We start from the raw sequence: 57,193 nt of genomic DNA, 5'->3' as shown, positions 1-57,193 counted from the left end.
TACGCCATCGGCGCTTTATCACCCGCCCGGTACCCACATTTCATGATGCGCAGGTAACCTCCGGGACGACCTTCGTAACGAGGACCAAGCTCATTAAACAACTTACCTACGGCCTTCTTGCTACCAAGGCGACTGAACGCCAAACGACGATTCGCAACGCTGTCTGCCTTACCAAGTGTAATGAGTGGCTCAGCAACCATACGCAGCTCTTTAGCTTTAGCTAAAGTAGTTTTGATTAACTCGTGCTCTACAAGAGAGACAGTCATATTCTTAAACATCGCATTCCGATGCGAACTATTCCGGTTGAGTTGCCGGCCACTATGGCGATGACGCATAACAAAAATCCCAATAAATTCTAATCTACATTAGGCCCCGATTAACAAATTGGCTTTACGCCAACTTGTCATCATTCGCCAGGCTGGCTGGAGGCCAATTCTCAAGACGCATTCCCAAAGACAAACCTCTTGATGCGAGTATGTCTTTAATCTCAGTAAGCGACTTTTTACCCAGGTTCGGGGTTTTTAACAGCTCTACTTCTGTGCGCTGAATCAGATCCCCAATGTAGTAAATATTCTCTGCTTTCAAGCAGTTCGCCGACCGAACGGTGAGTTCAAGATCATCCACAGGCCGCAACAGCACTGGATCAATCTCTTCCTCTTTTTCTTCAGGCTCGCTTTCCTTCTCACCTTCCAAATCAACAAATACCGCCAGCTGCTGCTGTAAAATCGTTGCAGCTCTGCGAATAGCCTCTTCAGGCTCGATGGTACCGTTGGTTTCCAGATCCAAAATCAGCTTGTCAAGGTCGGTGCGCTGTTCAACACGAGCGCTTTCCACCTGATACGCCAAACTGCGAACTGGGCTGAAAGATGCATCCAGATGAAGCTTACCAATCGCACGGGTCTCTTCATCATCACTCTGACGAGCGTCGGCAGGCTGATAGCCACGGCCACGTGCAACCGTTAACTTCATCTTCATCTCGACATCGCCGGTGACGTTAGCGATAACATGCTCAGGGTTTTTGATCTCGATATCGTGATCAACCTTGATATCACCCGCAGTAACAACGCCAGGACCATGGAAGTTCAAAGACAATGTAGCCTTGTCCTTACCGTGCATAACAACCGCAACGCCCTTGAGATTCAACATAATCTCAATAACGTCTTCTTGAACACCTTCAATTGCACTGTATTCATGCAACACACCATCGATCTCAGCCTCAACCACGGCACAGCCGGGCATTGAGGACAGAAGAATCCGACGCAACGCGTTACCAAGAGTATGCCCAAAGCCCCTTTCCAGCGGCTCTAAAACGACTTTTGCTCGGGTAGAGCTGCTTTCGGTAACGTCGATATGCCGAGGTGTTAAAAACTCGTTAACCGCACTTTGCATTAGGATACCTTCAGGTGTTAGCTGTTACTTGGAGTAAAGTTCTACGATCAGGTTCTCGTTGATGTCTGCTGGGAGATCTATACGATCAGGGTAACGTTTAAAGGTACCCTCTTTCTTCTCAGCATTTACGTCAACCCACTCTACCTCAGCTCTCTGGCTGGCATAGGTGAGAGCCTGTTGTATACGCATCTGATTTTTGGACTTTTCACGAACGGAAACAACATCACCAACCTTTATCTGATAAGAAGGGATGTTTACAGTCTTTCCATTAACTAAAATCGCTTTGTGAGAGACCAACTGACGAGACTCCGCTCGAGTGGCGCCAAACCCAATACGATATACGACGTTGTCCAGACGGCATTCAAGCAAGCGAAGAAGGTTCTCACCCGTCGCACCTTTAATTCTAGCAGCTTCCTTGTAATAGCTACGAAATTGCTTCTCTAAGACGCCGTAAGTACGACGAACTTTTTGCTTTTCGCGCAACTGAACACCGTAATCGGACAAGCGACCGCGTCTTACACCATGCTGACCGGGTGCGTGCTCCACTTTACATTTCGATTCCAGTGGGCGAGCGCCACTTTTCAGGAACAAATCTGTTCCTTCACGACGGGAAAGCTTACAAGTTGGTCCTATATAACGTGCCATGACTCTACCCCCTTATACTCTGCGCTTCTTCGGTGGACGACAACCATTGTGCGGAATCGGAGTAACATCCGTAATATTGGTAATTTTGTAACCAATATTATTCAGCGCACGAACCGCAGATTCACGGCCTGGGCCAGGGCCTTTGACCTCGACATCTAGATTCTTCAAACCGTATTCTTTCGCGGCCTCACCGGCTCGCTCCGCCGCAACCTGGGCTGCAAATGGCGTTGACTTACGAGAACCACGGAATCCTGAGCCACCTGCCGTAGCCCAAGAGAGAGTATTTCCCTGACGATCGGTAATGGTAACAATCGTGTTATTGAAAGACGCATGAACGTGAGCAACACCGTCCACGACCGTCTGTTTAACTTTTTTCTTTGTGGGCTTGCTACTTGGCTTTGCCATTGTAATTTAGACCTTTTCCAAAAATAGTGAGAACTAGAGACCTTCGCCTAACCTATCGTTTAATAGGTTTGCGAGGACCTTTTCTGGTTCTGGCGTTAGTTTTGGAACGCTGACCACGCACAGGCAGGCTGCGACGATGACGCAGACCACGGTAGCAACCCAAATCCATAAGCCGCTTGATACTCATGGACACTTCACGACGTAGATCACCTTCGACCTGGATCTTAGCGACCTCATTGCGTACTGCATCGATTTGCTGCTCATCAAGCTCACTGATTTTCGTTGCTTCAGCGATTCCAGTTGATGCACAGATCTGACGTGCAGTTGTTCTACCTATACCATACACATACGTTAGCGCAATAACGGTATGCTTATTGTCAGGGATATTGACTCCTGCTATACGAGCCATTTAATTTTACTCCACCTACAGGTTTTATTGCGGCAACGACGGCAAATAGAACCACCCTCGCCCAAAAAGGTGCGGAAGGATAGTAGCTATTTGTCTGAAATGCAATAGCCAAGGTATTTCTACCTTAGCGACAGTCGATGCCCCCAAAAATCCAGTCTTGCCAGTAAATGCTACGGATCACCTTTTTTGGATCCGCAGACAAGGTTAATTTAACCTTGTCTCTGCTTGTGGCGAGGCTCGGCGCTGCAAATCACTCGCAACACGCCTTTGCGCCGCACAACCTTGCACTTACGACAGACTTTCTTGATTGATGCTCTAACTTTCATGGTTTCTATAACCTCTTTATAAAATCAGCGCGATGCACCATAGCCTTTAAGGTTCGCTTTCTTCATCAAAGAGTCGTATTGATGCGACATTAGATGAGATTGAACCTGGGCCATGAAATCCATAACCACCACGACGACAATCAACAGCGAAGTTCCTCCTAAATAGAAAGGAATGTTTGTTGCCACCACAAGAAACTGCGGTAAGAGACAAACGGCTGCGATATAAATTGCACCGACAACGGTCAAGCGTGTTAACACATTGTCTATATACTTAGCTGACTGTTCACCAGGGCGAATACCAGGGATATAGGCACCCGAACGTTTCAGGTTATCCGCAACTTCACTTGGGTTAAACATCAACGCGGTATAAAAGAAGCAGAAAAAGACAATCAACGCCGCGAACAAAATAAAGTTAAGCGGTTGACCAGGACCAATCGCGAGAGCAATCTCCTGAAGTATCTCGCTACCGAGGCCTTCTCCGCCCTGCCCGAACCATTGCGCTATTGACGCCGGAAATAACAAAATGCTACTGGCGAAAATTGCTGGAATGACCCCGGCCATATTCACTTTAAGCGGCAAATGGCTACTTTGGGCGGCGTATACCTTTCGTCCCTGCTGGCGTTTAGCATAATTCACAGTGATCCGACGCTGGCCACGCTCCATTCGCACAACCAGCCAAATGACTGCAATGGCTAAGAAGGTCACACCGAGTAACAACAGTATGTGTAAATCACCCTGCCTCGCGCTTTCGAATGCTTGGCCGACCGCGCTTGGTAAACCGGCAACAATACCGGCAAAGATCAGCATGGATATACCGTTGCCGATACCCCGCTCAGTGACCTGCTCACCCAGCCACATCATAAACACAGCACCAGTAACTAAAGAGGTTACCGCAACGAAGTAAAAGCTGAATCCGGTCATGTACGCCTGGCCGGAGAACCCGACCGTCATACCAATCCCCTGAACCAATGCAAGAACCACTGTTAGATAACGCGTGTACTGATTAATCTTCCGACGACCTGCATCTCCCTCTTTCTTCAGCTGCTCCAGCGACGGTGTCACTGCCGACATCAACTGCATGATAATCGATGCAGAGATATAGGGCATGATGCCAAGCGCAAGAATACTCATACGCTCTAAAGCACCACCGGAAAACATATTGAAGAGGCCGAGAATCGTGCCCTCGTTTTGACTAAAAAGAGCTGCCAAACGATCCGGGTCGATCCCGGGAACCGGAATATGGGTACCAATCCGATAGACAACTATTGCCAAAAACAGAAAACGAAGGCGAGCCCAAAGCTCGCCCAATCCTTTCTGCTGGTTTACCAATGACCGGTTAGCCATCGTTGATTACACTCCAACGATTTGCAGTAATTACTCTTCTACCTTACCGCCAGCAGCTTCAATCGCTGCCTTGGCACCTTTAGTAACAGCCAGACCTTTAACGGTGACTGCTTTCTCTATGGTACCGGAAAGGAAGACCTTAGCTCGCAGAACGTTCGTGCCTACGACGTCAGCACGCTTCAATGCATCTAGATCGATGACATCAGCATCAATCTTGGCTAGCTCTGCGAGGCGAACCTCTTCTGAAACGCGACCGATACGGGACGTAAACCCGTACTTTGGTAAGCGCTTCTGTAAAGGCATCTGCCCGCCTTCAAACCCTGGCGCGACGCTGCCACCGCTACGAGCTTTAAGACCTTTGTGACCACGACCACCGGTTTTACCGAGCCCGCTACCAATACCGCGACCAACACGGCGACGGTCTTTGACGCGACCTTCGGCTGGAGACAGTGAATTCAATCTCATCTCACGCGCCCTCTACTTTAACCATATAATTAACTTTGTTGATCATGCCACGAACTGCCGGCGTGTCTTCAACGGTCACAGAGTGGCCGATTTTTCGCAACCCCAATCCGGACAAGCAAGCCTTGTGCTTAGCGAGCCGACCAGCGTTACTTTTCAGCTGAGTAACCTTCAGATATTTTTTTTCCATCTTTACTGTCCCGAATCTCTGCCAACTGACAAGGCGATACCGCCAATCAGTTCAAGATATCTTCTACTGACTTACCACGCTTGGCAGCCACGGCTTCAGGTGCAGCCATGTCTTCCAGCGCCTTGAAAGTTGCACGAACAACATTCACGGGGTTTGTTGAACCATAGCACTTGGCAAGAACGTTCTGAACACCCGCCATTTCAAAGACGGAGCGCATTGCACCCCCGGCAATAACTCCAGTACCTTGCGATGCAGGCTGCATGAATACCTTAGAACCACTGTGACTTCCAGTGGTCGCGTATTGCAGTGTATCGCCATTCAGCTCAACTTGGACCATATTGCGTCGGGCGGCCTCCATGGCCTTCTGTATCGCTGCTGGAACTTCGCGCGCTTTGCCTCGACCGAAACCAACACGACCATTACCATCGCCTACGACGGTGAGTGCTGTAAAGTTAAAAATCCGGCCGCCTTTTACCGTCTTAGCAACGCGATTGACTTGAACGAGCTTTTCCTGAAACCCTTCTTCGTTGCGCTCTTCTTTCTTGTTGAAAGCCATAACAGTACCTTTAGAATTCCAGTCCAGCTTCACGAGCAGCGTCGGCAAGAGCCTGCACACGACCGTGATATTTAAATCCAGAGCGATCGAACGCCACCTCGGTAACACCAGCAGCTTTAGCTCGCTCAGCAATTAACTTGCCTACGGCAGCTGCTGCATCTTTATTACCAGTAGCACCCTGGCGCAGTGAACTGTCCAAAGTAGATGCACTTGCAAGCACCTTGTCACCGCTACCAGCTATAACCTGCGCATAGATATGGCGAGGTGTCCGGTTGATACATAGGCGATTTACGCCCAGCTCTTTGATCTTCGAGCGAGCCCGACGGGCACGGCGAAGACGGCTCACTTTCTTTGCGTTCATTGCACTAATCCTATTTCTTCTTGGCTTCTTTTCTGCGTACGTGCTCATCAGAGTAACGCACACCCTTGCCTTTGTAGGGCTCTGGCGGACGGAAGGCTCTGATTTCAGCAGCAACCTGACCAAGCAGTTGTTTGTCCGCACTCTTAAGAACGACTTCTGTCTGGCTAGGAGTCTCTGCTTTAACGCCCTCAGGAAGCTTGTATATAACCGGATGAGAATATCCCAAGGTTAAATCAACTTCACTACCGGATGCTTTAACACGATAACCAACGCCCGTCAGAACTAATTTACGTTCAAAACCGGCAGAAACGCCCTGAACCATGTTCTGGATTAATGCGCGAGTAGTACCCGCCAGCGCGTTAGCCGACGCCGCTTTGCTTTTCGGCGAAATTTTCAGAACATTGTCTTCTTGCTCAACCTGAACACTGTTGTGGATGACATGCTCTAACTTGCCGTTACCGCCACTTACCTGGATTTCCTGTCCACTTAATTGAACAGTAACTCCCTTCGGCAGCTCGACAGGATTCTTTGCAACTCGTGACATGACGAATTCTCTCTATACAAAAACTATCAGTAAACTAACTCAGAAGACGGTACAGAGAACTTCACCGCCGACGCCATTTTTACGCGCAGCGCGATCAGTCATTACACCAAGACTGGTAGATACAATTGCCACACCTAAACCACCGCGAACGGAAGGTAGGCCATCTTTACCGGCGTAAGTACGCAGACCTGGACGGCTTACACGATCCAATTCAGCAATTACCGGCTTACCTTCATAATATTTAAGCTCGATGGTTAATACCGGCTTGGCGTCTTCGCTTACACTGTAGCCATTGACGTAGCCCTCATCTGTAAGAACTTTCGCCACGCTCACTTTCAGCTTTGAAGACGGCATACCGACTTCAAGTTTACCTACCTGCTGTGCGTTTCTGATACGGGTCAGCATATCCGCCAAAGGATCTTGCATACTCATATTTCAATTCCTATAAATTCAGCTGCTTACCAGCTCGCCTTGACGAGACCAGGAACATCGCCGCGCATGGCCGCTTCTCTTAGTTTGTTGCGGCACAAGCCAAACTTGCGATAAACCCCATGAGGACGACCGGTCAAGCTACAACGACGCTGTTGTCTTGCAGGGCTGGCGTCACGGGGCAGCTTTTGAAGCTTAACTTGGGCTTCCCACACTTCTTCTTCAGAGCTGTTAACGCTGCAGATGATTGCTTTAAGCTCTTTTCTCTTCTCGGCGTACTTAGCGACTGTCTTAGCACGTTTCGCTTCACGCGCGATCATTGATTTCTTAGCCATTTATCCTCTTCCTCAGCCTTTGAACGGGAACTGAAAAGCCTTCAACAAAGCAAGGCCTTCTGCATCGTTACGAGCTGTTGTCGTGATACAGATATCCAACCCACGTAGCTTGTCGATTTTATCGTAATCAATCTCTGGGAAAATGATTTGCTCATTGAATCCCATAGAGAAATTACCACGCCCATCGAATTGCTTTGGGCTGATACCACGGAAGTCACGTACCCGCGGGATAGCAATACTGATCAGACGCTCCAAAAATTCATACATTCTGTCGGAACGTAGAGTAACCTTGCAACCAATCGGCCATCCCTCGCGGACTTTAAAGCCTGCGATAGACTTACGAGCTTTTGTGACTACCGGCTTTTGGCCAGAGATCTGACGCAAGTCATTGACAGCATTTTCAAGAAATTTCTTGTCTCCGATCGCTTCACCCACACCCATATTGAGTGTGATTTTAGTGATACGTGGAACTGCCATTACGTTTTCAATCTTCAGGTCATCCTGAAGTTGCTTACTAATTTCGTTTCGGTAAAGTTCTCTTAACTTAGCCATTGCGATAAACCATTAAATAGAGTGACGATCACGAAATTACGCGTCGATAGTCTTTCCGTTCGATTTGAACACGCGCACCTTTTTGCCATCGTCTTGGACTTTAAAACCCACACGATCTGCTTTCCCAGTTTCGCTGTTAAAAATCGCAACGTTCGAGACGTGAATTGGCGCCTCTTTTTCTACGATTCCTCCAGCGACACCCATTTGAGGGTTTGGCTTCTGATGCTTCTTAATTTTCTGAACGCCCGAAACAATCACTTTATCGTCGTTCAATACCTTAACGACCTTGCCCCGCTTGCCTTTGTCTCGACCGGCAATGACGACAACTTCGTCTTCTCTTTTAATCTTGCGCATGACTAGTAATCCTGTGAATCGCTCAACCACTAAATCACTTCGGGAGCGAGAGAAATAATCTTCATAAATTTCTCGCCACGAAGCTCTCTTGTCACCGGCCCAAATATACGGGTGCCGATCGGAGCCTCTTGGTTATTCAGAAGCACTGCTGCATTGTCGTCAAACTTAATCAAAGAGCCGTCTTGACGACGAACACCTTTCTTAGTTCTAACCACAACGGCTTTCATGACCTGCCCCTTTTTAACCTTTCCTCGCGGAATGGCTTCTTTAATGGTCACTTTAATAATGTCGCCAACGGCAGCGTAACGACGATGCGACCCGCCCAGAACCTTGATGCACATAACACGACGGGCTCCGCTATTATCTGCCACATCCAAGTATGATTGCGCCTGAATCATCGCCTATCTCCAATAAATACTCGGTGCGTGAGATCAATTGATCTCTGCTGCACGCTCAACAATTTTAACCAGTGACCATGCTTTGGTTTTCGACAAACGACGAGACTCTTCAATAGTCACTGTGTCGCCGGCCTTACACTCGTTGTTCTCATCATGCGCCTTCAACTTTGTTGATTTGCTCACGTATTTCCCATAAAGAGGGTGTTTTACGCGACGCTCGATGAGTACAGTAATGGTCTTATCCATTTTGTCGCTTACGACCTTTCCGCTCAGCTGACGGACGAGTTTATCTGTCATGGTTACGCACCTGCCTTCTGATTCAAAACGGTCTTTATTCTTGCAATGTCGCGACGGGTCGATTTTACAAGATGAGTCTGATTCAGCTGGCCGGTAGCAGCCTGCATACGCAGACGAAACTGCTCTTCCAATTGCTTGACAAGCTCAGCTTTCAGTTCTTCAACTGACTTTTCCTGCAATTCCTGAATTTTCATCACATCACCGTACGCTTAACAAATGTCGTATTAAACGGCAGTTTTGCCGCCGCTAGCGCAAACGCCTCTCTTGCAAGCTCTTCTGAAACGCCTTCCATTTCATAAAGAACTTTACCTGGTTGAATCTGAGCAACCCAGTATTCAACGTTACCCTTACCTTTACCCTGTCTCACTTCAAGAGGCTTATTGGTAATTGGCTTATCTGGAAAAACACGAATCCAAATTTTTCCGCCCCTCTTGATATGACGAGTCATAGCTCGACGAGCAGCTTCAATCTGTCTGGCCGTTAAACGACCGCGTGCATTCGCTTTGAGGCCGAACTCTCCAAAGCTCACTTTAGAACCGCGTTGCGCTAAACCGCGATTACGACCTTTTTGTTGCTTACGAAATTTCGTACGCTTAGGTTGAAGCATGATGCGTACCCCCTATCAATTCTTTTTCTTGGACTGTTCTTCGACAGCTTCCATACCGCCGATAACCTCGCCCTTAAATATCCAGACCTTCACACCGATAATACCGTATGTGGTCAGACCTTCCGCTGTTGCGTAATCGATGTCCGCTCGCAAAGTGTGCAACGGCACTCGACCTTCACGGTACCATTCAGTACGTGCAATCTCAGCACCGCCGAGACGTCCACTTACCTGAATTTTGATTCCCTCAGCACCTTGGCGCATCGCATTCTGAACGGCACGTTTCATGGCGCGGCGAAACATAACACGACGCTCTAGCTGCTGAGCCACACTTTGAGCGACCAGGAACGCATCAAGATCAGGCTTGCGAATCTCTTCGATATTAATGTGTACTGGGCAACCCATCTGCTTGCTTACTTCTGCTCGCAGGCGTTCAACATCTTCGCCCTTCTTACCGATAACGATACCCGGACGTGCAGTGTGAATAGTCACTCGGGCAGTATTCGCGGGCCGCTCGATTTCTATCCGACTTACAGAAGCATTGGAGAGTTGCTTCCCTATGTACTCACGTACTTTCAGATCCGTGTGGAGTTTATCCGCATAATTATCGCTGCCAGCATACCAAGTAGAGGTATGCTTCTTGATAATTCCAAGACGAATTCCAGTCGGATGTACTTTCTGTCCCATAAATTCAGTCTCTTATTGATCAGCTACTTTGACGGTGATATGACAAGTGCGCTTAAAAATACGGTCCGCACGTCCTTTCGCACGTGGGCGAATACGCTTCATTGTCAGACCTTCGTCAACAAACACTGTCGATACTTTCAGTTCATCAACATCGGCACCTTCGTTGTGCTCAGCATTCGCTATAGCTGACTCAAGTACCTTCTTGACGATTGCAGCACCTTTTTTAGTGCTAAAATTCAATATGTCCAGCGCCTCTTCAACGTGCTTACCACGAATCTGGTCAGCAACCAGACGAGCTTTTTGAGCAGAGAGCTGAGCGCCTTTTAATTTCGCTGATATTTCCATCGTTGAATCTCTTAGCGTTTCGCCTTCTTATCGGCCACGTGTCCCCGGTAGGTACGAGTAGCCGCAAATTCTCCAAGCTTGTGCCCAACCATCTCTTCGTTGATGATTACGGGTACATGCTGGCGCCCATTGTGAACGGCAATCGTCAGACCAACCATTTCAGGCATAATCATTGAACGACGAGACCAAGTTTTGATTGGTTTCCGGTCGTTTTTTTCAATTGCCGTCTCTACCTTTTTGATCAAGTGCAGATCAATAAAGGGACCTTTTTTCAGTGAACGTGGCACAGTAGCTATCCTCGTCGTTTCAGCTATCGCTTACTTATTTCTTTCCGCGGCGACGGACAATCATTTTATCCGTGCGCTTGTTTTTACGTGTCTTAGCACCTTTCGTTGGCATACCCCATGGTGAAACAGGGTGACGACCACCAGAAGTGCGCCCTTCACCACCACCGTGTGGGTGGTCAACCGGGTTCATCGCGACACCGCGGACTGTAGGTCTAACACCTCTCCAACGAGATGCACCGGCCTTACCCAGAGAGCGAAGATTATGCTCACTGTTAGATACTTCACCTAATGTCGCACGACAGTTGGCAAGAACTCGTCTCATTTCGCCACTGCGAAGCCGGATAGTAGCGTATTGACCTTCACGCGCTACCAATTGAGCTGATGCGCCGGCGGAACGCGCGATTTGAGCGCCCTTACCAGGTTTCAACTCAATACAGTGAAGCTGTGTACCTACCGGAATGTTGCGGATTGGTAACGCATTACCAGGCTTAATCGCAACAAATTCGCCAGATTCAACCACGTCACCAGCCTTAACATTTTTAGGCGCAATAATATAGCGACGCTCACCGTCTGCGTAACACAACAATGCAATGTGTGCACTACGATTCGGATCATATTCCAAACGCTCGACCTTCGCCGGAATACCGTCTTTATTACGTTTAAAATCTATAACGCGATAGTGTTGCTTATGACCACCACCAACGTGACGAGTGGTTATCCGACCACTGCTATTACGCCCACCGGACTTGGACTTCTTTTCGAGAAGAGGTGCGTGTGGAGCCCCTTTATGCAGGTCACCATTAACAACACTAACTACAAACCGGCGGCCGGGCGAGGTAGGTTTACGCTTTACAATTGCCATCGCCTTAACCCCTTAATTTCCAGCTGAAAAATCGATTTCCTGGCCATCGGCCAGACGAACATAGGCTTTTTTCCAGTCGCTAGTACGCCCGATACCGTGACGGGTACGGCGAGACTTACCTTTAACGACCATTGTGCTCACACCTTCGACCTTCACTTCAAACAGCTTTTCAACCGCTGCTTTAATTTCAGCTTTTTCAGCGTTGCGCACTACCTTAAACACCACCTGATTACTGGCATCTCCGGCGCCTGCAGCCTTTTCAGAAATCACCGGGCCCAGCAGAACCTTATAAATACGCTCTTCGCTCATCCCAGTATCTCCTCGAATTTCTTCAGTGCAGACACAGTTACCAGAACTTTCTCGTAACCAATCAAACTGACCGGATCTACACCCACTGCGTCTCTGATTTCGACCTTATGCAGGTTACGAGCTGCAAGAAACAAGTTCTCACTAACATCTTCAGAAACGATCAACGCGTCGTTAATGTTGTATTGCGCCAACTGCTGGAGAAGCAATTTCGTTTTAGGCGCTTCAACATCAAACGTTTCAACGACAACCAGACGTTCTTGGCGAGCCAATTCAGACAGAATGCAACGCAGCGCTGCGCGGTACATCTTCTTGTTCAGCTTCTGAGCAAAATCGCGCGGTTTCGCTGCAAATGTAACACCACCTGTACGCCAAATAGGGCTGCGTATGGTGCCAGCTCTCGCACGACCAGTTCCTTTTTGACGCCAAGGCTTCTTGCCGCCACCACTAACCTCCGAACGAGTTTTTTGAGATTTAGTGCCCTGACGTGCGCCCGCCAAATATGCGGTCACTGCCTGATGTACCAAGTCTTCGTTAAACTCTCTACCAAAAGCCACCTCTGAAACAGAGACCGTTCCAGCGGCACCCTCAGGTGTTGCAATAGTCAAATCCATCGCTTTAAACCTTTGCCCACTTAACCTTAACGGCGCTTAACTGCCGGCCGCACGATAACATCTCCGCCAGGAGCACCAGGAATAGCGCCTTTGACCAACAGGAGATTACGCTCTGCATCTACACGAACGATTTCGAGATTCTGCACAGTGACGCGCTCAGCACCCATGTGCCCAGCCATCTTCTTGCCTTTGAATACTCGTCCAGGGGTCTGACACTGCCCAATAGAACCGGGGGCACGATGCGAAAGAGAGTTGCCGTGCGTAGCATCCTGGGTACGGAAGTTCCAACGCTTCACACCGCCAGCAAAACCTTTACCTTTGGAAGTACCAGTAATGTCGACATACTGGCCGGCCTCAAAAGAAGCCACACCAATTTCACCACCAACATCAAAGGCTTCTTCAGCAGGATTGCGCAGCTCCCAAACACCTCGACCAGCCTCAGTTGAAGCTTTTGAAAAGTGTCCGGCTTGAGCCTTGGATACACGGGATGCCCGACGCTCACCAACGGTAACCTGTACCGCCGAGTAGCCATCAGTTTCTTCGCTCTTAATTTGGGTAATGCGATTGGGCGAAACCTCAATCACAGTCACAGGGAGGGACGCACCGTCTTCATTGAAAACGCGCGTCATGCCGCACTTGCGGCCGACTAGACCTACAGTCATTTTAGAAACCTCTCAGTGCACGGGGCTATCACCCGCTATGGCTGCCCTTTTCAGAGCATTACACGCGCCCGGCTGTTCCGGACTCGGTTGAACAAATTTGGTTAAATTACTACTGCTGCCGTAATACCACTACCGCTGATTAGCCCAAGCTAATCTGAACCTCAACACCCGCTGCAAGATCGAGCTTCATGAGAGCATCAACAGTTTTTTCCGTTGGCTCAACAATATCAAGAAGCCGCTTATGGGTGCGGATTTCGTACTGATCTCGAGCATCTTTATTAACATGCGGAGAGATCAAAACGGTGTAACGCTCTTTGCGAGTTGGCAGGGGAATCGGGCCGCGAACCTGTGCTCCGGTACGCTTAGCAGTCTCAACAATTTCCTGGGTAGAAGTGTCGATCAATTTGTGATCAAACGCCTTCAGGCGAATGCGAATACGCTGATTCTGCATTGAACCAAACTCCATAATGTCTCAAAGAACTAAAGCCAAGTAAGATGGCTTCACTGACCTTTTTCTTGATGTTCCCCGAAAAAGGAAGCGGAATTCTATAGAGCGGCCAATAAAGAGTCAACACTGAAATCAGGAAAAAATCTTATTTTTTTACGTCAGCCACATATTGGGCTAAAGCCAGGCAAGACGTTAATCCTGGCGACTCAATACCATATAGAGAAACCCAGCCCGGCATGCCGAACTCCTCTCCATACTGCACCATAAAATCTGCCGCAGCAGCCCCTGGGCCAACTATTTTCGGCCGAATCCCTGAATAGGCGGGTATTAACTGACCATCCGCTAGCGCAGGATAGTATTCTCGGACTGCCCGATAAAACTCCCCTACCCGCTCTTCCTCAACCTGATAGTCGATTCGATCAATCCACCTGGTATCTGGCCCAAAGCGAGCACGCCCCTGAAGATCTAAAGTCAAATGAGTCCCAAGCCCCACTTCATTGGGCAAAGGATAGATCAACCGTGAAAATGGTGTTTTTCCGGAAAGTGAAAAATAACAGCCTTTTGAAAGATATCGCGGCGGAATCCTGTCTTGGGGCATCCCCTCTAATGCACCAGCCACATCCCATGCTGATAGACCACCACAGTTATACAGCGCTGAGGCGGATATTTCCGCAGGATCCTCACCGCCAGTGCGAATGATAAACTCGCTGCCGCGATAGACGCCCCCTACAAACGGTGTTGCCAAAACAATAACGCCGCCAGCGTCCTCCATATCACCTTGAAGTGCTAGCATCAGTTCGTGACTGTTAATAATGCCGGTCGACGGAGAAAGTATTGCCCGATCAGATTGCAAAGCCGGCTCAATTTCTACCAACTCCTCTTGCTCTACATAGCGAACATCCGCCACTCCGTTGGTAAGTGCCTTCTCATAGATTCCCTTCAAACCCTCAAGTTGCCGCTGACCGCGCGCAACGATCAATTTACCAACGCGCTTGTGCTCGATATTCTTTTCAGAACAATAGGCATATAACATGTCACGCCCAGCGACACACATACGCGCCTTAAAACTGCCCTGAGGGTAGTAAATACCAGCATGTATCACTTCACTATTACGCGAACTGGTCTCTTCACCGATACCACGATGGCGCTCAATAACCAGCACACTGCCACCAGCCTTGGCTAACTCACGCGCCACCGCCAAACCGACGACACCTGCACCAATTACGACCGCATCAAAATCCGCCACATCATCTCCTTACGCATTCACTCAGAGCTATCATGCCGACCCTGCCTACCATGCCGAAACAAAAACGGGGAGTCAGACTCCCCGTTTAAGTATAGAACGACACCTAGAATGGACAGAATCACTCGAGGATTTTAGCAACCACACCCGCACCTACAGTACGACCGCCTTCACGGATCGCGAAACGCAGACCTTCGTCCATCGCAATCGGGCAGATCAGGGTAACAGTCATCTGAATGTTGTCACCAGGCATAACCATTTCTACACCTTCCGGCAGTTCACACGCACCAGTCACGTCCGTAGTACGGAAGTAAAACTGTGGACGGTAGCCTTTGAAGAATGGGGTATGACGACCACCTTCTTCCTTGGACAGAACGTAGACTTCGCCTTCAAACTTGGTGTGAGGGGTGATAGAACCTGGCTTCGCCAGAACCTGTCCACGCTCAACTTCGTCACGCTTGGTACCACGCAACAGAACACCAACGTTCTCACCAGCGCGACCTTCGTCCAACAGCTTGCGGAACATTTCAACACCGGTACAGGTGGTCTTGGTGGTGTCTTTGATACCGATAATTTCGATCTCTTCACCAACCTTGATGATACCGCGCTCTACACGACCAGTAACAACCGTACCACGACCCTGAATCGAGAAAACGTCTTCGATTGGCATAATGAACGCACCGTCGATCGCACGCTCTGGCTCAGGGATATAGCTGTCGAGCGTTTCTACCAACTTCTTAACAGCAGTCGTACCAAGCTCATTGTCGTCTTCGCCGTTCAGAGCCATCAGCGCAGAACCCGCAATGATCGGAGTATCATCACCTGGGAACTCGTAGGTATCCAGAAGCTCACGCAACTCCATCTCTACCAGCTCAAGCATTTCAGCGTATTCTTCTGAATCCACGCCGCCACAGTCTTCCGCCAGCAGGTCAGCCTTGTTCAGAAACACAACGATGTAAGGTACACCGACCTGACGGGACAACAGGATGTGCTCGCGAGTTTGAGGCATCGGGCCGTCAGTCGCACCACACACCAAAATCGCACCGTCCATTTGTGCCGCACCGGTAATCATGTTCTTCACATAATCCGCGTGCCCTGGGCAGTCAACGTGCGCGTAGTGACGATCCGGTGAATCGTACTCAACGTGAGATGTCGCGATGGTGATACCACGCTCACGCTCTTCCGGCGCATTGTCGATACCGTCAAACGCAACAGCCGATCCGCCCCAAACTTCCGCACATACGCGTGTCAGCGCCGCAGTCAGCGTTGTCTTACCATGGTCAACGTGACCAATCGTGCCCACGTTAACGTGCGGCTTGGAACGTTCAAATGTTTCTTTTGCCACTTTATTTTCCTCTGTTTCTAACTGTTCAAGTGAGATTAATTAAAAAGAGATTCTGTGACGGGAACCTCAGGTGTTTCTGGAGATGATCTCATCTGCCACATTTTTAGGCGCATCCGCATAATGCAGAAACTCCATTGTGAAGGTTGCACGCCCTTGTGTCGCAGACCGCAGATCTGTGGCATAACCAAACATTTCTGCTAACGGCACTTCGGCATTCACAATCTTGCCGGAAGGGCTTTCCTCCATTCCATGAATCAAGCCGCGCCGACGATTGAGATCACCAACCACATCCCCCATATTTTCCTCGGGAGTGACGACTTCTACTTTCATCATGGGCTCCAACAAAACCGCCCCCCCTTCCGAAGCCAACTTTTTGGTTGCCATCGAAGCGGCAATTTTAAACGCCATTTCGTTAGAGTCTACATCATGATAAGAGCCGTCATAAACGGTCGCCTTCAGACCAAGCAACGGGTAACCAGCCAGCACACCATTTTGCATCTGATCACTAATGCCCTTTTCAATGGCCGGAATATACTCTCTAGGAACGGCGCCGCCAACGATCTCATTGACGAACTCCAACCCCTCAGCGTTCTCATCGTCAGCTGGCTCAAACCGAATCCAGACATGCCCATATTGTCCCCGGCCTCCAGATTGACGGACGAACTTACCTTCGATCTCACTGGAGCGAGTTATCCGCTCTCTGTAAGCCACCTGAGGCTTACCAATGTTTGCCTCGACACTAAACTCACGCCGCATACGGTCGACGATAATATCGAGGTGCAACTCACCCATCCCAGAGATGATCGTCTGGCCAGTTTCTTCATCGGTCTTGACTCGGAAAGACGGATCCTCTTGCGCCAGCTTACCCAGAGCAATCGACATTTTTTCCTGATCCGCTTGCGTTCTCGGCTCGACCGCAACGGAAATCACTGGCTCCGGAAAGTCCATTCGCTCAAGCACAATTTTGGCAGATTCCGAGCACAACGTATCGCCTGTGGTCGTATCTTTAAGGCCGATAGCAGCAGCGATATCACCGGCCAACACCTCTTTAATTTCTTCGCGAGAATTCGAGTGCATTTGCACCATCCGACCGATTCTCTCCCGTTTTCCTTTTACCGAGTTATAAACCGCAGTTCCACTGGCCAAGGTCCCCGAATAGACTCGGAAAAACGTTAAAGTACCAACGAATGGGTCCGTCGCAATTTTGAACGCCAAAGCCGCAAAAGGGGCTTTATCATCAGCCTCGCGCGTTTCGATAGATTCGTCATCTTCCAAATGCCCCTCAATGGCTTTCACCTCAACCGGAGATGGCAGGTACTCGATGACCGCATCCAGCATTGCCTGAACGCCCTTATTTTTAAAAGCAGAACCTCCGACAACTGGAACAATTTCGTTTGCTAAGGTACGCAGACGAATCCCCGTCTTAATCTGCTCTTCTGAGAGCTCCCCCTCCTCCAGATAAAGCTCCATCAGTTCTTCACTGGCTTCCGCAGCCGACTCGACCAGATATTCACGCATACTTTCGCATTCATCTTGAAGCTCTGCAGGAATATCTCCGTAGTCAAAAGTCATCCCCATATCGTCGGGATTCCAATGGATGGCTTTCATCTTGACCAGATCGACCACGCCCTCAAATTGATCCTCAGCACCTATAGTCATCTGCAGAGGAACCGGATTTGCGTTCAACTTTTTCTTAAGTTGATCGACAACCATCATAAAATCAGCGCCAGCGCGATCCATCTTATTGACGAAGACTAAGCGCGGAACCTCATACTTGTTTGCCTGACGCCAAACAGTCTCAGTTTGCGGCTGGACACCCGAAGAACCACAGAGCACCACCACCGCGCCGTCAAGCACCCGCAGAGACCGCTCCACCTCAATCGTGAAATCAACGTGTCCAGGAGTGTCAATGATATTAATACGGTGCTGATCAAACTGCTGTTGCATACCAGCCCAGAAACACGTTGTCGCCGCAGAGGTGATGGTAATTCCACGCTCCTGCTCTTGCTCCATCCAATCCATGGTCGCAGCGCCATCGTGCACCTCACCAATCTTGTGAGACAACCCAGTGTAAAACAGCACCCGCTCTGTCGTTGTAGTCTTTCCTGCGTCCACATGGGCGCAAATGCCAATATTGCGATAGCGGGAAATGGGAGTTTTGCGAGCCATGAAAATACCTTCCGTTTCTGCCTGTTATGAACAACAAAAGGCAGCCTGATGCTGCCTTTTGTTTTGCTCTCTCTGAGCTATAGCCCTTATCAGGGTTCCCACAATAACGGTTAAAAACGGTAGTGAGAGAACGCCTTGTTTGCTTCGGCCATACGATGGACGTCTTCGCGCTTTTTCACGGCGCCGCCCTTACCCTGTGCTGCATCAATCAATTCACCTGCGAGGCGAGCGGCCATTGACTTCTCACCGCGCTTGCGCGAGAACTCTACAAGCCAGCGCATTGCCAGAGCCTGACGACGAGATGGACGGACTTCAACCGGTACCTGGTAGGTTGCACCACCAACACGGCGGGACTTTACCTCAACCAACGGTGCAATTTTATCGAGCGCTTCATCAAACACCTCGATTGCATCCTGTTTGGTTTTATCCGCAACGGTATCAAGTGCTCCGTACACGATTCTCTCTGCGACAGACTTCTTGCCACTAACCATAACCATGTTCATAAACTTGGCTAAAGTCACATTCCCGTATTTGGGATCTGGCAATACTTCGCGTTTCGCGACAACTCTTCTTCTTGGCATATTCGTAAACTCTCTTCAGGACTCTCCAGGATAAAGCACCCGGCCTTACTCTCACCACAAGGCGAGACTCAGTCATTCATTCAGCAAGCAAACACCCTCGCGTGCCAGGGCATTTGCTAAAGATTATTTAGGACGCTTGGCTCCGTACTTGGAACGAGCCTGCTTCCGGTTGTTAACACCAGAGGTGTCCAAGCTTCCGCGAACTGTGTGATAGCGAACACCCGGCAAATCCTTTACACGACCGCCGCGAATTAGAACCACACTGTGTTCCTGCAGGTTGTGACCTTCACCACCGATATATGAGGTGACTTCGAAGCCGCTGGTCAAACGCACACGGCAAACTTTTCGCAGTGCTGAGTTAGGCTTCTTGGGAGTGGTCGTGTAAACGCGAGTACACACACCGCGACGCTGAGGACAGCCCTGCAAAGCAGGTACGTCACTCTTGGCCAGCTTGCGTTTTCTCGGCTTACGAACCAACTGGTTAATCGTTGCCATCAATTACTCCAAAAACGTATCCCGCGCGGTGTTGCTGCGTCGGGAGCAAACAGGTGAATTAAATAAAAGATTTCAGGTGGCCCCTGAAATCCGATTGACACAAACAAAATAGGGTGGCGCATTCTACGCACCACCACATATTAAATCAAGACTGAAGAACGACAGAAGGATGGATAGCCCGTGAACCCCACTTGGGGGCTCACGTTGGAGACTTGTCTTAGGACGCGCTGGACTTCAAGGCTTCAGTCAAGGCTGCTTCTACCTCTGCTGCCGTTGGCCCTTCGGACTCAACCGACGCTTCCATATCACGACGACGACGGCGATCAGCATGATATGCCAGACCGGTACCAGCAGGAATCAAGCGGCCAACAACGACGTTCTCCTTCAGACCTCGCAGGCTGTCGACCTTTCCAGTCACCGCAGCTTCCGTTAGCACTCGAGTCGTTTCCTGGAAGGACGCGGCAGAAATAAAGGACTCTGTCGCCAAAGACGCCTTGGTGATTCCAAGCAGTTGCCGCTCATATTGAGCAGGCTGCCGATCTTCACCACGCAATTTCTCATTTTCCTCCAGAACCTTCACATACTCCGCCTGCTCACCTTTAACGAAGGATGAGTCACCCATCGAGGCGATCTCCACTTTGCGGAGCATCTGACGAATAATGACTTCAATGTGCTTATCGTTAATTTTCACACCCTGGAGGCGATACACCTCCTGGATTTCATTGGTGATGTAATTCGCCAACGACTCTACGCCCTGTAGACGCAGGATATCGTGAGGATTACTTGGACCATCGGATACAACTTCCCCCTTGGCAACCTGCTCCCCTTCAAACACGGTCAACTGACGATGCTTAGGAATCAGCTGCTCCCAGTGAGTGCTACCATCGGCTAGCAACTCGCCATTGCTCGGGGTGATAACCAAGCGACGTTTACCTTTAGTTTCTTTACCGAATGAAATAGTCCCTGATATTTCCGCCAAAATGGACGGCTCTTTTGGCTTACGGGCTTCAAACAAATCGGCAACTCGTGGCAAACCACCGGTGATATCCCGAGTTTTTGACCCCTCTTGAGGAATACGAGCAATGATGTCACCGACCTGAATCTTGTCGCCGTTACTGATACTGACGATCGCTTTTGAAGGCAGCATGTAATGGGCTGGGACGTTCGTATTCGCCAAATACAGCTCATTACCCTCATCATCAATCAGCGTAATCGCCGGCTTCAGATCTTTACCCGCCGCAGGCCGCTCACCGGGATCCATAACTTCGATAGAGGTCAAGCCAGTCAGTTCGTCTGTCTGACGGCGAATGGAAAGACTGTCTTCCATACCGGCAAACAAAACCGTACCGGCAACTTCTGTAACAATCGGGTGTGTATGCGGATCCCATTTCGCGACGATTTGACCGCCATCAACGTTATCGCCATCGCGTACACTGATCTCTGCACCGTACGGCACCTTATAGCGCTCGCGCTCACGACCGTTGGAATCAGCGACCGCCAACTCACCAGAACGAGACACAGCGACCAAGTGACCATTTGCGTTTTCAACCACTTTAAGGTTAATCAAACGCACAACACCGTCTTGCTTGACCTGGACATTATCAACAGCAGACGCCCTGCTCGCCGCCCCACCGATGTGGAAGGTCCGCATCGTCAGCTGAGTACCAGGCTCACCAATAGACTGAGCCGCGATTACACCAACAGACTCGCCGGGATTGACGCGGTGACCACGCGCAAGATCACGACCGTAGCACTGAGCGCAGATACCATGGCGAGTTTCACAGGTAATCGGGGAGCGAACCATGACTTCATCAATGCCGAACTCTTCGATGCGTTCTACCCATTTCTCATCGATCATGGTGCCAGCGGGAACCAGAATCTCTTCGGTGCCCTCACGCATGACATCGCGAGCAACCACTCGACCCAGGATCCGATCACCCAAAGATTCAATGACGTCGCCACCTTCAATAACTGGGGCCATGGTTAAACCGCCATCGGTTCCGCAGTCAGTTTCGGTGACAACAACGTCTTGAGCCACGTCAACGAGACGACGGGTCAGATATCCTGAGTTAGCGGTTTTGAGTGCGGTATCCGCCAGTCCTTTCCGCGCACCGTGGGTCGAAATAAAGTACTGACCAACGTTCAGACCTTCACGGAAGTTCGCCGTAATAGGCGTCTCAATAATAGAGCCATCCGGCTTGGCCATCAGGCCCCGCATACCCGCCAGCTGGCGGATCTGGGCTGGGGAACCCCGAGCGCCTGAATCCGCGTACATGTAGACAGAGTTGAACGAATCCTGCTCTTCCTCTTCGCCATCACGGTTAATGATGGCTTCTTTACTGATACCTACCATCATCGACTTGGCGACCAGGTCATTAGCACGAGACCAGATGTCGATCACCTTATTGTACTTCTCCCCTTGAGTCACCAGACCAGAGGCGTACTGTGATTCGATTTCCAGTACTTCGGCTTCCGCCGCAGCAACCAAAGATTCTTTCTCGGCAGGGATTTCAAAGTCATTCACACCGATCGAAGAACCTGACTTGGTAGAGTACTCATAACCCATATACATCAGGCGGTCAGCAAATATGACTGTCGCTTTCAAACCGACGGTTCGATAGCACAGATTGATAATCTGTGAAATCGCCTTTTTAACCATCGCCCGATTAACCTGGGAGAAAGGAATTCCTTTGGGTACGATATCCCACAGAAGCACTCGACCAACAGTGGTCTCCAGCAGCCCGGTGGAGTTCACCATTTCGCCACCTTCCTGCAATACATTCTGTTCAATCCGTACCTTAATGCGCGCCTGCAGCCCAACTTGCTTGGCCTGATACGCCCGTGAAACCTCCTTGGTGTCGGCAAAAACCATACCCTCGCCTAACGCATTGACGCGCTCACGGGTCATCCAGTACAGGCCGAGTACAACGTCCTGAGACGGTACAATAATCGGCTCACCGGAGGCGGGAGACAGGATGTTGTTGGTCGACATCATCAGCGCACGGGCTTCAAGCTGGGCTTCCAACGTCAGCGGAACGTGAACAGCCATCTGGTCGCCGTCAAAGTCGGCGTTATACGCCGCACAGACCAGTGGGTGCAGCTGGATAGCCTTACCTTCAATCAGCACTGGCTCGAAGGCCTGAATACCAAGACGGTGCAGAGTGGGCGCCCGGTTCAGCATGACCGGATGCTCACGAATGACTTCGTCGAGAATATCCCAGACAACCGCCTCTTCGCGCTCGACCATTTTCTTGGCCGCTTTGATGGTTGTTGCCAGACCACGGGTTTCCAGCTTGCTGAAAATAAAGGGCTTGAACAGCTCCAGAGCCATTTTCTTAGGCAGACCGCACTGATGCAGGCGCAAGGTTGGTCCCACCACGATCACCGAACGACCGGAGTAGTCAACACGCTTACCGAGCAGGTTCTGACGGAACCGTCCCTGCTTACCTTTAATCATGTCAGCCAGAGATTTGAGAGGACGCTTATTCGAGCCGGTGATAGCGCGGCCGCGACGGCCGTTATCCAGCAGTGCATCCACGGATTCCTGCAGCATGCGCTTTTCGTTGCGGACGATGATGTCCGGCGCGTTCAGATCCAACAGCCGCTTGAGGCGGTTGTTCCGGTTGATTACGCGACGATACAGATCATTCAGATCTGAGGTGGCGAAGCGGCCGCCATCAAGAGGAACTAGAGGACGCAGATCGGGCGGCAGGACCGGCAGAGCTTCCAAGACCATCCACTCGGGCTTGTTACCGGAGTTGTAAAATGCTTCCAGAAGCTTGAGGCGCTTAGACAACTTCTTGATTTTGGTTTCAGAATTCGTTGACGGAATTTCTTCACGCAGAGTCTGAATTTCCTGCTCCAGGTCGATGTCACGCATCAATTCCTGGATGGCTTCAGCACCCATCTTCGCTTCAAATTCGTCGCCAAATTCTTCCATGGCCTCAAAGTACTGCTCGTCGGTCAGTAACTGGCCTTTTTCCAACGTCGTCATGCCTGGATCGGTCACAACGTAGGATTCGAAATACAACACCCGCTCAATATTGCGAAGTGTCATATCCAACAACAGACCCATACGGCTTGGCAGAGACTTCAGGAACCAGATGTGGGCCGTCGGGCAAGCCAGTTCTATGTGACCCATGCGCTCACGGCGGACTTTGGAAAGTGTCACTTCAACGCCACACTTTTCACAAATAATACCGCGGTGTTTCATGCGCTTGTACTTACCACACAAGCACTCATAGTCTTTTACTGGGCCAAAGATTTTGGCACAGAACAAACCTTCGCGCTCGGGCTTGAAGGTCCGGTAGTTGATGGTTTCGGGCTTCTTAACTTCACCGAATGACCAAGAACGAATCATCTCTGGTGATGCCAGAGCGATACGAATGGAATCAAACTCTTCAGTTTGGCCTTGAGACTTTAAAAGGTTTAATAAATCTTTCAAGGTTGTGTCTCCAGTTATCTTAAAGTGAGTCCCGCCTAGCGGAACTCAAGAACTCAGGTGTACTGCCAGTCCAATGCCCCATCCCAGGCATGTTGCGATGCCCGGAAGGTACTTACCAACTGTCTTAACTTTCGTTTTCCAGTTCGATATTGATACCCAAAGAGCGAATCTCTTTAACCAATACATTGAACGATTCCGGCATCCCCGGCTCCATGCGGTGGTCACCATCAACGATGTTTTTGTACATCTTGGTACGGCCGGCCACGTCGTCCGACTTAACGGTCAACATTTCTTGCAAAGTATAGGCGGCACCGTATGCCTCGAGAGCCCAGACTTCCATCTCCCCGAAGCGCTGACCACCAAACTGTGCCTTACCACCCAGCGGCTGCTGAGTAACCAAGCTGTAAGAACCCGTCGAGCGAGCATGCATCTTGTCATCCACCAAGTGGTTGAGCTTGAGCATGTACATGTAACCAACCGTTACCGGACGCTCAAAGGCGTCGCCCGTGCGTCCGTCATACAATTGAGTTTGGCCAGTGTCTGAGAGATCCGCCAAACGCAAGAGCTCCTTGATCTCGGCTTCTTTAGCTCCATCAAATACTGGCGTCGCCATTGGCACACCCTTCGACAGATTGTGGGCCAACTCAAGGACGTCGCCGTCAGAGAAGGATTCAAGGTTTTCACGTGCCGTGGAGTCCCCGGCCTTGTTATAAACCTCATCAAGGAAACCACGAACCTCAGCAACAGCTTTTTGTTCTCGGATCATATTGTTGATCTTGTTGCCAAGACCCTTCGCTGCCATTCCCAAGTGAGTCTCAAGAATCTGGCCTACGTTCATTCGCGAAGGCACACCGAGTGGATTAAGCACGATATCGACCGGCTCGCCATTGGCATCATATGGCATATCTTCGATCGGCATAATTACCGAGATTACACCTTTGTTACCGTGACGACCCGCCATCTTGTCACCAGGCTGAATGCGACGCTTGACCGCGAGATACACCTTAACGATTTTCAGTACACCTGGCGCCAGATCATCACCGGTTGCCAGCTTGCGCTTCTTGTCTTCAAAGCGCTCATCAAGAATCTTACGGCGTTCGGCTAACTGCTCCTCAGCACGATCGAGCTGCTCATTGAGAGCATCTTCGGACATGCGCAGCTTGAACCACTGCTCTGGTGCCAAACCGTCCAAAACGTCGCCGGTTAAGGCTTCGCCCTTCTTAGCGACTGGACCGCTAGCGACGACCTGACCTTCCAACGCTGTTCGCAAGCGCTCGAAAGTCGCCAACTCAACGATACGATATTCTTCGTTCAAGTCTTTACGGACCGCGTCCAGCTGCGCCTTTTCAATTTGCAGCGAGCGCTGATCTTTTTCGAGACCATCGCGAGTAAACACTTGCACGTCGATAACCGTTCCACGGGTGCTCGATGGAACACGTAGAGAAGTATCCTTTACGTCAGAGGCCTTTTCACCGAAGATCGCACGTAACAGTTTTTCTTCTGGGGTTAACTGAGTTTCTCCTTTAGGAGTCACTTTACCGACCAGGATATCGCCAGGACCGACTTCAGCACCGATATAAACCACACCGGATTCATCCAGCTTGGAGAGCGCGCCTTCACCCACGTTGGGAATATCTGCCGTGATTTCTTCACTACCCAATTTGGTATCGCGAGAGATACACGTCAGCTCCTGAATGTGGATCGTAGTGAAGCGATCTTCCTGTACAACTCGCTCGGAAACCAAAATGGAATCCTCGAAGTTGTATCCGTTCCAGGGCATGAACGCGATACGCATGTTCTGACCCAACGCCAGCTCACCCAAATCAACGGATGGACCATCAGCTAGAATGTCACCGCGAGCAACCATGTCACCCGTTTTTACGATGGGGCGCTGATTGATACAGGTATTCTGGTTGGACCGGGTGTACTTGATCAGGTTGTAGATATCGACACCGGCATCGCCTGATTCAGTCTCTGAATCATTGGCCTTGACTACAATCCTCGCTGCATCCACGCGCTCGATAACACCACCACGCTTGGCAACAACACAAACACCTGAGTCGGAAGCAACATTACGCTCCATACCGGTACCCACCAGAGGCTTCTCTGCCTTCAAGGTAGGCACAGCTTGTCGCTGCATGTTCGATCCCATAAGCGCGCGGTTCGCATCATCGTGCTCGAGGAACGGAATCAGCGACGCTGCAACAGATACAACCTGACGCGGCGAGACATCCATATACTCAACTTCGTCGGCAGACTTGAAGGTAAACTCCCCCATGTGCCGAACCGAAACCAATTCGTCAACGAGACGGTTGTTCTCATCCAGCTGCGCAGAAGCCTGGGCAATAATGTAACCGGACTCATTGATCGCCGACAGATACTCGATCTCATCAGTAGCAACGCCATCGACAACACGACGGTAAGGCGCTTCCAAGAAGCCGTAGCTGTTAGTGCGCGAATAGGTCGCCAGCGAGTTGATCAAACCAATGTTTGGACCTTCAGGCGTCTCGATTGGGCATACCCGACCATAGTGAGTTGGATGCACATCCCGCACCTCAAATCCCGCGCGCTCGCGCGTCAAACCACCAGGCCCCAATGCGGAGACGCGGCGCTTGTGCGTGACCTCAGACAAGGGGTTGTTCTGGTCCATAAACTGAGACAGCTGAGAGGATCCAAAGAATTCCTTCACTGCAGCAGCGACCGGTTTAGCGTTGATCAAATCCTGAGGCATCAAACCTTCGGACTCGGCCATAGAGAGACGCTCTTTAACCGCCCGCTCCACACGAACAAGGCCAACTCGGAATTGGTTTTCCGCCATCTCACCTACAGAACGCACACGACGGTTACCCAAGTGGTCAATATCATCTACAACGCCTTTACCGTTGCGAATATCCACCAGGGTTTTAAGAACATCGACAATGTCGTCGTTCGACAGAGTACCGCTACCCTCGTCAACGCCACGTGCCAGCCTACGGTTAAACTTCATTCGTCCAACGGCCGACAAGTCATAACGCTCTTGCGAGAAGAACAGGTTCTGGAAAAGAGCTTCTGCAGACTCTTTGGTCGGCGGCTCACCCGGGCGCATCATGCGATAGATTTCGATAAGCGCTTCCAACTCAGTACGAGTCGGATCGATCAACAGTGTATCCGAGACAAAAGGACCGCAATCCAGCTCATTGGTATAAAGCGTCTGGATCTCTTCCAGGCCCAACTCTTCGACCTTAACCAGAATTTCTTCAGTGATTTCGGTGTTACATTCAAATAGAAGCTCACCGGTCTCCGTATCCGCCAAATCGCGAGCCAGGCGGCGCCCGAGCAAATAATCACGGGGAACAACCATCTCGGTCACACCGCTCTTTTCAAGTTCGCGGATATGACGAGCGGTTACACGACGACCTTCTTCAACGATTACGTTGCCATCGGTATCGACGATATCAAACGTTGCAATATCACCACGGAGACGCGACGGTACCAATTCCAACATGTACTGCCCATCAGCAATGCGGAAACGGCTGGTATCGAAGAACATTTCCAGCATTTGCTCAGAGGTAAAACCGAGGGCGCGCAAAAGAATGGAGGCCGGCAATTTACGACGACGGTCGATACGAACATAAACCAGGTCTTTGGGATCGAATTCGAAATCGAGCCAAGAGCCACGGTAAGGAATAACCCGTGCGGAATACAACAGCTTTCCAGACGAGTGCGTCTTACCCTTATCATGGTCAAAAAAGACACCGGGAGAACGGTGTAGCTGGGATACGATTACCCGCTCTGTACCATTAACAACAAACGTACCATTGTCAGTCATGAGCGGAATTTCGCCCATGTAGACTTCCTGTTCTTTAATATCCTTGATGGCTTTATTTGACGACTCTTTGTCGTAAATAATCAATCGGACCTTAACACGGAGCGGCACAGCAAAAGTCGCACCGCGCAATATGCACTCATTGACATCAAATGCAGGCTTGCCGAGCACATAGCTCACATACTCAAGCGCAGCGCTACCGGAGTAGCTGATGATAGGGAATACGGACTTAAATGCGGCATGAAGACCGACATCCATTCTCTGCTCAGGTGTTGAATCAGCCTGAGTAAACTTGCGATAGGAATCCAACTGTATCGCCAGGAGAAATGGAACATCCATCACATGTGGCAATTTGCCGAAATCTTTACGAATACGTTTTTTCTCAGTATATGAGTAAGCCATCTATATTCCCCAGCTTGTTCTCGGATAAGGCTTGACGTCGCTCTGTATAAGGTGACTAATGAGCACCTCGAAAAGGCAGATATATCCGCATTGCCAGCGGGCCCTGTTTTCACTCGCCAGGGCGGCGGACAACACAGCAGCAGGTTGTGTTAAAAGGCTGAGTTTGTCATCGTCTCCTCTTGTTGAACGGCAAAAAGGCCGACGGGCAGTGCCCGCCAGCCTCCTGTCTGTAATACAGTCTGACAGGTGCAGACTAACAGAATTACTTCAGCTCTACGGAAGCGCCAGCTTCTTCCAACTGCTTCTTAGCGTCTTCAGCAGCATCTTTCGCAGCAGCTTCAAGAACTGTCGCTGGAGCGCTTTCTACCAAGCCTTTAGCTTCTTTCAAGCCCAGACCGGTGATCGCACGAACAGCCTTAATGACGTTGACTTTCTTGTCGCCAGCAGCAGACAGAACAACGTCAAAATCAGTTTTCTCTTCAGCAGCAGCGCCACCGTCAGCAGCAGCGGCAGGAGCAGCAACGGCAACCGCAGCTTGTGCAGAAACGCCGAACTTCTCTTCCATAGCTGCAACCAGCTCAACAACGTCCATTACAGACATTTCTGCGATAGCGTTTAAAATATCGTCTTTAGACAGAGACATGATGTATCTCCTAAAATTAAAATGTGAAAGTTATTTAACGAAACCATTATTGGCAGAGACAAAGCTCTACCAGTTACGATGCATCCTGCTTCTGATCGCGTACCGCCGCAACGACACGAGTAACCTTGGTAGGAACTTCGTTGAAAGTTCTGACCAACTTGGTAACCGGTGCAATCATGACAGCTGCCAAGCTTGACAATGCCTGCTCCAAAGTTGGGAGGGTTGCCAGAGCGTCGATTTGAGACGCGTCTAAAGACTTACCACCAACTGAGAGAACCTTGACTTCAAACTTGTCATTCTCTTTAGCAAAATCCTTGAACAAGCGCGCAGCTGCACCGGGATCTTCCATGGAAAACCCGAACAACGACGGCCCAACAAGGGCATCGTTGACACACTCATACTCAGTTCCCTGAAGAGCTCGTTTCGCAAGCGTATTGCGGACAACTCTCAGGTCAACATTGTTTTCACGTGCCAGTTTGCGGAGTTCTGTCATTTTCGAAACATTGACGCCACGAGCGTCAGCAACAACCAATGACAGAGCATTACTCGCGGTCTCGTTAACCTCGGCCACAATAACTTTTTTGTCTTCGAGTGCTAATGCCACAAGATTTCTCCTGGATCTGATTACCCCCCAAAATTATTCAAGAGATAATCGTTACTCAATTCCGTCCGGCGTGCCGTTCGGAACCCATTTCGGTGATCAAATCCAGTTAATACTGAATGGGTTCACCATCTGCGTAGGCTTTGCTCAATGACTCTATTAAGCCTGCTCATTTAACATTCAAAAGAACAGACGCCTACGGTCTTTGACGGACCCCGCCGAAGCGAGGACCCCAAAGTCTTTTCAATTAAATATTCAACGAAGCCTGGTCGACGGACACGCCCGGCCCCATTGTGGTGCTGACAGAGATCTTCTTCAGATAGACACCCTTAGCTGTCGCAGGCTTAACTTTTTTCAAGTCAGCGATCAAAGCTTCCAGGTTCTCTTGCAATGCAGGAGCCTCAAACGTCAGCTTACCAATTGCACCATGTATGATGCCGCCTTTATCCGCACGAAAACGAACCTGGCCCGCTTTGGCATTTTTGACAGCGCCAGCAACGTCAGGAGTGACGGTTCCGGTTTTCGGGTTAGGCATCAAACCGCGAGGTCCGAGTATCTGGCCCAACTGCCCTACCACCCGCATTGCAGCTGGATCGGCAATTACTACGTCAAAATCAAGATTGCCAGCTTTCACTTGTTCGGCAAGATCTTCCATCCCGACGATATCTGCACCGGCTTCTTTGGCTGCATCTGCATTAGCGCCTTGCGTAAAAACTGCGACACGTACGTCTTTGCCTGAACCATTTGGAAGAGTGGTTGCACCGCGAACCGCTTGATCAGACTTACGAGGATCAATCCCCAGATTAATCGCAACATCGACTGTCTCACCAAATTTCACGGAGGAGACGTCTTTCAGAAGAGCCACTGCATCGGCAAAAGTATATGCTTTACCCAGCTCGATCTTTTCGCGAATCGCTTTTTGACGCTTACTCAATTTAGCCATCTCAGTTAACCCCCTCAACGTCAAGACCCATTGCTCGGGCAGATCCAGCGATTGTTCTAACCGCGGCATCCATGTCAGCAGCCGTCAAATCCGGCATTTTAGTGGTCGCAATTTCTTCCAATTGCGCACGTGTCACTTTACCGACTTTCTGAGTATTCGGGCGGCCTGAGCCACTTTTGATGCCTGCAGCCTTCTTCAACAAGAAAGATGCGGGAGGCGTTTTCATGGTAAATGTGAAGCTGCGATCACTGTAAACAGTAATGACAACTGGAATCGGAGATCCCGGCTCCATGCTCTGAGTCTGTGCATTAAATGCTTTGCAGAACTCCATGATATTCACACCACGCTGACCCAGCGCAGGCCCAACTGGGGGACTTGGATTGGCCTGACCGGCCGCTACCTGCAATTTAATGTAGGCATCGATTTTCTTAGCCATAACAGCTCTCCTGTAGTGGGTGATAACGCCTCGAGCTCACTCAGTGTAAACCGTCGCAGGCTCCCCGGTTTTGCTGACGACACACATCGCCAAGCGAGAATACTTACGCTTTTTCGACCTGGGAAAAATCCAGCTCGACCGGTGTTGATCTACCAAAAATCAACACTGCCACATGCAACTTGCTCTTTTCATAATTAACCTCCTCAACGACCCCATTGAAGTCATTAAAAGGTCCATCAACGACACGAACCATTTCTCCAGGCTCGAAAATCGTCTTAGGCTTAGGCTTATCGACAGAATCATCGACTCGCTGCAAGATTGCATTTGCCTCTTTTTCAGTAATCGGTGCAGGCTTATCGGCTTTTCCACCAATAAAGCCCATAACCCTGGGCGTCTCTTTAACTAAGTGCCAACTCTCATCACTGAGTTCCATCTGCACCAACACGTAGCCAGGGAAAAATTTCCGCTCCGACTTACGCTTTTGACCGCCTTTCATCTCTACAACTTCTTCGGTGGGGACCAACACCTCACCAAACTGGTCCTGCATTCCAGCGAGCTCGATCCGCTCTTTGAGAGAGGTCGCCACTTTCTTTTCGTAGCCGGAGTACGCATGTACTACATACCAACGCATTGCCATGTTTTGTCTCTATTCTCTATCCGATAATGAGCGAAGCCAGCCATCCTAACAGGGAGTCCAGCGCCCAAAGGATCAAAGCCATAACAATGACCACTGCAACCACAATAAGCGTGGTCTGATTTACCTCCTGTCGTGTCGGCCATACAACACGCCGAAACTCTTGCTGCGACTCTCGCAACAAGCTCCAGAAAGCATATCCCTTAGATGTATTAACCGCGATAAATAGCGCTACTGCGGCACCCGCCACCAACGCCAAAACCCGATAAAAGATCGGGAAATCTGAATAAAACGAGTTTCCAACTACACCAGCAGCCACCAGAGCAAACACAAGCAACCACTTGAGCCAATCCAGTCGAAACTCCTTGGCTTCAGCCTTAGTGCTCATACGCTCTTAGTTCCAAACCTTTAATAGTAGTACATAGAATAAAAATATGGCAGGCCAGGAGGGACTCGAACCCCCAACAGCCGGTTTTGGAGACCGGTGCTCTACCAATTGAACTACTGGCCTAAATGAAAAAATTGGGGCAGCGCAACGGCGTCCCCCAATTTTATCCTGACACCAATGGCGTCACTTCTTGCTACTTTTAACCCTCGATCACTCGAGGATTTTAGCAACCACACCCGCACCTACAGTACGACCGCCTTCACGGATCGCGAAACGCAGACCTTCGTCCATCGCAATCGGGCAGATCAGGGTAACAGTCATCTGAATGTTGTCACCAGGCATAACCATTTCTACACCTTCCGGCAGTTCACACGCACCAGTCACGTCCGTAGTACGGAAGTAAAACTGTGGACGGTAGCCTTTGAAGAATGGGGTATGACGACCACCTTCTTCCTTGGACAGAACGTAGACTTCGCCTTCAAACTTGGTGTGAGGGGTGATAGAACCTGGCTTCGCCAGAACCTGTCCACGCTCAACTTCGTCACGCTTGGTACCACGCAACAGAACACCAACGTTCTCACCAGCGCGACCTTCGTCCAACAGCTTGCGGAACATTTCAACACCGGTACAGGTGGTCTTGGTGGTGTCTTTGATACCGATAATTTCGATCTCTTCACCAACCTTGATGATACCGCGCTCTACACGACCAGTAACAACCGTACCACGACCCTGAATCGAGAAAACGTCTTCGATTGGCATAATGAACGCACCGTCGATCGCACGCTCTGGCTCAGGGATATAGCTGTCGAGCGTTTCTACCAACTTCTTAACAGCAGTCGTACCAAGCTCATTGTCGTCTTCGCCGTTCAGAGCCATCAGCGCAGAACCCGCAATGATCGGAGTATCATCACCTGGGAACTCGTAGGTATCCAGAAGCTCACGCAACTCCATCTCTACCAGCTCAAGCATTTCAGCGTATTCTTCTGAATCCACGCCGCCACAGTCTTCCGCCAGCAGGTCAGCCTTGTTCAGAAACACAACGATGTAAGGTACACCGACCTGACGGGACAACAGGATGTGCTCGCGAGTTTGAGGCATCGGGCCGTCAGTCGCACCACACACCAAAATCGCACCGTCCATTTGTGCCGCACCGGTAATCATGTTCTTCACATAATCCGCGTGCCCTGGGCAGTCAACGTGCGCGTAGTGACGATCCGGTGAATCGTACTCAACGTGAGATGTCGCGATGGTGATACCACGCTCACGCTCTTCCGGCGCATTGTCGATACCGTCAAACGCAACAGCCGATCCGCCCCAAACTTCCGCACATACGCGTGTCAGCGCCGCAGTCAGCGTTGTCTTACCATGGTCAACGTGACCAATCGTGCCCACGTTAACGTGCGGCTTGGAACGTTCAAATGTTTCTTTTGCCATTGCGAGGACCTCCTCAATATGTAATAAATAACCGTCAGCCCGAAAATAACCGCACGATGCTGCGGGGCCGGCATATTACGCCAAATGGAGCTCTTGAGCGGATTTGAACCGCTGACCTCACCCTTACCAAGGGTGTGCTCTACCAACTGAGCTACAAGAGCCAAACGAGGTAATATTAAATATAAATTGGAGCGGGCAGCGGGAATCGAACCCGCATCATCAGCTTGGAAGGCTGAGGTTCTACCATTGAACTATGCCCGCTAACTACTGCCTTTACCGAAGCTTATGCTCGGTGAGCTTGCAGCCCACTCACTTTCCGCAACAACCAAGGGCCGCTTGCGTATAAATATGGTGCAGGGGGGTGGATTCGAACCACCGAAGCTTGCGCGTCAGATTTACAGTCTGATCCCTTTGGCCACTCGGGAACCCCTGCGAAAAAAGAGGCGGTATTCTCCGCCTCATTTTGCGCACTGTCAACAGAAAAAAGGCGTTAACCCAACCTATCAACAAGAGCCTGAATTAAAATGGAGCTGGCGAGAGGAGTCGAACCCCCGACCGGCTGATTACAAGTCAGCTGCTCTACCAACTGAGCTACGCCAGCTCTACACACTAAAAGGACCTCATCCTTAGTGAGGGCGCGATTCTAGATAAACTTTTCACCCGAAGCAACACCACAAGAGAACTTTTCTTGTTCTGATGACATATTGATGTCTATCCGAGTTAATTTGTGATCGTAGGAGGCATTTTTTGATCGAATTACGATCAAATCAATGAGCACCTTCGGCCTGCTCCCAGGGCCAATAGCGATATTCACACCGATCCAGGCCATCCAATACCAGATCTTCTATAAACTCAATCGCACCACGGAAATCTGCAGCCACCCTCGCCTTCATCATTTCCGCGACGAACCGACCATCCCCACCGGTCACCAACAGCTTGCCTGTCAGCGAGCCACCCCACCAACCTTCCTTTCGCAAACTGGCTAACACCTCACTGATAAATCCTGTCACCATTAAAGGCAACCCATAATTAACAGCATCACTGGTATTCCGCCCTGGAAAACCCTCGCGCATCAGATGAGGATCCCCTCGAACCAATTCGGTCCCTTTAAACAACCCTCGATGCATCATAGAAAATCCAGGAATAATATAGCCACCTAAATGACTGTTATCCCTCAACACATCAAGCGTTATGGCACTGCCACAATCAACCACAATTGCACCATCGACGTCATATGCTGATGCGGCAAGCACCCCGAGCCAACGATCCACTCCGAGCTGCCAGGGCGTATCATAGCCAACAGACACCCCATAGCTGGCTTTGCTGACCACCGCAAACTCAGGCGCAACTTGAAAAGCCTCCCTGGCCCAAACATCCAGATCCTCGCAAACACTGTCCCCACCAACACAGGCGATTTGTATTCGCTCAATAACTGCAGAGGCAACCAGCTGTGTGAGAGCATCCAACAGAGCTCGATTAGACGAGTAATCGCGACGCAGCATAGCGCCTCGGGTGGTTCCACGCTCACTGGATCTTAACCGCCACTTGAGCCTGGTATTGCCGACATCAACCTGTAAAGACGCCACTTAGACCTCCCTCATACTGATCTCTCCACCAGAAAACTCGCGAATGCCATCCGACAACTCTAAACGAAGCGCACCGGCTTCGGACACGCCCCGGTTGACTCCCTTGATGGACGATGCCGGCGTCGTCAACGCGACTTCCACATTTCGATGCGCATTAAGCTCATTCCATCTCGCCCGCAATGGCGCAAAACCAAACTTCTGAAATCGCGCCATTTCCGGAAGCAGACGATTGAGCAATGCTGCCGCAACCTGATTGCGAGAGACATCAGCACCGGCAACGTCCTGTACACAGGTATAGGGCTGATCGATTCCACCCGTAACTCTACCAGCGCCAACGACATTAACCCCCATACCGGCGACCACTCGGATAGCACCTTCAGGATCCCCGGATATTTCTAGCAAAATTCCCGCGAGCTTGCGGCGCTCATGCAACAGATCATTTGGCCATTTAAGACCGATCCCATGACAGCCAAGATCCTCAAGCGCATTCGCCAGAGCAACGCCCACCGCCAAACTCAGTCCCTCAACAGCACTAATGCCACCTTCGAACTCCAGCGATACAGAAAGATAGATATTTTTTCCGAGTGGACTTACCCAGCGACGCCCCAGACGACCTCGCCCCGCTGTCTGACATTCAGCCAAACAAACACTTCCCGGAGGTAGCGAGACTCCCGCCCCATGAAGAAAAAAGGTGTTGGTAGAGTCAACTCGATCAAGCAACTCCAGTCTCGCCAAAAGATCCCGAGCAGCCTCATCAAGCTGCGATAAAATCAACTCACGCTCAAGCAGCTCGATACCGCCAGGAAGCCGATAGCCTTTTCCGCGCACCGACTCCACAACGAGGCCGACATCCTCAAGCTTTTGCAGATGTTTCCAAACCGCCGTACGACTAACCTGCAACGCCTCTCCAAGATGCTCACCGGAGTGAAACTCTCCGTCTCCGAGCAATCTGAGAACTTCTTTGAGATCCAACTCAGACTCCAAACCCTTGAAGCAAAGGCGAAAGCGGCTGACGCTCTGTCAGCCCGACGATTTTCAACAAAAATAAGATCGCTTAAATATAGCGCACATCATCAATTTCGTATTCCACCTCACCACCTGGAGTACGAATCATTACAATGTCGCCAATCAGCTTACCAATCAGCCCTCTGGCGATCGGAGAATTGACTGAAATCTTATTGGATTTTACGTCAGCTTCATCATCACCAACGATCTTGTACGACACGCTTTCATCCGTATCGACATTGATGATATCTACGGTGGTGCCAAAGATAACCTTATCACCCTTAGGTAGTTGAGTAACATCAATCACTTGAGCACTGGCAAGCTTTCCCTCAATTTCTTGAATGCGCCCCTCACAAAACCCCTGCTGCTCACGAGCAGCATGGTATTCAGCATTCTCCTTAAGATCACCATGCTCACGAGCCTCAGCAATCGCAGTAACAATGCGAGGACGATCTACCTTTTTGAGATGATCCAATTCTACTCTCAGCGCATCTGCGCCTTCTTTTGTCATAGGTACTTTGTTCATCGACCCATTCCCCTTAATTCTTTTGCGTTTCCCAACCGATCAACCCGCCTGGTGTATACGTGCATGCAGCTCTTGCAAACTACGCACCTGCTGGCGCTGACCAAAACGAATAGCCATGCAAACTGCCTGCGCACCGGCGAGCGTTGTCGTGTAATACACTCGCTTATTCTCTGCACTGCGCCGTATGGATGCTGAATCTCGAATGGCTTGCTTGCCCTCAGTCGTGTTGAATACGATCGATATTTCATCATTCTTGATCATATCAACAATGTGAGGACGCCCCTCTAGCACCTTATTGACGATTTCAGCTTCAATACCATGCTCAGCAAGAAAGCGTGCAGTACCGCGAGTAGCCACCAATTCAAAGCCAAGATCCTTAAGCTCATTTGCTACTGGTAAGAGGTCTTGTTTATCAAAATCTCTCACACTGATAAAGACCTTCCCCTGAACAGGAATTTCATCACCCGCGCCAAGCTGAGCCTTTGAATAAGCTTCTGCAAAAGTATCCCCTACCCCCATTACCTCACCGGTCGATTTCATCTCCGGTCCAAGTATCGGATCGACGGCTGGGAATTTGTTAAACGGGAACACTGCTTCTTTAACACTGTAGTAATCCGGCGTCACTTCCTGAGTAAAACCCTGAGCGGCCAAAGTCTTACCAGTCTGAACGCGCGCAGCCACCTGCGCGAGTGAAGTACCAATACACTTGGACACGAAAGGTACGGTGCGAGATCCCCGCGGGTTGACCTCAATGACATAAATTTCGCCATTTTGATAAGCCAACTGTACGTTCATGAGGCCAATCACGCCGAGCTCTACCGCCATCTTACGAACCTGGTGACGCATCTCTTCTTGCACATCAGCAGGCAACGAATACGGAGGCAACGAACAAGCCGAGTCACCGGAGTGAACACCGCACTGCTCGATATGCTGCATGATGCCGCCGATAACAACATCAGCACCATCACAAACCGCGTCGATATCGACCTCGATAGCCGCATTAAGAAAGTGATCCAACAGCACCGGCGCTTCGTCTGACACCTGAACCGCCTCTCGCATATAGGTACGCAACTCTTCCTCTTTATGGACAATCTCCATCGCGCGACCACCCAACACATAGGAAGGACGCACAACCAGCGGATAACCGACGTCTTCAGCTCGCAAAATTGCCTCTTCGGTAGAGCGAACAATGGCATTGGACGGCTGCTTTAGGTCTAACCGCATAAGCATTTGCTGAAAACGCTCGCGATCTTCGGCCCGATCAATCGCTTCGGGGCTGGTTCCAATGATAGGAACCCCCTCCGCTTCGAGCGCTCGCGCCAAGTTCAAAGGTGTTTGCCCGCCAAACTGAACAATTACCCCTTTAGGCTTTTCTTTTTGCACAATTTCCAGAACATCTTCCAGAGTCACTGGCTCAAAATACAGCCTATCGGAGGTGTCATAATCCGTGGAAACCGTTTCCGGGTTGCAGTTGACCATAATGGTCTCGTAACCATCCTCGCGACAAGCTAACGCCGCATGGACACAACAGTAATCAAATTCGATCCCCTGGCCAATGCGATTGGGCCCCCCTCCCAACACCATGATCTTTTGGCGATCACTGGGCTGAGCCTCACACTCCTCCTCATAAGTGGAATACATGTAGGCTGTCGATGTTGAGAATTCGGCCGCACAAGTATCCACTCGCTTATAAACGGGATGCACCCCCAACGAGTGACGACGCTGACGCAGGGTTTTTTCTGTAACCGACAGCAACTTGCCCAAACGCTTATCCGAGAAACCTTTGCGCTTCAGCTGCCACATAAAGTCCTTGTCCACCTCACTCATCGGCATTGCGCTGAGCTTAGCTTCCAACTGAATTATTTCTTCAATTTGCACAAGGAACCAAGGGTCGATCGCCGAGCGCTCGAACACCTCTTCAACGGTCATCCCAAGCCGAAAGGCGTCACCCACATACCAAATACGATCAGCTCCCGGTGTTGCCAATTCACGTCGCACCCGGGCCAGCGCTTCATCAGAGCCGAGATCCACTTTCGACTCAAAACCACAAGAGCCAACCTCAAGACCGCGCAAGGCTTTCTGCAGAGACTCCTGGAAGGTGCGCCCTATCGCCATAACCTCACCCACTGACTTCATCTGAGTCGTCAAGCGAGCATCCGCTTCATTAAACTTCTCGAACGTGAAGCGTGGAATCTTAGTAACCACATAGTCGATAGATGGCTCGAAAGACGCCGGCGTGGCACCTCCGGTAATGTCATTTTGTAGCTCATCCAAGGTGTAACCGACCGCCAATTTGGCCGCCACCTTGGCAATCGGAAAGCCGGTCGCCTTAGATGCCAACGCTGAGGAACGAGACACCCGAGGATTCATTTCAATAACCACCAAGCGACCCGTTTCCGGATTCATGGCGAATTGCACATTGGATCCACCGGTTTCTACGCCAATCTCCCTCAGCACAGCGACGGAAGCGTTACGCATGATCTGAAATTCTTTATCGGTCAGCGTTTGCGCAGGAGCAACGGTAATGGAATCACCCGTGTGCACCCCCATAGGATCGAAGTTCTCGATGGAACAAACAATAATACAGTTGTCGTTTTTGTCCCGCACCACTTCCATCTCATACTCTTTCCAGCCGAGCAAAGACTCATCAATGAGCAACTCATTGGTGGGCGACAGATCTAATCCGCGAGCACAAATTTCCTCGAACTCTTCCCAGTTGTATGCGACACCACCACCGGAGCCACCCATAGTAAAAGAGGGGCGAATAATGACCGGAAAGCCAAAGGCTTTTGGCACCTCGCGGGCTTCGTCCATTGTGTGAACGATCTCAGCACGAGCACATTCCAGGCCGATACGTTTCATGGCCTTGTCAAACGCATCGCGATCCTCAGCTTTATGGATCGCCTCTTGATTGGCGCCAATCAATTCGACGCCGTACTTCTCGAGCACACCATGCTTGTGCAGATCCAGCGCGCAATTGAGCGCGGTCTGCCCACCCATGGTTGGCAAGATCGCATCTGGACGCTCTTTCTCAACAATCTGCTCGACTGTCTGCCAGACGATCGGCTCGATATAGGTGGCGTCCGCCATGGCTGGATCCGTCATAATGGTCGCTGGATTGGAATTTACCAGAATGACGCGAAACCCTTCCTCACGCAGCGCTTTACACGCCTGGGCGCCGGAGTAATCGAATTCACAGGCCTGACCAATAACAATTGGACCAGCACCAAGGATCAGAATGCTTTTTAAATCGGTTCTTTTAGGCATATGCTGCTCTGACTGAATGAATTTGAAATGATGAATTGTCTCGCCGTCGCGCTATTTGCGGGCTTCCATCAACTCAATAAAGTGGTCGAACAGGGGAGCGGCGTCGTGCGGCCCCGGGCTGGCCTCGGGGTGCCCCTGAAAACTGAACGCAGGCTTATCGGTACGGTGAATTCCTTGCAAAGTACCGTCAAAGAGCGAAACGTGGGTGACTCTTAACGTGTCAGGCAGTGTCGCTGCGTCAGCATTGAAACCGTGATTCTGACTGGTGATCATCACACGCCCGGAATCTTCATCGCGAACAGGGTGATTGCCCCCATGATGCCCATGCCCCATTTTCACTGTACGTGCACCAGAGGCCAGAGCCAACAGTTGATGACCGAGACAAATTCCAAACATGGGCACCTCAGCTTCCAACAACTCCTGGATCGCACTAATGGCATAATCACAGGGTTCAGGATCACCGGGACCGTTGGATAAAAAGACGCCATCAGGGTTGCGCGACATCACGTCCGCAGCAGGCGTTTGCGCAGGCACAACCTCAACCTCACAACCGCGATCTACCAACATGCGAAGAATGTTACGCTTAACGCCATAGTCATAAGCGACAACCTTGAAGCGAGGCTCTTCCAGCAGAGAATATCCCGCTCCCAGCTTCCAACTCCCCTCTTTCCAGGTGTAGGCTTCCTGGGCCGTCACCACCTTTGCAAGGTCTTTCCCTTTAAGGCCATCGTACTCTTTGGCTGCCTGCAGGGCTTTGGCGGTATCAACTTCATCACCTGCCAGTATGCAGCCATTGAGCGCACCTTTTTCCCGCAAGATTCGCGTTAAACGACGGGTATCAATCTCTGCGATGGCGACAACATTGTGGGAGCTTAGATATTCATCTAGAGATTGCTCGCTACGGAAATTACTCGCAAGTAGCGGCAAATCACGAATAACCAATCCTGCAGACCAGACCTTTCCACACTCCTCGTCTTCGGCGTTGGTACCAACGCTACCGATGTGGGGATAGGTCAAGGTGATGATTTGCTGTGCGTAGGAGGGATCCGTGAGAATCTCCTGATACCCGGTCATCGAGGTGTTAAACACAACCTCTCCGACGGTCATACCTTCGGCACCTATGGCTTTACCCTTGAAAATACTACCATCCTCAAGGACGAGGACCGCGGCTTGCTGGCGCACTGTCTTCAAAGAGACCTCCTGCTCTGGATTGATTGGATAAATCGACGGAAACCGTCGCACACCTCTTCCTGAGACTCAGGCCGCATCCTGACGGCTATGTGCTGCGGCGGACAGGCAATCCGCGCGAGTGTGCAGCATTCAAAAAAAAGCGAGGTGAAACCTGACGCTTCAACTCGCTTTTGATATGAGATTCTGAACACTGATCAAACTATGATCTTATTGGTACTGGATTAACCGAACCGTAGCCACGAATCTGTTTCGCCGCGGCCATTCACTGGGGCGAATTGTAACGGAAATTGCACTTTTCTGTCCAACGGCGAACCCAATTCAATTCCCCGACAATGCAGCAGGCCAATACAAATTTTTTATTGATAAAGACTCGCGTGCATTGCGGCATACCAAAGAAAAGAGCAAGTCACATCTACTTGCTAATCAGAACAAAGAGAGCAAGCACAAACTGCCTCTGCGCTAATTAAGAGCCAGCACATCCTGCATAGAATAGACACCCGGCTCCTTGCCCGCCAACCACTGCGCCGCACGCACCGCGCCGCGAGCGAAAGACATACGACTGGATGCCTTGTGCGTCAGTTCAACCCGCTCACCATCTGCCATAAACATAACACTGTGATCGCCGACGACATCACCACCCCTAACCGTGGCAAAACCGATGGTCTCCGGATCTCTTGCTCCGACCAATCCTTCACGCCCGTAAATGGCAACATCGCGTAAATTGCGCTCGACACCACGAGCAGCAGCCTCACCCAACGCCAACGCCGTTCCGGAAGGAGAATCCACTTTATGCCGATGATGGGCTTCGTAGATTTCGATGTCGTAACCTTCTTGCAGCAAGTTTGCCGCCTGCTCCACCAACTTCAACAGAAGATTCACACCTGTACTGAAATTCGCCGCTTTACACATGGGAATTTGAGTGCCGAACTGCTCCAGCCGTTGAGTCTCGGCCTCAGTAAAACCGGTAGTACCGACGACAATCGCACAACCAGCGTCGGCACAGGTCGCCGCATTGGCCAAGGTCGCCGCCGGCGCCGTAAAATCGATCAAAACGTCAACCTGCTCAGCAATCGCCGCAAAATCATCAACGATGGATACACCTGAACGACCAACACCGGCCAATTCGCCCGCGTCGACACCAATTAAGGTGCTGCCAGAACGCTCCAGCGCCCCAGCTAACTCAACACCGGATGCTGCATCGACCGCTTCAATCAAGGTTTTACCCATTCGCCCGCCAGCACCGGCGATCGCCACTTTTACCATTTGCTCATTCCTATCCAGCTCGCCTATGCCCATACCAACGACGCGGTCAAAGCTTCATATCTCCAAAGAAATTTTTCATCCCCTCAAACCATGAATCCTGTTTTGGAGAATTTTTATCTCCTTTCATGGATTCTTTGAATTCTTTCAGGATTTCTTTTTGCTTGTGACTCAGGTTAACTGGTGTTTCAACGACAATCCGACACATCAAATCTCCGGCTGCACCACCACGTACAGGCGTCACCCCTTTACCCCGCAAACGGAAGAGCTTGCCGGTCTGAGTTTCCGCAGGAATCTTAAGCTTTACACGCCCATCGAGAGTCGGGACATCTAATTCACCACCGAGCGCCGCATCAACGAAGCTGACAGGAACTTCACAATAAAGATTTTTGCCATCACGCTCGAAGATGGCGTGCTCTTGAACAGAGACCTGCACGTAGAGATCACCAGGAGGACCTCCGTCTGGACCCGCCTCGCCCTCGCCCGTTAAGCGAATACGATCGCCGGTATCGACACCTGCAGGCACCTTAACCGACAAGGTCTTGGTTTCTTCAATACGCCCCTGACCGCCACAATCATTACATGGGTCAGAAACAATGGTGCCTTTACCACGGCAACGTGGACAGGTTTGCTGAACCGCAAAGAATCCTTGCTGCATTCGAACCTGCCCAACACCACCACAGGTGGTACAGGTTGTCGGCTTGGTTCCCGCTTTGGCACCGGATCCATCGCAGGTGTCACAGGTTACAAGGGTCGGCACACGAATTTTTACAGACGTCCCTTTAACGGCATCTTCCAGAGACAGCTCAAGGGTATACCTTAAATCGGAGCCTCGTGCAGGACCGCGGCTGCGACCACCACCGCCGCCACCGAAGATATCGCCAAATACGTCACCAAATATGTCACTGAAGCTGCCACCATTGAACCCTCCACCGCCAAAACCACCGGCTTGAGGATCGACGCCAGCATGACCGAACTGATCGTAAGCAGAACGCTTTTGCTCGTCAGACAGGATCTCGTATGCCTCGCTCGCTTCCTTGAATTTCTCTTCGGCCTCTTTATCACCAGGGTTTCTATCCGGGTGAAATTTCATCGCTACTCGACGGTAGGCCTTTTTGAGCTCCTTCTCATCAACGTCACGACTGACGCCGAGAATTTCATAGTAATCACGCTTAGACATAGGCTATTTGGATAATCTCTACACGAATAAGCGCGGGACTGGCCCGCGCTACTTAAATTTGCTCTCAAACAGGGCTCCTGAAGAGGTTACTCAGAGCCCAGATAAAGAGGCGCCCTTAAAGGACGCCGATCTTGCAATCAATTACTTCTGATCGTCTTTGACTTCTTCAAACTCAGCATCGACCACACCGTCATCAGCCCGGTTAGCGTTGCCGGCACCAGCGCCTGCATCGGCTCCACCCGCAGCCCCTTGAGGACCACCCGCTTGCGCAGACTGCTCAGCATACATCTTTTGTGCCAGAGAACTGGATGCTTCGGTCAACTTAGTCGTCGCTGCGTCCATGGCTTCTTTGTTGTCGCCTTTCACCGCTTCATCAGCGTCTTTTAACGCGGCCTCAATGGCAGTCTTGTCTTCTTCAGTCGCTTTATCACCCGCTTCAGACAAGGTTTTGCGCGTCGCACTGATCAACCCATCAAGTGTATTGCGCGCGGTCACCAGCTCTTCGAACTTCTTGTCCGCTTCAGCGTTAGCTTCTGCATCGCGAACCATCTTATCGATTTCGTCGTCGTTCAAACCAGAAGACGCTTTAATAACAATAGACTGCTCTTTGCCGGTTGCCTTGTCTTTCGCACCGACATTCAGAATACCGTTTGCATCGATGTCAAACGTCACCTCGATTTGAGGCATACCACGAGGCGCTGGCGGAATATCAGCCAGATCGAAGCGCCCCAAAGACTTGTTCTGAGCAGCTTGCTTACGCTCGCCCTGCACCACGTGAATGGTAACGGCAGTCTGATTGTCTTCCGCAGTTGAAAACACCTGCGACTTTTTCGTCGGAATCGTGGTGTTCTTCTCGATTAACGGCGTCGCAACCCCACCCATGGTTTCAATACCCAGGGTCAGAGGTGTTACATCCAACAACAGAACGTCTTTTACGTCGCCGGAAAGAACCGCCCCTTGAATGGCAGCACCAATTGCAACCGCTTCGTCTGGATTCACATCACGACGCGCTTCCTTACCAAAGAATTCGGCCACTTTTTGCTGAACCAACGGCATACGAGTCTGACCACCCACCAAGATGACATCATCGATGTTGTTGACGGAAAGATCCGCATCAGCAATAGCCGTTTTAACCGGCTCCAAAGAGCGCGCAACCAATTCTTCTACCAAAGATTCCAGCTTGGCACGAGTCAACTTGACGACCAAATGCTTAGGACCAGTAGCATCAGCAGTGATGTAAGGCAGATTAACTTCCGTCTGTTGAGACGAAGACAGCTCAATCTTGGCTTTTTCCGCCGCTTCTTTCAGACGCTGCAATGCCAACGGATCATTGTGCAAGTCGATGCCATTTTCCTTTTTAAAGGACTCGGCCAAATACTCAATCAAGCGCAAATCAAAGTCTTCACCACCTAAGAAGGTATCACCATTCGTGGAAAGAACTTCAAACTGATGCTCGCCATCGACATCGGCAATCTCAATAATAGAGATATCGAAGGTACCACCACCCAAATCGTAGACTGCAATGGTGCGGTCACCTTTGGCTTTATCCATACCGTAAGCGAGCGCGGCTGCGGTTGGCTCGTTGATGATGCGCTTAACATCAAGGCCAGCGATACGACCGGCATCTTTGGTCGCTTGACGCTGAGAATCGTTAAAGTACGCAGGAACCGTAATAACCGCTTCGATCACTTTCTCGCCGAGGTAATCCTCAGCGGTTTTCTTCATTTTCTTCAAGACTTCCGCAGAAATTTGCGGCGGTGCTTTCTTATCGCCTTTCGCCTCAACCCAGGCGTCGCCGTTCTCGGCTTCAACGATTTTGTAAGGCACCATGGAAATGTCTTTCTGGACGACAGTGTCCTGGAACTTACGCCCAATCAAACGCTTAACCGCAAACAGGGTATTGGTTGGATTGGTGACAGACTGACGCTTGGCACTCTGACCAACAAGAATTTCAGAATCGTCAGTGAACGCGACGATGGAAGGTGTTGTGCGATCACCTTCAGCGTTTTCGATAACTTTGGGCTTGTCCCCCTCCAGCACACACACACAAGAGTTGGTGGTACCGAGGTCAATACCGATAATTTTTCCCATCTGGATGTTCTCCCAAATAACGTAATTCGATGTAATGCCGGGATCTCGCCCGAAACGGCCGCTGGAATTTTCAGTCGGCCTAAAAACCTTTGATCTCTATATTGATGCAGCTAACGGTTTTTCAACCCTTAACCCACAATTTCTACGGGCTTTTACTGGGCTGGCGCCTTTGCCACAACAACCATCGCAGGACGCACCAATCGACCATGCAATGTGTACCCCTTTTGAAACACATTGAGGACTGTATTCGGCTCAGCATCTGGGCTCTCAACCATGGTCATCGCCTGATGCAGCTGGGGATCAAACGGCTCCCCGACAGGATTCACAGCGACCACCTGATGCTTCGCTAAGGTATCCTGAAAAGACTTAATCGTGAGTTCGATACCTTCGACAACCGCTTTCTGCATGCCTTCGGCGGAGCCAACCGCTTCGAGCGCACGCTCAAGATTATCGATAACCGGGAGCAAGTCGCTGACCAGTTTTTCCTGGCCATATTTGTGCGCCTTTTCGACATCCATTTCCGCACGGCGGCGCGAATTTTGAGCTTCTGCCTGCGCGCGCAACACCTGCTCGCGAGCATCATTAAGCTGAGTCGTCAGACTCTCGAGCTCGGCCTGGATGGCATCGACGGTTTGACCGTCCCCGGTATCAGCGCCTGCATCTGCTGCAGCTTCAGTTTCCGAGGCCGCTTCAGCGACGGCCTCTGCGGAAATCTCAACCTTCTCTTCTTCGAGATTCGTGGTTTTTTCTTGGGACACTCTGAACTCCTAAGCGAATATGCAAAATTGTTAAGCAATAGGATCTTTGCAGCGTTTAATGGGGACAGAGATTCGGCTTTCAACCCTTTAACGAAACACGAGCCAAAATATTATCACCAGGACATGCTTTACCTTGCGTAAACTCGCATTATACTGTACATATAAACATGTTTATTCATACAGGTTTTGCTTTCGGAGGCACAGCATGCTGACGCACCTCGCAATTCAGGATTTCGCCCTGGTCGACAACCTGGAATTGGATTTCCACACAGGTATGACCGCCGTTACCGGAGAAACTGGCGCCGGTAAATCGCTTGTGATTAACGCTCTCGATTTGGTTCTCGGTGGTCGTACCGACCCCAGCCGCGTAAAAACCGGAGCCAAGCAATCCGATATCGCGGCAATTTTTGATATCAGCACCTTGCCAACGGCACGATCCTGGTTGGCAAAACAGGACCTACCATCAGATCAGGAATGCCTGCTGCGTCGTGTCATTACCGCTGAAGGTCGGTCCCGAGGCTACATCAATGGCCGCAGCGTTACCTTAAATCAGCTGCGGCAACTCGGCGAACATTTGGTTTCACTACACGGCCAACACGCCCACCAACAGCTACTCAACAGTGAGCACCAATGTGAATTGCTCGATAATTTTGGCCAGTTAAGCGACACAAAGGATCGATGTCGGCAGCGCTGGCTGCACTGGCAAAGCCTGCAAAAAAACTACGACTATCTGCATTCGAATCAAGCAGAGCGCCTCGAAAGAATACAGCTGCTGGGCTATCAACTGCAGGAACTGCAGGCGCTCGCCCCACAAAAAGATGAGTACGCGGCTCTCGAAGACGCACAACGCCAACTGGAAAACGCCGAATCCCTGATTCGCTCAGCAAATAATTTGGCCCACCTGTGCGACAACGAAGAGGGCGGCATCAACCAAATGCTCACCCAGGCACAAAACATTATCGATGACTGCCTGGACCACTCCCCCGCCCTCTCCCCCATTGCCGAGCTTCTAACCAGCGCACAAATCAGCATCGAAGAAGCCGGACGCGAAATTACACAGTTTGCTGAAAGCTGCGAAGTGGATCCGGAAAAGCTGGCGGACGTCGAACAGCGGCTCTCAACCTATTTCGACCTCTCCAGAAAACATCGTATCGCTCCGAACCAGCTTTGCGACCTCACAGAGAGCCTGACAATGGAATTGGAACACCTGCAAGGTAGCGATCAATCCATCGCAGACCTAGAAAAACAGTGCGCCGCCGCCGAGAAAGCCTATCGCGCCGCTGCCAAACAGCTGTCTGACGCTCGAACAAAAGCTGCCGATCAACTACAGAGTTCTGTCCAAATGCAACTTAACGCGCTTTCAATGGGGGACGCTCATTTCGTCGTAGAAGTGGCCAAACAACCAGACAAGCCCGGCGCGACAGGCATAGACAGAGTTGAATTATTGATCAGCACCAACCGAGGCCAACCCGCGAAAGCTCTAGGAAAAATTGTTTCAGGCGGTGAATTGTCCCGCATAAGCTTGGCCATCCAAGTGGTCACCGCAAAGACCACAGCAACACCAACCCAGATCTTCGATGAAGTCGATGTCGGAATTGGTGGCGCGACAGCAGACATCGTTGGGCGTCTACTGCGAACCCTAAGCGGAAGCGGGCAAATAATCTGTGTCACACACCTGCCGCAAGTGGCCAGCAAAGGACACCATCATTTGCACGTGGCAAAGCAGCGCAGCCGCAACAAAACTCGCTCGACCCTTCGGGAAATTCACGGGGAGGATAAAATCATGGAAATCGCCAGAATGATGGGCGGTACCGAGCTAACACGTCAATCGATCGCTCACGCGCGTGAAATGCTGGCAAATTAGAAAAATTAGAGAAATCGCCCTCTAGTCAGGCATGCTGCTAGAGGGCATCGTTAGGCGTAATCGCATAACGCAGTTAAGCTTGTGAGCCTTGCTCGGCAGTAGCCTCATTCGCACTGGCTTTCTGCTGATACTGCGTTGGGCCAACAAACATCAGCTGCACTATCATTGAGCTATCCGGGCGCGGCTCTATGGCAAAGACCAGCACGTTCGGCTGATCTTCCACCGCGACGACACCTGGATGATGAATTAAAACGCCATCAGTGGCCTCATTACGGAGGATTTTCAGCCCTTTGGGAGACTTGAGCCCTGTTGCCGTGGCGTTCAACATCATTCGTAACGCCGATCGAAACAATGGAAAGCTGAAGCCCTTACCCACAAACTCGCTGTGATCCAACGATACACTGACAGTGATTTCTCCTTTGCGCTGCGCCTGTGGAACACCAGCACCAACCGCAGTGTCCATCAAAGCTGGCGGCTTGGATTCGACCGTCAGCTTGCCACAACCGATGGATTTACCTTGCTTCAGCGTTTTAAACGCCTGCTTGGCATTTGCCTCGTTCTTGGGAAAAAACAAACGGTTGAGAATCTGACACGCGAGCGAGGTCAGTTGGGGAATCTCCAGCTTAACTTGGCCGCCTGGAGCTGCGGAATTTACAGAATTTTCTGCCATAACGTCGATTAATTCATCCAGAAGAAGAACGCCGTAGCGATGAGCACTACTTTTTCGCCGGCTTTACATATAAGACCAAGCTGTGACCGGTGATCTCAAATCCCCGTTCACGAGCGATTTCTTCCTGAATTTTTTCGATTTCTTCACTGTGAAACTCGAGCACCTGACCGGATTCTACACAGACCATATGATCGTGGTGATAGCCCCGCTCAAGCTCAAACACCGAATGACCGCCATCAAAGTTGTGGCGCATGACCAGCCCAGCAGACTCAAATTGCGTCAACACTCGATAAACGGTAGCCAGACCGACATCCTCCCCGGCCTCCATCAACTGTTTATAGACATCTTCTGCGCTCAGGTGGCGCTGCTCTGACGCCTCCAACATTTGCAGAATCTTAACCCGCGGCAAGGTAACTTTAAGACCTGCCTTTCTCAGCTCCTGATTTTCGTCTTTCATTTTTTCCTCAGGTACAAAAATTGGATGCCAGAGTTGAGCGCATTAGATGGTAAAAACCCGGGACAAATGAACTCAACGGCTTCTCACCGACTCTAACGGCCGGTATTATCCACCTTCGCTAAAAGATGTGGAACCCCTACTATGCGAAAACGCATTATCAGTGCCATCGGGCTAACGTTGCTCCTGGCCTCTGTCACCGGTTGTCAGTACTTTGCCTTTCCCGGTGTGTACAAAATTGATATTCAGCAAGGCAATATCATCACTCAGGAGATGGTCGACCAGCTCAAACCCGGCATGACTAAGCGTCAGGTCCGGTTTGTCATGGGTAACCCCCTGGTTGAAGATACCTTCCACCCCGACCGCTGGGATTACGTCTATACCATGCGCCCAGGTAAGGGAGAGGCCTCTGAACACCACCTTACCGTCTTTTTTGAAGACGACAAACTCGTCAGCATGACCGGTGATTTTGCCCCCGGCCAAGCGCCCGCCGCAGCCACATCGGGTTCTGCAAGTTAACGCATCGCTACGGAGCGAGACCGCTCCTATGTAGAAATCATAGTGGCACGCCCAGCATTAAATCGCTGGGCGCCTCTACTATTCCGCTTTTTGTTTCTTTTCTTTCTCAGCCCTGCGCTTACGTGCTTCTTTGGGATCCGCCTGCAAAGGGCGATAAATTTCAATCCGGTCGCCACTCTGCAATTCGTACTGATCCGCAGGCTTGAGACCTTTGGCGCCTAGAGCCTGCCCAAACAATCCCAACTTCGCCGTCGCCAAGTCAATTTCAGGAAAATCCTTACGTATTTGCGAACGCTCCACCGCTTGCAACGCCGTCGTGCCGGGAGGGACTAACAATTCAACGATTTTTTGTTTGTGGGGAAGAGCATAGGCCACTTCCACCTGAATATCCTGGATATCAGACATATTCCCGCCCTCGTAAATATCTCATACCGCCCGATACACCTCGCCAGCCCTACGGCAGACGCCATCCACGAGCTCATTCGCCACAGATTCAAACCACTTCTCAGCGACCTTAGCAACCACCGCGCTGCGGAAATGGAAATCCATAGTAAAGACAACCTTACAGGCGTCCTCGGCCAATGCTTGAAATCGCCAACCGCCGGAAAAACGATCGAAAGGCCCTTCCACCAAGCTCATGTCAATCACTTCGCCAGCCACCAGGCGATTGCGTGTCGTGATGGTATAACTCAGCCCAAGGCGCGACAGTGACATGGTCGCAACCATCTCCTCCGGGGTATGCTCCAACACCTTCGCTGCTACGCAACCCGACATATACTGAGGATAGCTCTCAACATCGTTCACCAGATCATACATCTGCAAGGCACTGTATGGCAGCAGCGCTGTTCTCTCTATCCGCGCCACAGAGCCACCCCGCAAACGTCACGACACCTTGCGGGTACCATCACTGAAGCTTCACCACTAAGAGGGGTGCCATTCGCCCTTGCTACCTCAACCAAAAATCTTTTCCTTTAACAGCATGACAAACACTAATCCCACCAAGACCGGAGAGAGATAGCGCAAAACAAACAACCAGAGACGGTAAAATCGATCCGACTCCGCGTGCAGCTCTCCCCGCACATGCTGATGTTTCATACACCAACCGACGAAGACCGCGATAAACATCCCTCCGAGAGGCAGCATTATATTCGCCGTCAGGAAATCCAGGAAATCGAAGAACGTCATGCCCAAAAAGGGCTTAAACTCAGCCCAATCATTAAACGATAGCACGGTGCCATACCCGAGCGCCCAAGCGACGCCCCCCAAAATCAGATTGGCGGTAACCCGGTTAAAGCGACCAGACTCCACCATCCAGGCCACGCCCGGTTCGATCAGGGATATCGCAGAACTCCAGGCGGCAACGGTAACCAACACAAAGAACAGGGTGCCAAACAGCAACCCGCCCGTCATATTCCCAAACGCCACCGGCAGGCTGATAAACATTAAACCGGGACCGGATCCCGGCTCCAATCCTGGGTAGGCAAACACGATCGGAAAAATGGCCAAGCCCGCCACCAGAGCAACCAGCGTATCCAGCAGCGCCACGGTAAACACCGTCTGAGAAAGCGATGCCTGCTGCGGCATGTAGGCGCCGTAAGCCATAATCGCCCCCATGCCGAGGCTCAGCGTAAAAAACGCATGACCCAACGCAACCAGAACCGCCGACCACGTCAGCCGGGAAAAATCAAAGCTAAAGAGAAACGACAACCCCTGGGAAAACTCACCTTCTGATAAGGCATACCCCAACAGCACCAGCAGCAGAAGAAACAGAATCGGCATCAATATGCGAACGGCATTGCCCAATCCTCGAGTGACGCCCCCCATAACGACACCGACGGTCATCACCATAAACAGGCTCTGCCAAAAGACCAGATCGCCTTTATTCGCTAACAGCTGATTAAACTGCTCTGCGGCCTGAGCGCCATTCACGTCCGTGAAAGTACCGCTGATCATCCGCTCCACGTAAGCCAGCGCCCACCCGGCGATCACACTGTAAAACGAGAGGATCAACAAACCGGCAACAGCGCCAATCCATCCGATACTGGCCCACCATTTGGGCATACCAGCTTCGCGAGTCAGGCGCTGCATGGTAGCGATTGGACTTTGACGGCCGCGACGGCCGATCAGTGTTTCGGCAATCATGATGGGAACGCCGACAACAGCAATACACGCCAAATAAACGAGTACGAAGGCGCCACCACCGTTTTCACCCGTGATGTACGGAAACTTCCAGATATTACCGAGACCGACCGCCGATCCAGTCGCTGCCAGGATAAAGGTCCACCGACTGTTCCAAATCCCATGCTCGGATTTTGTTTCCGACATCTGCTCCCCCAAACTTAGTAATAAAAAGACGATGCCGGTCCGCTACCACCACCCTAAGCGCATTGTATAGAGCTTAACACAGTGATTTCCATAGGCTTTTACAGAGTAACGCGCGTATAATCCGCACCATTATGAAGAAAGCCAAAAAGAAACCCGGTAGCAATACCATCATCCTCAACAAAAAGGCGAAGTTCGACTACCACCTGAGCGACCGCTATGAAGCGGGCCTAGAACTCAAAGGGTGGGAGGTTAAAAGCCTGCGCGAGGGAAAAATCCAGATTATCGACAGCCACGTCTTTTTTAAAAACGGCGAGGCCTGGTTACTTAATGCCCTCATTAACCCGTTGCAAACCGTATCGACACACTTTGTGATTGAGCCAAATCGGCAACGCAAACTGCTTTTGCACAACAAAGAAATCGCACGCCTACAACAAGCCGTTGCTCAAAAAGATTACACCTGTGTGTGCACCGCCCTTTATTGGAAGCGACATCTGGTCAAATGTGAGATCGCACTGGCCAAAGGTAAAAAGCAACACGACAAACGGGAAACCGAGAAGCAGCGGGATTGGGCTCGTGAAAAACAGCGACTGTTCCAACGCACCAGCTGATTAAGCCTCATTTGGCAAGAACCCACTTTGCCAAGATTGTACAAGCCAACCCGGCGAAGTAACGGTATAACGGTCGATAGCCCCTGAGCATTCACCTTTGTGCCACTTTGCCGTTTGTTGGAGTTTTCGCCATGACCGTCAGTCACCACCCGAGCTGCAAGAGCTTTATCACAGCTTTAGACGGTTGCGAGGTGACCTGGGGGCGCTTCAAAGAGTTTCCGAAGCACAGCCACGATGGCTTAATGCTTTCCATCATTGATTCAGGCTGCCAGCCTCTCGCGGTAGACGGCACACAACAAACAGCAATAGCCGGCACCCTGGTCGCCATCTCGCCAGACACGCAACACGCCAGCAAAACCCAATCAGACTGGTGGTTTCGCTCACTGGTCATCCCCAGATCGCTAAGCACCCGCCTCCTCGGCCACACACCAGATCACTTCCATTGCGACCTGCTGATACAAAACACGGCACTTATCAATGTGACGGACCAAATGTTCCGAAGCATTCCCGAGCAACAATTGTTGCAACTGGAAACACTTATGAGCGAACTACTATCGCTCTTCTACCGACATCACTGCCATAAGTTGATCCCCGAGCGCCCGGGAAATGACTCATCCCTAGCGCCCACACGTGCACGGGAATATCTCGCCGCTCACAAGCACCGCAATGTGAGCCTCACAGAGCTGGCGCAGGCGTCAGGTATGGATGGCTTTCACCTCAACCGGGCCTTTCGCCGCAACTATGGACTGCCACCACATGCCTGGCATCTGCAATACCGACTGAGATTTGCACAAACACTTTTAAAGGCAGAGAGACCAATCATTGACGTTGCTTTGGCATGCGGATTCACGGATCAAGCGCACTTCTCAAAAGCGTTTAAACGACTTTTTGGGATCACTCCCGCGAATTTCCGCGCCCAACAATGTGATCAAAATATCTACCGCTCTCTGGCGGACTGGAAAGCTCGCCCCGCTTAGCGGCCACCGATAACACTCACACCAACACACCAAATACTGACCAACGGATACCGTCGATGGGCTATAGCATCGCCTGCGCATTACTTTGGGGAACAACCGGCATCTTCGTGAAATTGCTGTCCGACTTGTCGGTACTGCACATCATGTGGGGACGCTTTACCTTCGCACTCATACTCAGTACAGCCCTTTGGCACCTGCACTTCCGGCGTCGGCAGACCACGTCAACGACCGAGCCGTCGCCAGGGACCTGGCGCCTAGCCACGTTGATGACCAGTTACTACCTGCTCGCCACGACCGCCTTCAGCTTGGCGCCTGTTTCACTGGTGGGCCTGATCGTCGCTACCTCGCCTGCATTTACTTTCGCATTGGAGTATCTGCGAACAGGCCGCGGAAAGATGACGCAACTTGTCGGCTTTGGCGTTACCTTTGCCGGATTGGCCGGTTATCTTCAAGTACAAAGTCATAGCGGTCATTTGGAGATGTCGACAGCCACCGGCATAGGCAGCGCATGTGCAATAGGTGCTGCACTCGTCCGCGCCAGCTTTGCCGTAAAGGTATGGTCTTACGCCGAACAAGGTCGCAAGACCAATCTACCGCAAATGAACCTGCAAACCATGCTGTTAGGCTCGTTACTTTGCAGCACAGCCCTTCTCACTTCTCTATTCGCACTCCCTTCAGAGAGTCAACTAACAACCAACACACCCATCGTCTTGATCATCAGTTACTTTGTTGGCTTGAGCGCCCTTGCCACCATCTTGCCGACCCTACTCAACGTCCTTGGCGCCTCACGCATTGACCCAGTCACCCACAACATTATCGGGATGAGCACCCCGTTAATCGGCGGTTTCCTAGCCTGGCTGATCCTCAACGAAGAACAAACCTTAGCCTCGATAGCCTGCGGGTTGGCGACAGCCGGAGGCATCGCACTGTCTTTAAGACTCAGCACAAAAAACGTCGCAAAACCCACCATGACCAGAGAAACAGAACCACCTTCGCTGACCAGCGAGGGCAAATGTGGCCAATAATCTCTCAACAGCCAACAGATAGGGTGCGTTCCTACGACAAATGTTTTATACTGGCCGACTCACTTTTAGGGGCCGATTTGGATTCGACGTCGGTAACAAAACCTTAGGTGCATGCCGTGATGTCAGCGAATCACGTAAACTCAAAGCTGAACTTTATTAGTTGCCAATGACGACAACTATGGTGCACAACTGGCCGCGTAAGTAGCCTTTTGTTGTACCTCTAGCGGTACGTCCGCTAGCGGTCTTTAGCAAGGTGCCAGTACCGCGCTAACGACTGTCATATAGAACTGGATCGCCGTGAAGCCTGCCTGGGGTGGATCAGCTAAACATTTATCAGGATCGTGCTATACGTCTCGGCCGCTGGGCTGTATGGCATTAAATCAAAAGGCGGAACTAAGCATGTAGAGCCTCAGGCGGAGTGCTGGCGGACGGGGGTTCAAATCCCCCCGGCTCCACCACCTTAAAGGGCTTGGAAATTCTTCAGACTCTTCTTTTCCCCAACTCCTGGCCTGTTTTCGTTCTTCCGATTATCTTCCGATACGCTTTACCGAATCCGTTGTTTCTAAAACCCTAAATGGCTCAATCCTCCGTTTTACCAACGGGTAATATTAAAAAGACGCATCGTATTTTTTATCCTTACGAGGGAAGGTTTATCGGGAAGTAATGCCGATGACAGATTTTTGAACGACTAGAAATGCTGCGAATCATGGCCTATCATGATAGCATCAAGATAGATCATGAAGGAAATTGACATGCCCACCCCAGCTCGTGAAAAATTTTCCTCTCAAGCCGCGCCAGAGGTATTGGCTGCCCTACGTCAAATCGCAGAAAGCCAAGGCCGTCAGTTTCAAGCCGTGCTGGATGAAGCCCTGCGCGACTATATCGACCGCCAACAAAAAGAGCGGCCACGTCGCCATGTAATGGCTGCTTTTGCCACCAGCCTGGAAGAGTTTGATGATCTTTACCGCGAGCTTGCAAAATAATATATGGCGCACGACTACCTTACCGTGGCTGATGTGCTGGGTATGCACAGGATTCTGATGCAACGATATGGCGGTGCGCTAGGCTTGCGAGATCAGGGAGCACTGGAAGCAGCACTGTACCGACCGCAAACAGGCTATTACGAAGACATAGTAGCGGAGGCTGCCGCCCTGCTGGAAAGCCTCGCAATTAATCATCCCTTTGTTGACGGTAACAAGCGCATTGCCTATGCGGCAGCCGATGTATTTTTGCGTATTAATGGATGGGTGTTGCAGCGCGAACCAATGCTGATTCATGCTGAGATGATTCAAATGTTTGAAACCAGTACTTTTGATATTGCGCACATCGAACCTTGGTTAAGATCGTTCTCTGAAAATAAATGAGAATAAAAGCACCTTATTATTTGCAACTAAACGAATCAGAAAGTAAGCCATCACTACTATCACATGAGCCTGATTGGGTGTACTCAGGAGGCCTCTACTGTGCAGATCTAGCATTACAAAGAAGATTCAGTTTCAGCGATATTCACCGAAGCATCGGCAGAGAAATTCATCCCAAGCGCGCATAATCAAAACAACAAATTTCAACGTTCTATAGACATTAGGTACAAAGATTAGGTACTTACCAGCCATCGGTGTTGGAAGTAAACATAAAGAATGAACAAACAACAACTCGTCGCCAAAATCTGGGAATCTGCAAACCAGATGCGCTCTAAAATTGAAGCCAACGAATACAAGGATTACATCCTCGGCTTTATCTTCTACAAATACCTCAGTGATCAGCTAGTGCAGCTTGTTAGCAAAGAAGACATGACGGAAGAAGACGCCGAAACCGTAAGCTATATCCAAAGCAACCTCGGCTACTTTATTGGCTACAACAACCTGTTTTCGACATGGGTAGATCCAAAATCCGACTTCGACGAATCCAATGCACGCGATGCGCTCGCCGCCTTTAGCCGTTTGATCTCACCCAACCACAAAAAACTGTTTGAAGGCATTTTCACCACACTGGAAACCGGACTAAGCAAACTTGGCGAAAGCGCGAGCAAGCGCACCAAAGCCATTAGCGACTTGCCGCATTTGATCAAAAGCATTCCCATGAACGGCAGGCAAGGCTACGACGTACTGGGCTACATTTACGAATACCTGATTGAAAAGTTTGCCGCCAATGCTGGAAAAAAAGCCGGTGAGTTTTATACGCCGCACGAAGTTTCAGTGCTAATGTCACACATCATCGCCCATGAATTGCAACACAAAGAGACTATCGAAATTTACGACCCAACCTCTGGGTCTGGCTCATTGCTGATTAACATCGGTGAAGCCGTGGCCAAATACGCCAAAAGCAAAGACAGCATCACCTACTACGCCCAAGAACTAAAAGCTAACACCTACAATCTTACGCGGATGAACCTGATCATGCGTGGCATCAAAGCCGGCAACATCAAAACCCGCAATGGCGATACCCTAGAAGACGACTGGCCCTACTTTGACGAAAGCCATCCGCAAGGCACCTACCAAGCCCTGTATGTAAAC

64 protein-coding genes, 5 tRNA genes and 1 other RNA gene (1 of these 70 cut by a window edge) are annotated in these 57,193 nt (G+C 50.7%); 9 read left to right on the top strand and 61 right to left on the bottom strand.

Annotated elements, in window-relative coordinates; translation table 11 throughout:
• From rplQ to grpE, 56 genes are all read right to left on the bottom strand, one after another.
• Positions 1-335, bottom strand: the 5' portion of a protein-coding gene (rplQ, locus tag ACXAFR_RS24440) for a 50S ribosomal protein L17 (protein ID WP_475182058.1). The gene continues 49 nt to the left of window position 1, outside the view; 335 of the gene's 384 nt are visible here — the first part of the coding sequence; the start codon lies at positions 333-335; its stop codon lies beyond the left edge, outside the window.
• A gap of 55 nt (positions 336-390) precedes the next feature.
• Positions 391-1,389: a DNA-directed RNA polymerase subunit alpha gene (locus ACXAFR_RS24435; RefSeq protein ID WP_475182056.1), complete on the bottom strand. Its 999-nt coding sequence runs from the start codon at positions 1,387-1,389 to the stop codon at positions 391-393.
• Positions 1,390-1,413: 24 nt separating this feature from the next.
• Positions 1,414-2,034, bottom strand: a complete 621-nt coding sequence (rpsD, locus tag ACXAFR_RS24430; protein ID WP_475182054.1) for a 30S ribosomal protein S4 — start codon at positions 2,032-2,034, stop codon at positions 1,414-1,416.
• A 12-nt stretch (positions 2,035-2,046) separates the two neighbouring features.
• On the bottom strand, positions 2,047-2,439 hold the full coding sequence (gene rpsK / locus ACXAFR_RS24425) for a 30S ribosomal protein S11 (RefSeq protein ID WP_475182053.1): 393 nt from the start codon (positions 2,437-2,439) through the stop codon (positions 2,047-2,049).
• Between the two features lie 52 nt (positions 2,440-2,491).
• The gene (rpsM, locus tag ACXAFR_RS24420) at positions 2,492-2,848 is read right to left on the bottom strand and encodes a 30S ribosomal protein S13 (protein ID WP_475182051.1); all 357 of its coding nucleotides are present in this window, start codon (positions 2,846-2,848) and stop codon (positions 2,492-2,494) included.
• Between the two features lie 209 nt (positions 2,849-3,057).
• Positions 3,058-3,174 (bottom strand): 50S ribosomal protein L36, encoded by a 117-nt coding sequence (rpmJ, locus tag ACXAFR_RS24415; RefSeq protein WP_475182049.1) that lies wholly within the window; start codon positions 3,172-3,174, stop codon positions 3,058-3,060.
• A gap of 24 nt (positions 3,175-3,198) precedes the next feature.
• On the bottom strand, positions 3,199-4,518 hold the full coding sequence (gene secY, locus ACXAFR_RS24410) for a preprotein translocase subunit SecY (protein WP_475182048.1): 1,320 nt from the start codon (positions 4,516-4,518) through the stop codon (positions 3,199-3,201).
• Between the two features lie 30 nt (positions 4,519-4,548).
• Positions 4,549-4,983, bottom strand: a complete 435-nt coding sequence (gene rplO / locus ACXAFR_RS24405) for a 50S ribosomal protein L15 (protein ID WP_475182046.1) — start codon at positions 4,981-4,983, stop codon at positions 4,549-4,551.
• Between the two features lies 1 nt (position 4,984).
• Positions 4,985-5,170 carry a 50S ribosomal protein L30 gene (gene rpmD / locus ACXAFR_RS24400; protein WP_475182043.1) on the bottom strand — a complete coding sequence of 62 codons (186 nt, stop codon included), beginning with the start codon at positions 5,168-5,170 and terminating at the stop codon, positions 4,985-4,987.
• A 46-nt stretch (positions 5,171-5,216) separates the two neighbouring features.
• Positions 5,217-5,726 carry a 30S ribosomal protein S5 gene (gene rpsE, locus ACXAFR_RS24395; RefSeq protein WP_475182041.1) on the bottom strand — a complete coding sequence of 170 codons (510 nt, stop codon included), beginning with the start codon at positions 5,724-5,726 and terminating at the stop codon, positions 5,217-5,219.
• Positions 5,727-5,736: 10 nt separating this feature from the next.
• On the bottom strand, positions 5,737-6,087 hold the full coding sequence (gene rplR / locus ACXAFR_RS24390; RefSeq protein WP_475182038.1) for a 50S ribosomal protein L18: 351 nt from the start codon (positions 6,085-6,087) through the stop codon (positions 5,737-5,739).
• A gap of 10 nt (positions 6,088-6,097) precedes the next feature.
• A complete protein-coding gene (gene rplF / locus ACXAFR_RS24385) occupies positions 6,098-6,631 on the bottom strand; it encodes a 50S ribosomal protein L6 (protein WP_475182037.1) in 534 nt (177 codons plus the stop codon).
• Between the two features lie 39 nt (positions 6,632-6,670).
• Positions 6,671-7,063, bottom strand: a complete 393-nt coding sequence (gene rpsH / locus ACXAFR_RS24380; protein WP_475182035.1) for a 30S ribosomal protein S8 — start codon at positions 7,061-7,063, stop codon at positions 6,671-6,673.
• Between the two features lie 26 nt (positions 7,064-7,089).
• Positions 7,090-7,395: a 30S ribosomal protein S14 gene (gene rpsN / locus ACXAFR_RS24375; RefSeq protein WP_475182034.1), complete on the bottom strand. Its 306-nt coding sequence runs from the start codon at positions 7,393-7,395 to the stop codon at positions 7,090-7,092.
• Positions 7,396-7,407: 12 nt separating this feature from the next.
• Entirely contained in the window at positions 7,408-7,947 is a 540-nt protein-coding gene (gene rplE, locus ACXAFR_RS24370; RefSeq protein WP_475182032.1) for a 50S ribosomal protein L5, read from the bottom strand.
• A 36-nt stretch (positions 7,948-7,983) separates the two neighbouring features.
• Positions 7,984-8,301, bottom strand: coding sequence for a 50S ribosomal protein L24 (gene rplX, locus ACXAFR_RS24365; RefSeq protein WP_475182030.1), 318 nt, complete (start codon positions 8,299-8,301; stop codon positions 7,984-7,986).
• A gap of 29 nt (positions 8,302-8,330) precedes the next feature.
• The gene (rplN, locus tag ACXAFR_RS24360; RefSeq protein WP_475182029.1) at positions 8,331-8,699 is read right to left on the bottom strand and encodes a 50S ribosomal protein L14; all 369 of its coding nucleotides are present in this window, start codon (positions 8,697-8,699) and stop codon (positions 8,331-8,333) included.
• A 33-nt stretch (positions 8,700-8,732) separates the two neighbouring features.
• The gene (gene rpsQ, locus ACXAFR_RS24355) at positions 8,733-8,996 is read right to left on the bottom strand and encodes a 30S ribosomal protein S17 (protein ID WP_475182026.1); all 264 of its coding nucleotides are present in this window, start codon (positions 8,994-8,996) and stop codon (positions 8,733-8,735) included.
• A 2-nt stretch (positions 8,997-8,998) separates the two neighbouring features.
• A complete protein-coding gene (gene rpmC / locus ACXAFR_RS24350; RefSeq protein WP_475182022.1) occupies positions 8,999-9,190 on the bottom strand; it encodes a 50S ribosomal protein L29 in 192 nt (63 codons plus the stop codon).
• On the bottom strand, positions 9,190-9,603 hold the full coding sequence (rplP, locus tag ACXAFR_RS24345) for a 50S ribosomal protein L16 (protein WP_475182019.1): 414 nt from the start codon (positions 9,601-9,603) through the stop codon (positions 9,190-9,192). The genes rpmC and rplP overlap by 1 nt, the downstream gene beginning before the upstream one ends.
• A gap of 15 nt (positions 9,604-9,618) precedes the next feature.
• The gene (gene rpsC / locus ACXAFR_RS24340; RefSeq protein WP_475182016.1) at positions 9,619-10,287 is read right to left on the bottom strand and encodes a 30S ribosomal protein S3; all 669 of its coding nucleotides are present in this window, start codon (positions 10,285-10,287) and stop codon (positions 9,619-9,621) included.
• A 12-nt stretch (positions 10,288-10,299) separates the two neighbouring features.
• Positions 10,300-10,632: a 50S ribosomal protein L22 gene (gene rplV, locus ACXAFR_RS24335; protein ID WP_475182014.1), complete on the bottom strand. Its 333-nt coding sequence runs from the start codon at positions 10,630-10,632 to the stop codon at positions 10,300-10,302.
• A gap of 11 nt (positions 10,633-10,643) precedes the next feature.
• The gene (gene rpsS / locus ACXAFR_RS24330; protein WP_475182011.1) at positions 10,644-10,919 is read right to left on the bottom strand and encodes a 30S ribosomal protein S19; all 276 of its coding nucleotides are present in this window, start codon (positions 10,917-10,919) and stop codon (positions 10,644-10,646) included.
• A 34-nt stretch (positions 10,920-10,953) separates the two neighbouring features.
• Complete coding sequence (rplB, locus tag ACXAFR_RS24325) at positions 10,954-11,781, bottom strand: 50S ribosomal protein L2 (RefSeq protein WP_475182007.1); 828 nt, start codon at positions 11,779-11,781, stop codon at positions 10,954-10,956.
• A 12-nt stretch (positions 11,782-11,793) separates the two neighbouring features.
• On the bottom strand, positions 11,794-12,090 hold the full coding sequence (rplW, locus tag ACXAFR_RS24320) for a 50S ribosomal protein L23 (RefSeq protein WP_475182006.1): 297 nt from the start codon (positions 12,088-12,090) through the stop codon (positions 11,794-11,796).
• Complete coding sequence (gene rplD, locus ACXAFR_RS24315) at positions 12,087-12,701, bottom strand: 50S ribosomal protein L4 (protein WP_475182004.1); 615 nt, start codon at positions 12,699-12,701, stop codon at positions 12,087-12,089. Before rplD ends, rplW begins: the two co-directional genes overlap by 4 nt.
• Positions 12,702-12,727: 26 nt before the next feature.
• Positions 12,728-13,363 (bottom strand): 50S ribosomal protein L3, encoded by a 636-nt coding sequence (rplC, locus tag ACXAFR_RS24310; protein ID WP_475182002.1) that lies wholly within the window; start codon positions 13,361-13,363, stop codon positions 12,728-12,730.
• A 139-nt stretch (positions 13,364-13,502) separates the two neighbouring features.
• Positions 13,503-13,814 carry a 30S ribosomal protein S10 gene (gene rpsJ, locus ACXAFR_RS24305; RefSeq protein WP_475182000.1) on the bottom strand — a complete coding sequence of 104 codons (312 nt, stop codon included), beginning with the start codon at positions 13,812-13,814 and terminating at the stop codon, positions 13,503-13,505.
• A 142-nt stretch (positions 13,815-13,956) separates the two neighbouring features.
• Positions 13,957-15,057 (bottom strand): NAD(P)/FAD-dependent oxidoreductase, encoded by a 1,101-nt coding sequence (locus tag ACXAFR_RS24300; protein ID WP_475181998.1) that lies wholly within the window; start codon positions 15,055-15,057, stop codon positions 13,957-13,959.
• A 118-nt stretch (positions 15,058-15,175) separates the two neighbouring features.
• The gene (tuf, locus tag ACXAFR_RS24295) at positions 15,176-16,399 is read right to left on the bottom strand and encodes an elongation factor Tu (RefSeq protein WP_475181975.1); all 1,224 of its coding nucleotides are present in this window, start codon (positions 16,397-16,399) and stop codon (positions 15,176-15,178) included.
• A 66-nt stretch (positions 16,400-16,465) separates the two neighbouring features.
• Positions 16,466-18,568 carry an elongation factor G gene (gene fusA, locus ACXAFR_RS24290; RefSeq protein ID WP_475181996.1) on the bottom strand — a complete coding sequence of 701 codons (2,103 nt, stop codon included), beginning with the start codon at positions 18,566-18,568 and terminating at the stop codon, positions 16,466-16,468.
• 110 nt (positions 18,569-18,678) lie between these two features.
• Positions 18,679-19,149: a 30S ribosomal protein S7 gene (rpsG, locus tag ACXAFR_RS24285; RefSeq protein ID WP_475181993.1), complete on the bottom strand. Its 471-nt coding sequence runs from the start codon at positions 19,147-19,149 to the stop codon at positions 18,679-18,681.
• 123 nt (positions 19,150-19,272) lie between these two features.
• The gene (gene rpsL / locus ACXAFR_RS24280; RefSeq protein ID WP_475181991.1) at positions 19,273-19,644 is read right to left on the bottom strand and encodes a 30S ribosomal protein S12; all 372 of its coding nucleotides are present in this window, start codon (positions 19,642-19,644) and stop codon (positions 19,273-19,275) included.
• A 217-nt stretch (positions 19,645-19,861) separates the two neighbouring features.
• Positions 19,862-24,088 (bottom strand): DNA-directed RNA polymerase subunit beta', encoded by a 4,227-nt coding sequence (gene rpoC, locus ACXAFR_RS24275; RefSeq protein WP_475181989.1) that lies wholly within the window; start codon positions 24,086-24,088, stop codon positions 19,862-19,864.
• A 124-nt stretch (positions 24,089-24,212) separates the two neighbouring features.
• Entirely contained in the window at positions 24,213-28,295 is a 4,083-nt protein-coding gene (gene rpoB, locus ACXAFR_RS24270) for a DNA-directed RNA polymerase subunit beta (RefSeq protein ID WP_475181988.1), read from the bottom strand.
• A 262-nt stretch (positions 28,296-28,557) separates the two neighbouring features.
• Complete coding sequence (gene rplL, locus ACXAFR_RS24265; RefSeq protein WP_475181985.1) at positions 28,558-28,938, bottom strand: 50S ribosomal protein L7/L12; 381 nt, start codon at positions 28,936-28,938, stop codon at positions 28,558-28,560.
• Between the two features lie 73 nt (positions 28,939-29,011).
• Positions 29,012-29,542 carry a 50S ribosomal protein L10 gene (rplJ, locus tag ACXAFR_RS24260; RefSeq protein ID WP_475181984.1) on the bottom strand — a complete coding sequence of 177 codons (531 nt, stop codon included), beginning with the start codon at positions 29,540-29,542 and terminating at the stop codon, positions 29,012-29,014.
• A 244-nt stretch (positions 29,543-29,786) separates the two neighbouring features.
• On the bottom strand, positions 29,787-30,482 hold the full coding sequence (gene rplA, locus ACXAFR_RS24255) for a 50S ribosomal protein L1 (protein WP_475181981.1): 696 nt from the start codon (positions 30,480-30,482) through the stop codon (positions 29,787-29,789).
• Between the two features lies 1 nt (position 30,483).
• Entirely contained in the window at positions 30,484-30,918 is a 435-nt protein-coding gene (gene rplK / locus ACXAFR_RS24250) for a 50S ribosomal protein L11 (RefSeq protein ID WP_475181978.1), read from the bottom strand.
• Positions 30,919-31,021: 103 nt separating this feature from the next.
• Positions 31,022-31,555: a transcription termination/antitermination protein NusG gene (nusG, locus tag ACXAFR_RS24245; RefSeq protein ID WP_475181977.1), complete on the bottom strand. Its 534-nt coding sequence runs from the start codon at positions 31,553-31,555 to the stop codon at positions 31,022-31,024.
• A gap of 16 nt (positions 31,556-31,571) precedes the next feature.
• Positions 31,572-31,940 (bottom strand): preprotein translocase subunit SecE, encoded by a 369-nt coding sequence (gene secE / locus ACXAFR_RS24240; protein WP_475181976.1) that lies wholly within the window; start codon positions 31,938-31,940, stop codon positions 31,572-31,574.
• 47 nt (positions 31,941-31,987) lie between these two features.
• Positions 31,988-32,063: transfer RNA gene (locus ACXAFR_RS24235), tRNA-Trp, on the bottom strand.
• Between the two features lie 87 nt (positions 32,064-32,150).
• Positions 32,151-33,374, bottom strand: a complete 1,224-nt coding sequence (tuf, locus tag ACXAFR_RS24230) for an elongation factor Tu (protein WP_475181975.1) — start codon at positions 33,372-33,374, stop codon at positions 32,151-32,153.
• 85 nt (positions 33,375-33,459) lie between these two features.
• Positions 33,460-33,535 (bottom strand) — tRNA-Thr (locus ACXAFR_RS24225).
• Positions 33,536-33,561: 26 nt separating this feature from the next.
• Positions 33,562-33,635: transfer RNA gene (locus ACXAFR_RS24220), tRNA-Gly, on the bottom strand.
• An 88-nt stretch (positions 33,636-33,723) separates the two neighbouring features.
• A tRNA-Tyr gene (locus tag ACXAFR_RS24215) sits at positions 33,724-33,807 on the bottom strand.
• 92 nt (positions 33,808-33,899) lie between these two features.
• A tRNA-Thr gene (locus ACXAFR_RS24210) sits at positions 33,900-33,975 on the bottom strand.
• 166 nt (positions 33,976-34,141) lie between these two features.
• Positions 34,142-34,960: a type III pantothenate kinase gene (locus ACXAFR_RS24205; RefSeq protein WP_475181972.1), complete on the bottom strand. Its 819-nt coding sequence runs from the start codon at positions 34,958-34,960 to the stop codon at positions 34,142-34,144.
• Positions 34,961-35,932 (bottom strand): bifunctional biotin--[acetyl-CoA-carboxylase] ligase/biotin operon repressor BirA, encoded by a 972-nt coding sequence (birA, locus tag ACXAFR_RS24200; RefSeq protein WP_475181971.1) that lies wholly within the window; start codon positions 35,930-35,932, stop codon positions 34,961-34,963.
• Positions 35,933-36,014: 82 nt separating this feature from the next.
• Positions 36,015-36,491 (bottom strand): transcription elongation factor GreA, encoded by a 477-nt coding sequence (gene greA / locus ACXAFR_RS24195; RefSeq protein WP_475181970.1) that lies wholly within the window; start codon positions 36,489-36,491, stop codon positions 36,015-36,017.
• Between the two features lie 39 nt (positions 36,492-36,530).
• Positions 36,531-39,758: a carbamoyl-phosphate synthase large subunit gene (gene carB / locus ACXAFR_RS24190; protein ID WP_475181968.1), complete on the bottom strand. Its 3,228-nt coding sequence runs from the start codon at positions 39,756-39,758 to the stop codon at positions 36,531-36,533.
• Positions 39,759-39,809: 51 nt separating this feature from the next.
• Positions 39,810-40,949, bottom strand: a complete 1,140-nt coding sequence (carA, locus tag ACXAFR_RS24185; protein WP_475181963.1) for a glutamine-hydrolyzing carbamoyl-phosphate synthase small subunit — start codon at positions 40,947-40,949, stop codon at positions 39,810-39,812.
• Positions 40,950-41,408: 459 nt separating this feature from the next.
• A complete protein-coding gene (dapB, locus tag ACXAFR_RS24180; RefSeq protein WP_475181961.1) occupies positions 41,409-42,212 on the bottom strand; it encodes a 4-hydroxy-tetrahydrodipicolinate reductase in 804 nt (267 codons plus the stop codon).
• Positions 42,213-42,258: 46 nt separating this feature from the next.
• Positions 42,259-43,389, bottom strand: coding sequence for a molecular chaperone DnaJ (gene dnaJ / locus ACXAFR_RS24175; protein WP_475181959.1), 1,131 nt, complete (start codon positions 43,387-43,389; stop codon positions 42,259-42,261).
• Positions 43,390-43,530: 141 nt separating this feature from the next.
• Positions 43,531-45,480, bottom strand: coding sequence for a molecular chaperone DnaK (gene dnaK, locus ACXAFR_RS24170; protein ID WP_475181957.1), 1,950 nt, complete (start codon positions 45,478-45,480; stop codon positions 43,531-43,533).
• Between the two features lie 152 nt (positions 45,481-45,632).
• Positions 45,633-46,238, bottom strand: a complete 606-nt coding sequence (gene grpE / locus ACXAFR_RS24165; protein ID WP_475181954.1) for a nucleotide exchange factor GrpE — start codon at positions 46,236-46,238, stop codon at positions 45,633-45,635.
• A 205-nt stretch (positions 46,239-46,443) separates the two neighbouring features.
• Between grpE and recN the strand changes: the two genes are divergently transcribed.
• Positions 46,444-48,102, top strand: a complete 1,659-nt coding sequence (gene recN, locus ACXAFR_RS24160) for a DNA repair protein RecN (protein WP_475181952.1) — start codon at positions 46,444-46,446, stop codon at positions 48,100-48,102.
• Positions 48,103-48,175: 73 nt separating this feature from the next.
• On the opposite strand, the gene ACXAFR_RS24155 is transcribed toward recN, so the two are convergent.
• Both ACXAFR_RS24155 and fur read right to left on the bottom strand, forming a co-directional pair.
• A complete protein-coding gene (locus ACXAFR_RS24155) occupies positions 48,176-48,772 on the bottom strand; it encodes a hypothetical protein (RefSeq protein ID WP_475181950.1) in 597 nt (198 codons plus the stop codon).
• A 46-nt stretch (positions 48,773-48,818) separates the two neighbouring features.
• A complete protein-coding gene (gene fur / locus ACXAFR_RS24150; protein ID WP_475181948.1) occupies positions 48,819-49,229 on the bottom strand; it encodes a ferric iron uptake transcriptional regulator in 411 nt (136 codons plus the stop codon).
• A gap of 141 nt (positions 49,230-49,370) precedes the next feature.
• Here fur and ACXAFR_RS24145 point away from each other — a divergent pair, with 141 nt between their 5' ends.
• Complete coding sequence (locus ACXAFR_RS24145; RefSeq protein WP_475181946.1) at positions 49,371-49,745, top strand: outer membrane protein assembly factor BamE; 375 nt, start codon at positions 49,371-49,373, stop codon at positions 49,743-49,745.
• Between the two features lie 78 nt (positions 49,746-49,823).
• Here ACXAFR_RS24145 and ACXAFR_RS24140 read toward each other — a convergent pair whose 3' ends face one another.
• The 3 genes from ACXAFR_RS24140 to ACXAFR_RS24130 form a co-directional block, all read right to left on the bottom strand.
• The gene (locus ACXAFR_RS24140; protein ID WP_475181945.1) at positions 49,824-50,150 is read right to left on the bottom strand and encodes an RnfH family protein; all 327 of its coding nucleotides are present in this window, start codon (positions 50,148-50,150) and stop codon (positions 49,824-49,826) included.
• A gap of 21 nt (positions 50,151-50,171) precedes the next feature.
• Complete coding sequence (locus ACXAFR_RS24135) at positions 50,172-50,609, bottom strand: type II toxin-antitoxin system RatA family toxin (RefSeq protein ID WP_475181942.1); 438 nt, start codon at positions 50,607-50,609, stop codon at positions 50,172-50,174.
• Between the two features lie 87 nt (positions 50,610-50,696).
• On the bottom strand, positions 50,697-52,070 hold the full coding sequence (locus tag ACXAFR_RS24130) for a sodium-dependent transporter (protein ID WP_475181939.1): 1,374 nt from the start codon (positions 52,068-52,070) through the stop codon (positions 50,697-50,699).
• A gap of 131 nt (positions 52,071-52,201) precedes the next feature.
• Here ACXAFR_RS24130 and smpB point away from each other — a divergent pair, with 131 nt between their 5' ends.
• The 7 genes from smpB to ACXAFR_RS24095 form a co-directional block, all read left to right on the top strand.
• Positions 52,202-52,678 (top strand): SsrA-binding protein SmpB, encoded by a 477-nt coding sequence (gene smpB, locus ACXAFR_RS24125; RefSeq protein ID WP_475181937.1) that lies wholly within the window; start codon positions 52,202-52,204, stop codon positions 52,676-52,678.
• Positions 52,679-52,809: 131 nt separating this feature from the next.
• A complete protein-coding gene (locus tag ACXAFR_RS24120; protein ID WP_475181934.1) occupies positions 52,810-53,655 on the top strand; it encodes a helix-turn-helix domain-containing protein in 846 nt (281 codons plus the stop codon).
• Between the two features lie 56 nt (positions 53,656-53,711).
• Positions 53,712-54,680: a DMT family transporter gene (locus tag ACXAFR_RS24115; protein ID WP_475181931.1), complete on the top strand. Its 969-nt coding sequence runs from the start codon at positions 53,712-53,714 to the stop codon at positions 54,678-54,680.
• A gap of 68 nt (positions 54,681-54,748) precedes the next feature.
• Positions 54,749-55,138: a transfer-messenger RNA gene (gene ssrA, locus ACXAFR_RS24110) on the top strand.
• Between the two features lie 294 nt (positions 55,139-55,432).
• Entirely contained in the window at positions 55,433-55,663 is a 231-nt protein-coding gene (locus ACXAFR_RS24105; protein ID WP_475181929.1) for a hypothetical protein, read from the top strand.
• A 24-nt stretch (positions 55,664-55,687) separates the two neighbouring features.
• A complete protein-coding gene (locus ACXAFR_RS24100; RefSeq protein WP_475181926.1) occupies positions 55,688-56,044 on the top strand; it encodes a type II toxin-antitoxin system death-on-curing family toxin in 357 nt (118 codons plus the stop codon).
• A 273-nt stretch (positions 56,045-56,317) separates the two neighbouring features.
• The coding region (locus ACXAFR_RS24095; protein WP_475181925.1) for an N-6 DNA methylase at positions 56,318-57,193 on the top strand (876 nt) is incomplete at its 3' end.

The organism is Pseudomaricurvus sp. ABR4_320, from assembly GCF_056159445.1.
Note: the sequence above shows the minus strand (reverse complement) of the source record. Positions and strands in the feature narration are given on the sequence as shown.

Bases quoted from the DNA above. Each gene is read 5' to 3' on its own strand.
- ACXAFR_RS24435 (WP_475182056.1), bottom strand. From the start codon at position 1,389: ATGCAAAGTGCGGTTAACGAGTTTTTAACACCTCGGCATATCGACGTT.
- rpsD (WP_475182054.1), bottom strand. From the start codon at position 2,034: ATGGCACGTTATATAGGACCAACTTGTAAGCTTTCCCGTCGTGAAGGA.
- rpsK (WP_475182053.1), bottom strand. From the start codon at position 2,439: ATGGCAAAGCCAAGTAGCAAGCCCACAAAGAAAAAAGTTAAACAGACG.
- rpsM (WP_475182051.1), bottom strand. From the start codon at position 2,848: ATGGCTCGTATAGCAGGAGTCAATATCCCTGACAATAAGCATACCGTT.
- rpmJ (WP_475182049.1), bottom strand. From the start codon at position 3,174: ATGAAAGTTAGAGCATCAATCAAGAAAGTCTGTCGTAAGTGCAAGGTT.
- secY (WP_475182048.1), bottom strand. From the start codon at position 4,518: ATGGCTAACCGGTCATTGGTAAACCAGCAGAAAGGATTGGGCGAGCTT.
- rplO (WP_475182046.1), bottom strand. From the start codon at position 4,983: ATGAGATTGAATTCACTGTCTCCAGCCGAAGGTCGCGTCAAAGACCGT.
- rpmD (WP_475182043.1), bottom strand. From the start codon at position 5,170: ATGGAAAAAAAATATCTGAAGGTTACTCAGCTGAAAAGTAACGCTGGT.
- rpsE (WP_475182041.1), bottom strand. From the start codon at position 5,726: ATGGCTTTCAACAAGAAAGAAGAGCGCAACGAAGAAGGGTTTCAGGAA.
- rplR (WP_475182038.1), bottom strand. From the start codon at position 6,087: ATGAACGCAAAGAAAGTGAGCCGTCTTCGCCGTGCCCGTCGGGCTCGC.
- rplF (WP_475182037.1), bottom strand. From the start codon at position 6,631: ATGTCACGAGTTGCAAAGAATCCTGTCGAGCTGCCGAAGGGAGTTACT.
- rpsH (WP_475182035.1), bottom strand. From the start codon at position 7,063: ATGAGTATGCAAGATCCTTTGGCGGATATGCTGACCCGTATCAGAAAC.
- rpsN (WP_475182034.1), bottom strand. From the start codon at position 7,395: ATGGCTAAGAAATCAATGATCGCGCGTGAAGCGAAACGTGCTAAGACA.
- rplE (WP_475182032.1), bottom strand. From the start codon at position 7,947: ATGGCTAAGTTAAGAGAACTTTACCGAAACGAAATTAGTAAGCAACTT.
- rplX (WP_475182030.1), bottom strand. From the start codon at position 8,301: ATGCGCAAGATTAAAAGAGAAGACGAAGTTGTCGTCATTGCCGGTCGA.
- rplN (WP_475182029.1), bottom strand. From the start codon at position 8,699: ATGATTCAGGCGCAATCATACTTGGATGTGGCAGATAATAGCGGAGCC.
- rpsQ (WP_475182026.1), bottom strand. From the start codon at position 8,996: ATGACAGATAAACTCGTCCGTCAGCTGAGCGGAAAGGTCGTAAGCGAC.
- rpmC (WP_475182022.1), bottom strand. From the start codon at position 9,190: ATGAAAATTCAGGAATTGCAGGAAAAGTCAGTTGAAGAACTGAAAGCT.
- rplP (WP_475182019.1), bottom strand. From the start codon at position 9,603: ATGCTTCAACCTAAGCGTACGAAATTTCGTAAGCAACAAAAAGGTCGT.
- rpsC (WP_475182016.1), bottom strand. From the start codon at position 10,287: ATGGGACAGAAAGTACATCCGACTGGAATTCGTCTTGGAATTATCAAG.
- rplV (WP_475182014.1), bottom strand. From the start codon at position 10,632: ATGGAAATATCAGCGAAATTAAAAGGCGCTCAGCTCTCTGCTCAAAAA.
- rplB (WP_475182007.1), bottom strand. From the start codon at position 11,781: ATGGCAATTGTAAAGCGTAAACCTACCTCGCCCGGCCGCCGGTTTGTA.
- rplW (WP_475182006.1), bottom strand. From the start codon at position 12,090: ATGAGCGAAGAGCGTATTTATAAGGTTCTGCTGGGCCCGGTGATTTCT.
- rplD (WP_475182004.1), bottom strand. From the start codon at position 12,701: ATGGATTTGACTATTGCAACACCTGAGGGTGCCGCTGGAACGGTCTCT.
- rplC (WP_475182002.1), bottom strand. From the start codon at position 13,363: ATGACTGTAGGTCTAGTCGGCCGCAAGTGCGGCATGACGCGCGTTTTC.
- rpsJ (WP_475182000.1), bottom strand. From the start codon at position 13,814: ATGCAGAATCAGCGTATTCGCATTCGCCTGAAGGCGTTTGATCACAAA.
- fusA (WP_475181996.1), bottom strand. From the start codon at position 18,568: ATGGCTCGCAAAACTCCCATTTCCCGCTATCGCAATATTGGCATTTGC.
- rpsG (WP_475181993.1), bottom strand. From the start codon at position 19,149: ATGCCAAGAAGAAGAGTTGTCGCGAAACGCGAAGTATTGCCAGATCCC.
- rpsL (WP_475181991.1), bottom strand. From the start codon at position 19,644: ATGGCAACGATTAACCAGTTGGTTCGTAAGCCGAGAAAACGCAAGCTG.
- rpoB (WP_475181988.1), bottom strand. From the start codon at position 28,295: ATGGCTTACTCATATACTGAGAAAAAACGTATTCGTAAAGATTTCGGC.
- rplL (WP_475181985.1), bottom strand. From the start codon at position 28,938: ATGTCTCTGTCTAAAGACGATATTTTAAACGCTATCGCAGAAATGTCT.
- rplA (WP_475181981.1), bottom strand. From the start codon at position 30,482: ATGGCTAAATTGAGTAAGCGTCAAAAAGCGATTCGCGAAAAGATCGAG.
- rplK (WP_475181978.1), bottom strand. From the start codon at position 30,918: ATGGCTAAGAAAATCGATGCCTACATTAAATTGCAGGTAGCGGCCGGT.
- nusG (WP_475181977.1), bottom strand. From the start codon at position 31,555: ATGGCAATGCGTTGGTATGTAGTACATGCGTACTCCGGCTACGAAAAG.
- secE (WP_475181976.1), bottom strand. From the start codon at position 31,940: ATGAGCACTAAGGCTGAAGCCAAGGAGTTTCGACTGGATTGGCTCAAG.
- tuf (WP_475181975.1), bottom strand. From the start codon at position 33,374: ATGGCAAAAGAAACATTTGAACGTTCCAAGCCGCACGTTAACGTGGGC.
- greA (WP_475181970.1), bottom strand. From the start codon at position 36,491: ATGAACAAAGTACCTATGACAAAAGAAGGCGCAGATGCGCTGAGAGTA.
- carB (WP_475181968.1), bottom strand. From the start codon at position 39,758: ATGCCTAAAAGAACCGATTTAAAAAGCATTCTGATCCTTGGTGCTGGT.
- dapB (WP_475181961.1), bottom strand. From the start codon at position 42,212: ATGGTAAAAGTGGCGATCGCCGGTGCTGGCGGGCGAATGGGTAAAACC.
- dnaJ (WP_475181959.1), bottom strand. From the start codon at position 43,389: ATGTCTAAGCGTGATTACTATGAAATTCTCGGCGTCAGTCGTGACGTT.
- dnaK (WP_475181957.1), bottom strand. From the start codon at position 45,480: ATGGGAAAAATTATCGGTATTGACCTCGGTACCACCAACTCTTGTGTG.
- recN (WP_475181952.1), top strand. From the start codon at position 46,444: ATGCTGACGCACCTCGCAATTCAGGATTTCGCCCTGGTCGACAACCTG.
- ACXAFR_RS24155 (WP_475181950.1), bottom strand. From the start codon at position 48,772: ATGGCAGAAAATTCTGTAAATTCCGCAGCTCCAGGCGGCCAAGTTAAG.
- fur (WP_475181948.1), bottom strand. From the start codon at position 49,229: ATGAAAGACGAAAATCAGGAGCTGAGAAAGGCAGGTCTTAAAGTTACC.
- ACXAFR_RS24145 (WP_475181946.1), top strand. From the start codon at position 49,371: ATGCGAAAACGCATTATCAGTGCCATCGGGCTAACGTTGCTCCTGGCC.
- ACXAFR_RS24140 (WP_475181945.1), bottom strand. From the start codon at position 50,150: ATGTCTGATATCCAGGATATTCAGGTGGAAGTGGCCTATGCTCTTCCC.
- ACXAFR_RS24130 (WP_475181939.1), bottom strand. From the start codon at position 52,070: ATGTCGGAAACAAAATCCGAGCATGGGATTTGGAACAGTCGGTGGACC.
- smpB (WP_475181937.1), top strand. From the start codon at position 52,202: ATGAAGAAAGCCAAAAAGAAACCCGGTAGCAATACCATCATCCTCAAC.
- ACXAFR_RS24120 (WP_475181934.1), top strand. From the start codon at position 52,810: ATGACCGTCAGTCACCACCCGAGCTGCAAGAGCTTTATCACAGCTTTA.
- ACXAFR_RS24115 (WP_475181931.1), top strand. From the start codon at position 53,712: ATGGGCTATAGCATCGCCTGCGCATTACTTTGGGGAACAACCGGCATC.
- ACXAFR_RS24105 (WP_475181929.1), top strand. From the start codon at position 55,433: ATGCCCACCCCAGCTCGTGAAAAATTTTCCTCTCAAGCCGCGCCAGAG.